Genomic DNA, 56,963 nt, shown 5'->3' with positions numbered 1-56,963 from the left:
ACGTTCGATGAGACCCTGAACCGGCCCGGCGGCTGGACCGATCCCGACCTCGACCTCGGCCGCGCGCTCTACCTGTTCGCGCAGCTGCCGACGATCGTCGCCGCCGTGCAGCGGCGCCGCCGCGGGCTCGAACCGATCGCCCCGCGCGACGACCTGGACTACTCCGCGAACTTCCTCTGGATGACCTTCGGCGAGCTGCCTTCGGAGGCCGCGATCGACGTGTTCCGCATCTCGATGGTGCTGTACGCCGAGCACTCCTTCAACGCCTCGACCTTCACCGCCCGCGTGATCGCGTCGACCACCTCGGACCTGTACTCGGCCGTGGTGGGTGCGATCGGCGCGCTGAAGGGTCCGCTGCACGGTGGCGCAAACGAAGCGGTCATGCACATCTTCGACGAGATCGGTTCGGCCGAGAACGTCGTGCCGTGGCTGGACGACGCGCTGGCCAAGAAGAAGAAGATCATGGGCTTCGGGCATCGGGTCTACAAGAACGGCGACTCGCGCGTGCCGACCATGAAGGCGGCGCTCGACCGGCTCATCGCCGAGTCCGGCCGCACCGACCTCGGCGAGCTCTACGACGCGCTCGAGAAGGAGTTCGTCGCGCGCAAGGGCATCTACCCGAACCTCGACTACCCGTCGGGCCCCGCGTACAACATCCTCGGCTTCGAGACCGAGGTGTTCACGCCGCTGTTCATCGCCGCGCGCGTGACCGGCTGGACCGCGCACATCATGGAGCAGGCGGCCTCGAACGCCCTGATCCGCCCGCTGTCGGCCTACAACGGCGTCGACGAGCGCCACGTCTCATAGGAGACACATACATCGATGTAGGGTGACAGTGTCCGCGTCCGCGGTCGCCGAGGGGGAGATGTGGCCGTCACACTGCACGACGTGGCTCGGGCGTCGGGCGTCTCGATAAAGACTGTCTCGAACGTCATCAACGGCTACCCGCACATCCGCCCCGCGACCAAGGAGCGGGTCGAGCAGGCCATCGCCGAGCTCGGCTACACGCCGAACCTCACCGCTCGCAGTCTGCGCTCCGGCAAGACGGATGCCATCGCGCTGGCGCTCCCGGACCTCGCGCTGTCGTACTTCGCCGAGCTCGCCGCGTCGGTGATCGAGGCCGCTGAGGCATCCGGCCTCTCGGTGCTCGTGGAGCAGACCGGCGGCGACCGCGATCGCGAGCTGGAGCTGCTGCGCAGCCCTCGCCGTCAGCTCACCGACGGCCTCATCTTCAGCGCGCTCGGCATGGACCAGGACGACGTCGCGCGTCTCGACGTGCCCTATCCGATGGTGCTGCTCGGTGAGCGCATCTTCGACGGGCCGACCGACCACGTCACCATGCGGAACGTCGAAGCCTCCCGCGCTGCCACTGAGTACCTGATCGCATCGGGGCGGCGGCGGATCGCGATCGTCGGCGCGCACGAGGGCGAGGTGATCGGCTCCGCCGCGCTGCGTCTGCAGGGCTATCGCGAGGCGCTGGATGCCGCCGGCATCCCGTTCGACGAAGACCTGATCGGCTACACGACGTTCTGGCACCGCGCCAACGGCGCTCTGGCCATGCGCGAACTGCTCGCCAGGGGCGTGGAGTTCGACGCCGTGTTCGGGCTGAACGACACCCTCGCACTCGGCGCCATGCGCGTGCTGCAGGAGGCCGGGCGTCGGGTGCCGGGCGACATCGCGGTGATCGGCTTCGACGGCCTGGACGAGGCGGAGTACTCCATCCCGTCGCTGACGACCGTCGATCCGGGCAGGGACTGGATCGCGCGCACGGCGGTCGCGACGCTGCGCGAGCGCATCGACGGCTCCGTCGACGGCCCGCCGCGCACGCTGCTCGCCGACTTCCGCGTGCTCGAGCGCGAGTCCGCCACCCGCTGACTCGCCGCTGATCGGCCGCTTCTGCGGCATCCGTCATTCCGACGTTGACAGATTCCGGTGTGCGCGTCAGAATACTTCTACAACGTTTACTACAACGTTGTAGAAGCGGGCCGTCTCCACCACCCAGGTCGAGGCACGACATCGCAGTCATGCACCCCGAGAGGACGAACAGCACAATGAAGTCACGGATCCTGGCCGCAGCCAGCCTGGCCGGAATCGCCGCCATCGCGGCGACGGCCCTCACCGGCTGCTCCGGCAGCGCCTCCGCCGGCGGCGACTCCGACACGATCACCTTCATGTTCCGCGGCAGCGACGCGGAGAAGGCCGCGTACACCGCGGCGATCGAGGAGTTCGAGAAGGCGAACGACGTCGAGGTGAAGATCATCATGACCACCGCCGACGAGTACAGCACCAAGCTCAAGGCGGCGATCGCCGGCAAGAAGATCCCCGACGTCTTCTACATCGACCCGGGCAGCGTGCAGGCCTATGTGAAGTCCGGCATCGTCAAGGACATCACGAAGGAGGTCGAGAGCACCGTCGACCTTGACAACATCTGGCAGTACGGCGTCGACAGCTACCGCTTCGACGGCAAGCTCATGGGCCAGGGCGAGATCTACGCGATGCCCAAGGACATCGGCCCGTTCTCGTTCGGCTACAACAAGACGATGTTCGAGAAGGCCGGCATCCCGCTGCCCGACAAGGACAAGCCCTACACCTGGGACGAGTTCCGCGACGTGGCCAAGAAGCTCACGCAGGACACGAACGGCGACGGCAAGCTCGACCAGTGGGGCACCGGGCTGAACGTGGTCTGGAACCTGCAGGCGTTCGTGTGGTCCAACGGCGGCGACTGGCTGAACGAGGACCGTACGAAGGTCACCGTGGACAGCCCCGAGTTCACCGAGGCGCTGCAGTACTTCGCCGATCTCAGTGTGAAGGACGGCGTCACGCCCTCCACCTCGGACGCGCAGACGCTGGACACCTACCAGCGCTGGATGAAGGGCGAGATCGGCTTCTTCCCGGTCGGCCCCTGGGACGTGCCCACCTACGAGAAGCTCGACTTCGACTGGGACCTGATCCCCTACCCGGTCGGCCAGACCGGTGAGACCGCGACCTGGACCGGCACGCTCGGCATCGCCGTCAGCGAGACGACCAAGAACGCCGACATGTCGACCAAGCTCGCGATCTACCTGTCCACCGACCCCACCGCGCAGCAGTCCCTGGTGGATGCCGGTGTGCAGATCCCGAACCTGAAGGACATGGCCGATGAGTGGGTGACCTCCTCGACCCTGCCGCCGGCCAACAAGCAGGAGTTCCTCGACATCGCGCAGGACTACGGCCGCGCGCTGCCCGCGAACACCACCTACAGCGCCGAGTGGTACGACGAGCTGTGGAAGAACATCCAGCCCGTGCTGGACGGCAAGCAGAGCGCGGAGGACTACCTGAAGGAGGTCCAGCCGCGCATGCAGCAGCTGCTCGACAAGGCCAACGCCGACGCCGGCATCGGCTGATCAGCCGGGGGATGCCGCGGGTCGCGGCATCCCCCTCCACCCGTCCCACCCATCTGGAGGTGAACCATGGCGACGACCTCGCCCTACGCGACGCGCCGTTCGAAGCTGCACCGGCGGGAGCACCTGGCCGCGGCGGCATTCATCGCGGCACCCGTGCTCGGGTTCCTGATCTTCATCGGCTATCCGCTGCTCTTCGCCGTGTACGCCTCGTTCACGAAGTGGACGGGCCTGAGCGAGCCGGTCTTCAACGGGCTCGACAACTACGTCGACATGGTGAACGACCCGTACTTCTGGAAGGCGATGGGCAACACCGTCTTCCTGATGATCGGCATCCCCATCGGCCTGATCATCTCGCTGCTGCTGGCGCTCGCGCTGAACCGGCGGATGCGCGGCACGACCTTCTTCCGCACCGTCTACTACGTGCCGGTGATCTCCTCGCTCGCCGCCGTCGCCATCCTCTGGCAGTGGGCCTACAACGGCGATTTCGGCCTGGTGAACCAGGTGCTCGCGATCTTCGGCATCCAGGGACCGAACTGGCTGCAGGACGCCGCCTGGGCGAAGCCGGCGATCATCATCATGGCGGTGTGGAAGGGCATCGGATTCTCGATGCTGCTGTACCTCGCCGCCCTGCAGTCCGTGCCGCGGCACCTGTACGAGGCCGCGGCGATCGACGGCGCCGGCGCCTTCGCGCAGTTCCGGCACATCACCATCCCGATGCTGCGCCCCGTCACCTTCTTCCTGGTGGTGACGAGCATCATCGGCGGCGCGCAGATCTTCATCGAGATCAACATCATGACCCCCACCGGCGGACCCGAGTTCTCCACCGCATCCATCGTCTGGTACATCTGGCAGAAGGCATTCAACTACCTCCAGATGGGCTACGCGACGGCCATGTCGGTCGTGCTCGGCGTGCTGGTCTTCATCGTCACGGCGATCCAGTTCCAGCTGAACCGTCGCTCCGAGTTCTCCATCGAGTGAGGCAGCCATGACCATCACCGCACCAGACACCAGGGCCACGGTCGTTCCGGAAGCCGCCGAGCAGCCAGGGCCGAAGAAGCTGTTCCGCAAGGCGCCGGGCGACCCCACAGGCAACTCCTCCGCACCGGTCGGCATGCGCTCGCGCTCCTACCGGAGCATGAACGTGATCCTCACGATCGCGCTGGCGATCGGCGGCATCGCGATGATCGCGCCGCTGCTGTGGACCTTCAGCACCTCGCTGAAGACCAGAGAGGCCGTGTTCGCGCTGCCCCCGCAGTGGATCCCCGACCCCGTGGTCTGGGAGAACTACGTGCGGGTGTGGAGTGCGGGGCCGCTGGCCAGCGGCATCCTGAACAGCGTCATCGTCTCGGTGAGCGTGACCGTCGTCGGCACGATCACCTCGGCGATCGCCGCCTTCGCCTTCGCGAAGATGCGCCTGCCGTTCAAGAACGTCGTGTTCCTCTCTCTCCTGGTCGCGATCATGATCCCGTTCCCGACGATCATGATCCCTCAGTTCAAGATGTTCGGCGACGCCGGTCTCGTGGACACCCTGTGGCCGCTGATCCTGCCGGGTCTGTTCGGCAACATCGTGATGATCTTCTTCCTGAAGCAGTACCTCGACTCGGTGCCCGACTCCATCATCGAGGCGGCGAAGCTCGACGGTGCGGGCTACCTGCGGATCTTCTTCACGCTGATCTTCCCTGCCATCCGGCCGGCGATCGCCGCGCAGTTCATCCTGTGGTTCATGGCGGTGTGGAACGACTACCTCGCGCCGATCATCTACCTGAACTCGCCCGAGAAGCAGACCCTGCAGCTGGTGATCGCCAGCTTCAACGCCACCTACGCCAGTCAGACCGACTACCCGCTGATCATGGCCGCCTCGTTCATCGCGCTGATCCCCGTGCTGGTCGTGTTCATCGTGTTCCAGCGGCAGATCATCGAGTCGGTCGCGCTGACAGGAGCGAAGGGATGACCGCCGGGTGGACCGGCCGGGTCATGCGGATGCTGGGGTTCCTCACGACCCTGGTCGCCGTGAACCTGCTGGTCATCGCCGGCACCGCGGCGGGCCTGGTCGTGCTCGGGCTGTTCCCCGCGCTGGTCGCCGGCGGCACCGTGCTGCTGCGCGGCCCGGGGGAGCGGGGCGCGCTGCGCACGTTCCTCGGCACCTATGGCGCCGAGTTCCGACGCGCGAACCTCGTCGGCGCGCCGTTCCTGATCGCGGGCGCGCTGCTGCTGGCGGATGCCGCGGTGCTGCCGCGCCTGGCAGGACCGGCCGGTGCCGTGCTGCTGGTGCTGACCGGCGTCATCGCGGCGGCGGTGCTCGTCGTGGCATCCGCGGCGGTGACCCTGCTCGTGCGCTACGACGACCCGGCTCCGGCGGTGCTGCGGCACGCGCTGCTCGTCGCCGCCGGCAGCCCCGGCGCCGCGCTCGCCGTGGTCGTGACCGCCGTGGCGGTGACTGCCGTCGCCCTCGCCGTGCCCGTGCTGCTGCCGCTCGTCGGCATGTCCCTCCCTCTTCTCCTCGCCATGAAGGTGCTCGACCGGCGCCTGATGGCCCTCGATCCCGGGCATCCGCTGCTCGCCTCCTGACCCCGACCTCCGGCGGCGTCCGACGCCGCGCCCTGCCGTGCTGCCCGCCCGGCCCGACTCCGAAGGAATCACCCGTGACCACTGCACGCATCACCGTCGACCGCAACGAGGTCGTCGCCCCGATCAACCGCCGCATCTTCGGCTCGTTCGTCGAGCACCTCGGACGCTGCGTCTACGACGGCATCTACGAGCCCGGCCACCCCACCGCGAATGAGGACGGCTTCCGCCTCGACGTGGTCGAGCTGGTCAAGGAGCTCGGCTCCACCACCATCCGCTACCCCGGCGGCAACTTCGTCTCCGGCTTCCGCTGGGAGGACTCGGTCGGCCCGCGTGACCAGCGTCCGGTGCGCCGCGATCTGGCCTGGCACTCCATCGAGACCAACCAGGTCGGCGTGGACGAGTTCAGCCGCTGGCTGAAGCTGACCGGCTCCGAGCTGATGATGGCGGTGAACCTCGGCACCCGGGGGATCGAGGCCGCGCTCGACCTGCTCGAGTACAGCAACCACCCCTCCGGCACCGCGCTCAGCGACCAGCGCATCGCCAACGGCACCGTCGAGCCGCACGACATCCGGATGTGGTGCCTCGGCAACGAGATGGACGGCCCCTGGCAGACCGGATACATGACCGCCGACGACTACGGCAAGCTCGCCGCGCGCACCGCGCAGGCGATGAAGACCGCCGACCGCAACCTCGAGCTGGTGGTGTGCGGGTCGTCCGGGTCGAGCATGCCGACCTTCGGCGACTGGGAGCGCACCGTGCTCGAGCACACGTACCAGCACGTCGATTACATCTCGTGCCATGCCTACTACCAGGAGCGCGGCGGCGACCTCGACTCGTACCTCGCCTCGTCGCTGGACATGCAGTACTTCATCGAGACCGTCGTGGCGACGGCCGACCACGTCGGCAACAAGCTGAAGTCGAAGAAGAAGATCCAGCTCTCGTTCGACGAGTGGAACATCTGGTACCTCGACGAGCACCAGGCCTCCGACGAGGTCAACGACGAGTGGCGCGTAGCGCCCCGCCAGCTCGAGGACGTCTACTCGGTGGCGGATGCCGTGGTGCTGGGCAACCTGATGATCACGCTGCTGAAGAACCACGACCGGGTCACCAGCGCCTCGCTCGCCCAGCTGGTCAACGTGATCGCCCCGATCATGACCGAGCCCGGCGGCGACGCCTGGCGGCAGACCACGTTCTTCCCGTTCTCGGTGACCTCGCGCCTCGCGCGCGGCGAGGTGCTGCGCCCGCGCATCGACGTCGGCACGTACGAGACCAAGGTGTACGGGGCGGCGCCGCTGGTCGACGCGGTGGCGACGACGGATGCCGACGGCTCGGCGGTGTTCCTGGTGAACCGCGGCCGCGAGGCCGCGCAGGTGCAGATCGACCTGTCGTCGCTGTCGGTGGCGGAGGTGGCCGAGGCCGTCACGCTCTGGGACGACGACGTGTATGCCAAGAACACGCTCGCCGACCAGAACCGCGTCGACCTGAAGCAGCTCGACGGGGCCGTGCTCGAAGACGGCGTGCTGACCGTCACGCTGCCCCCGGTGTCGTGGTCGGCGGTGGCCCTGGCTGCACGCGCATGAACCGGCACCTGGCGAGCGTCGTCTCGGCCTCCGTCGCGGTGACGGCGCTCGCCGGGTGCGCCCCGGCATCCGCTGTGGCGCTGCCGGAACTGTCGGGCGACGTGTTCGTGCACGATCCGGCATACGTGCGGCACGCCGACGGCGGTGCGTCGTACGTCTATTCCACGGGCAACGGGCAGATCGCGGACGGCAACATCCAGATCCGCCGCTCCGACGACGACGGGTCGTGGGAGTACGTCGGGGAGGTCTGGCAGCAGAAGCCGGCGTGGCTGGCCGAGGCGGTGCCCGGCGTCGAGAACCTGTGGGCCCCGGAGCTCTACGAGCACGACGGCACCTGGTACCTCTACTACGCAGCGTCCACCTTCGGCAGCAACCATTCGGCGATCGGCCTGGCGACCAACTCCACGCTCGATCCCGACGACCCCGCGTACGAGTGGGTGGACCGCGGACAGGTGATCGCCTCGACGGCCGCCGACGACGTCAACGCGATCGACCCCGCGATCGTCGAGGACGCCGACGGCACGCCCTGGATGGCGTTCGGGTCGTTCTGGGGCGGCCTGAAACTCGTGCGGCTGCAATGGCCGAGCGGGCTGCGGGCGGATGCCGCGGAGCCGATCTCGCTCGCGGATCGTGGCCTGGTCGAGAACGCGATCGAGGCGCCGTACGTCGTGCACCGCGACGGATGGTTCTATCTGTTCGCGTCGCGCGGCTTCTGCTGCCGGGGCGTGGACAGCACCTATGAGGTCATCGTCGGCCGGTCGCGGACGGTGGACGGCCCGTATCTGGACCGGGACGGCGCCTCGCTGCTGGAAGATGGCGGCACGGTGGTGCTGACCACCGACGGCGATCGGGTCGGCCCGGGCGGGCAGTCGGTGTCCGGGGACGTGCTGGCCTTCCACTGGTACGACGCGGCTGCCGACGGTGTCGCGACGCTGGGGCTGGAGCCGCTGGAGTGGCGGGACGGGTGGCCGGTGGCCGGCGTAGACGGGGCCGCCGGCTGAGCACCCGCTGATCCGGCATCCACTCTTGATTTCCGCTCCGGTCGCAATGGATGCTGGTTCGTGACCGGTCACACCCACATCGATCGCGACCGGAGCAGGAGGAACTCGTGAACGGTCCCGTGACCCCCACCGCCGCAGCATCCGTCGCCGAGCGGCCGGTGCCGCTGGACGCCGTGCGCTTCGCGCCGGAGGGGATGCTGGGCGCGTGGCAGCACCGCAACGCGGAGGCCACGCTGCCGCACTGCATCGCCCGGCTCGAGGCCGGCGGCGCGCTGCCCAACATGCGCCGGGTGACCGGGGAGCACGCCGGACCCTTCGTCGGCTTCCACTTCTCGGACTCCGACATCTACAAGGTGCTCGAGGCGGTCGGATGGGAGGCCGGCCGCAGTGACATCACGCCGCTGCTGCCGTGGGTGGACGAGACCGTCGACCTGCTGCAGCGCGCGCAGCGCGCGGACGGCTATCTGAACTCGCACTTCCAGGTGGATGCCCCCGACCGCATCTTCGCCGACCTGCGCTGGGGGCACGAGCTGTACTGCCTCGGTCACCTGCTGCAGGCCGGCGTCGCCTGGGCGCGCACCGTCGGGCGCACCGACATCCTCGAGATGGGGCTGCGTTTCGCGGCGCTCGTCGACGAGCGGTTCGGGCCGTCCTGCGAGGCGGGGGTGTGCGGACATCCCGAGATCGAGACGGCTCTCGTCGAGGTGCACCGTGTCACGGGCGACGAGCGCTGGCTGCGGCTGGCCGAGGTGTTCGTCGACCGCCGCGGTCACCGCAGCGTCGGCGAGGACCGGTTCGGCTATCACTACTTCCAGGACCACACCCCTGTACGCGAGGTGACGGATGCCACCGGCCACGCCGTGCGGCAGCTGTATCTGGCGGCGGGAGTCGCTGACGTGGCCGCGGAGACGGGCGAGCGGGCCCTGCTCGAGGCGGACGAGCGCATCTGGCGCAGCGCCTTCGGCGAGAAGCAGTACATCACCGGCGGGCTCGGCTCGCGGCACCGCGACGAGGCCTTCGGAGACCCGTTCGAGCTACCGCCGGACCGCGCGTACGCCGAGACCTGCGCGGCGATCGCCGGGTTCCAATTCTCCTGGCGGATGCTGCTCGCCACCGGCGACGGCCGATATGCCGATGAGATGGAGCGCGCGCTCATCAACGCGATCGCCGAGTCGACATCGCTCGACGGCACCTGCTTCTTCTACTCCAGCCCGCTGCAGCTGCGCACGCACCGCGACGGCGTGCACGAGCAGGCGCCGTCGGAGCGCGCAGCCTGGTACGAGTGCGCGTGCTGCCCGCCGAACCTCGCGCGCCTGCTGTCGTCGCTGCACGGGTACGCGGCGACCGTCGCGGACGGGCGGCTGCGGCTGCAGCTTCTGACGGACTGCACAGTCGATCTGGGCGCCACCGGCGTCGGGTCGGGCCTGCTGCACGTGCGCACCGGTTACCCCTGGGACGGCGATGTCGTGCTGAGGTTCGACGAGCCCTTCACCGGCCGTCTCGAGGTGCGCCGGCCGGCCTGGGCGACGGAGGTCGCGGTCGATGGAGTTCCCGCGACTGATGCCGGATACCTGGTGCTCGACGGCTCAACCTCGCCGCTCAGCGAGGCGCGGATCTCGTTCGGGATGCCGGTGGTGGTGCGCGCCCCGCATCCGCGCATCGACGCTGCGCGCGGCACCGTCGCGATCACCCGGGGACCGGCGGTGTACTGCCTGGAGCAGGCCGACCTGCCCGGTGGTGTGGTGCTCGAAGACGTGGCCGTCGACCCCGCGGCAGTGTGGAGCGTGGATGCTGCACCGATCGAGGCATCCGGATGGGGGGCGCCGGCGCTCCGCGGGTGGGCGCGGGTGCGCACGCCGGATGCCGGTGAGACGTATGCCCCGTGGCATCCGTCGGTGCCCGGTGGGGACGAGATCGACGTGCGCCTCATTCCCTACGCGCTGTGGGGGAATCGCGAGCCCGGGGCTATGCGGGTGTGGCTGCCTGTGCGGTGAGATCCTCGTGACCTCCCGACCTCCGCACGAGACCCGCGTTCTGCACGCGGGTCTCGTGCGGCAGCCGGGGTCTCGCGGGGATCACGGTGCCTCCCGGGACCGACGGGCGCACCCTAGACTGCGGTCATGCGCTTCGGCATGTTCATTCCCCAGGGCTGGCGATTCGATCTCGTGGGCATCGAGCCCGCTGACCAGTGGGCGGCGATGCGCTCGCTCGCGCAGGCGGCGGATGCCGGGCCGTGGGAGTCGCTCTGGGTCTATGACCACTTCCACACCACTCCGGTCGCCAGTGAGGAGGCGACGCATGAGGCGTGGACGCTGATGTCGGCGTTCGCGGCCTCGACCAGCCGCATCCGGCTCGGGCAGATGTGCACCTGCATGTCGTACCGCAACCCGGCGTATCTCGCGAAGGTCGCGGCGACCGTCGACCTCATCTCCGGCGGGCGCGCCGAGATGGGCATCGGTGGCGGCTGGTACGAGCACGAGTGGCGGGCGTACGGCTACGGCTTCCCGTCGGCCGGTGATCGGCTGCGCCGGCTCGATGAGGGCGTGCAGATCATGCGCCAGGCCTGGACGACCGGCAGCGCGACCCTGGACGGGAAGCACTACCAGGTGGACGGGGCGATCGTCCGCCCGCTGCCGCTGCAGCCCGGCGGCATCCCGCTCTGGATCGCCGGCGGCGGCGAGAAGGTGACCCTGAAGATCGCGGCCAAGTACGCCTCGTACACGAACTTCGGCGGAACGCCCGAGGAGTTCAGTCGCAAGAGCGAGATCCTGCGTGCACACACCGTGGATGTCGGCACCGACTTCGACGCGATCGTGCGGTCGACCGACTACAACACGGTCGTCGGGGCCACCGAGGCCGAGGTCGAGGACCGGCTCGCGGCGATCGAAGCGCGCCTGCGGCCGCACCTCGGCGACCTGACCGAGGGGGCCATGCAGAACTACCGCGGTGACGCGGCCCTCTGCGTCGGCACGCCGGAGCAGATCGTGGAGCGGCTGCGCGACATGTCGGCGCGCGGCCTGGAGTACGCGATCCACTACTTTCCCGAGGCGGCCTACGACCGCTCCGGCATCGAGCTCTTCGAGCGCGAGGTCATCCCCGCGCTCCGCTGAGCGTCGCCTGAGTCTGTCGCGACCGGGGACCCTGAGCTTGTCGAAGGGCCGGCCCTTCGACAAGGCCGGCGCGCTTCGACAGGCTCAGCGACCCACAACGGCTCAGCGGCCCAAAGGGTCAGCGACCCAGCGCGTCAGCCCCGCGCGACGTCGAACTCGATCGCGCTCCAGGACAGGGCGGGCAGCGTCAGCCGCACAGCCCCGTCGTCGAGCGCCACGCCGTCCAGCTTCCGCAGCCCCACCGCATCCTGCGCGTCGAGCGTGTTCGCCGAGTGCCGGTCGCCGCTGTCGGGGATGGTCAACACCTCGGCCGACCGCACGCCGGTCGCCCGCAGTCCGTGCAGGTCGAGGTCGACCGTGGCATCCGAGGTCAGCGAGCGGTTCGCGACGAACAGAGCGAGCCGTCCGCTCTGCTCGTCCCAGGTCGCGACGGCGTCGACCTCGTCGACGTCGCCGTACTGCTTCGTCGCGCCCTTCGATGACGACACCGCGAGCCGCATGATCTGCCCGCGGGCCATCCGCGACATCCGCGCGAACGGCCAGAACGACGCCTGCCGCCAGGCGGGGCCGTCCTCCTCGGAGCGGATCGGCGCGATGACGTTGACCAGCTGCGCCTGGTTGGCGATCTTCACGCGATCGCCGTGCCGCAGCAGGCTGTGCAGGAAGGTGCCGACGACCACGGCATCCGTGACCGTGTAGGTGTCCTCGATCAGGCGCGGATGCTCGCGCCAGCCCGCAGCCGCGACGGCGGCCTCCTCCTCGTTGTTGAACCGGTCGAAGTCCCACACGTTCCACTCGTCGAACGAGATGTCCACCTGCTTGGTGTGCTTGCCCGCCGCCTTGACCGCATCGATCGTGGCGATGACGCCGTCGATGAAAGCGTCCATCTCCACGCCCTCGGCGAGGAACGACGCCGCGTCGCCGTCGGCCTCGCGGTAGTACGCGTGCATCGAGATGTAGTCCACCTCGTCGTAGGCGTGCGTGAGCACGGTGTGCTCCCAGGTGCCGAATGTCGGCATGCCGCGGTTGGACGAGCCGACCGCGACCAGCTCGATCGACGGGTCGACGAGCTTCATCGCCTTCGCCGTCTCCTGCGCCAGCCGCCCGTACTCGTGAGCGGTCTTGTGCCCGATCTGCCATGGTCCGTCCAGCTCGTTGCCCAGACACCACAGCTTGATACCGAACGGATCCGCGGCGCCGTTGCGACGGCGCAGATCCGACCAGTACGTGCCGCTCGGGTGATTGGCGTACTCGACCAGCGAGCGCGCCTCCTCGACCCCGCGGGTGCCGAGGTTGATGGCCTCCATCACCTCGACCTCTGCCTCGCGCGCCCAGTCCACGAACTCGTGCAGCCCGAACGCGTTGGTCTCGATCGTGTGCCAGGCGCCGTCCATCCGCACCGGGCGGTCGGCCGCCGGTCCGACACCGTCCTCCCAGCGGTACCCGGAGACGAAGTTGCCTCCCGGGTACCGCACCACCGTCGGCCCCATCTCGCGCACCAGCTCCAGCACGTCGGTGCGGAATCCGCGGGCATCGGCAGCCGGATGCCCGGGTTCGTAGATCCCGGTGTACACGCACCGCCCCATGTGCTCGACGAACGAGCCGAAGAGCCGGCGCGGCACCTCGCCGATCGTGAAGTCGCGGTCGATCGTGATGCGGGCGTTGGTCATGAGGGGTCCTTTCGAGAGGGGAAGGGAGTCACTGGCCGCCGAAGCCGCTGGTGGCGACGCCCTTGACGATCTGCTTCTGGAAGACGAGGAACACGATGATCAGCGGCAGCGCAGCCAGCACGGCCTGCGCCATCACCTGGGCGTACTGCACGCCGTAGGCGCTGATCACGGTCTGCAGTCCGACCGGCAGGGTCATCAGCGTGGTGTCGTTGATGACCAGGAACGGCCACAGGAAGTTGTTCCACGCGCCGATGAAGACGAAGATCGCGACGGACGCGAGGATCGGCCGCGACAGCGGCAGCACCACCGACCAGAAGATGCGGAACCGGGTGGCGCCATCCACCCGTGCGGCGTCCTCGAGCTCGATCGGCACCGCGTCGAAGAACCGCTTCAGGATGAACACCATCGCCGGGGCCACCACCTGCGGCAGGATCAGGCCCCACGGTGTGTCCACCAGGTTGAAGGCGAGCATCTCGTAGAACAGCGGGATGATCAGCACCTGCGGCGGCACCACGATCGACGCGATGATCACCACGAACAGCCAGCGCCGGCCTCTGAAGTCCAGCCGGGAGAACGCGTAGGCGGCGCCGGCCGAGATCGCCACGGTGATCAGGGTGATCACGGCCGAGGTCCACAGGCTGTTCCAGGCCCAGACGTACACGTTGCCCTGGGACAGCACCGAGGTGAAGGCCTCGACTGTGGGGCCGCTCGGCCCGATCCAGCCGGGGTCGCCGGATGCGGCATCCGTCTCGGTCTTGAACGAGGTCGCGACCGCCCACAGGAACGGCAGCAGCCAGCCGACCGCCATCAGGGCGAGCACGACGAAGGCGATGATGCGGGTCGGGCCGAAGCGGCGGGTGCCCGGCTTGCGCACCCGGTCCTTGACCGCGCCGGGGGCGATCAGGGTGCTGGTCGCGGTGGTCATCGCGACTCCTTCCGACGGCGGGTGATCAGCGCCTGCACGACGCCGAGGATGATGATGATCGCGAAGAACACGTACGAGATCGCGGCGGAGTAGCCGAACCGGTAGCCGACGAATCCGGTCTCGTAGATGTACTGCACGATCGACCGGGTGGTGTCGCTGGAGAGGCCTCCCATCATCTGGTACGCCTGATCGAACAGCTTCAGCGACGCCAGGACCTGCAGCAGCACGATCACCGTGGTGGCCGGTCCGAGCTGCGGCAGCGTGATCGACCAGAACTGTCGCCACGGGCCCGCTCCGTCCAGCGCCGCCGCCTCATACTGCTGCGGCGGGATGTTCTGCAGCGCGGCGAGGTAGAGCAGGAAGTTGAACCCGACGGTCCACCAGATCGTCGCTATCGTGATCGCCATCAGATTGGTGTCGGGGTTCTGAAGCCAGGCGATCGGCGCGAGTCCGAGCGCCTTCAGGATGTTGTTCGCGGCGCCGATCTGCGGGTTGAAGATCCACACCCAGATCTGCGAGATCACGGTGGACGCCAGCAGGTACGGCATGAAGAACGACAGTCGCCACAGCCACTGGCCGGGCAGCCCGCGGTCGACGAGTACCGCCATCACGAGAGCGATGATGACCAGCGGGATGGTCGAGATCACCGTGAACCAGGCGGTGTTGCCCAGCGAGCCCCACATCACCGGGTCGGCGATCGCCTCGGCGTAGTTCGCGCCGCCGACCAGGTCGCCGCCGGCGCCGGTGAGCGACTGGTTCGTGAAGCTGAGGTAGAAGCCGTGCAGGATGGGCCAGGCCATGAACAGCACGAAGGCGATCAGGAACGGAGCCAGGAACGCCCAGCTGACCAGCTGCTCGTCGCGGCCGCCGGCATGACGCCGGCGAGGGGATGCCGGGCGGCCGGTGACGATGGTCGTGGTGGTGGGTGCGGTGGCGGTCATGACCGGCTCCCTTCGGGGTCCGCCGGGTTGGGTTGGCTGAGGAAGCGGTTCACTCGCGAGGTGAACCGCTCGATCGCGGCGGCGGGGTCGGAGCCGCTGAGCAGCGCGGGCTGCGCGGCGGCGCCGAACTCGCTCTGGAAGTTGGAGCCGGAGCCGGTGAACCAGGCGGGCGGGTCGTAGACGACGTAGGTGGCGGCCTCGGCGTAGTGCGCCTGCGGCAGCAGATCCTGGTACTCGGGCGACTCGGTGACCGGGAGGTACGCGGGGATGTGCCCGGCTGTGGCCCAGTCGAACGAGCCCTTGAGCATGTCGGCGACGAACTGGTAGGTCAGGTCGCGGCGCTGCTCGTTCGGCCTGGTCTGGTGCGGCAGCACGAACGAGTGCGAGTCGGCGTAAGCGGCCGGCGTGCCGAAGATCGGCGGGATCGGGGCCACATCGAACGGGATGCCGGCGTCCTGCATGGTGCGCAGCTCCCACACGCCGGTGAGGAACAGTCCGCTCTTGCCGGTGGAGAACTCCGCAACAGCCGTGCCGTAGTCGCTCTGCTTCGCCGCGAGCTTCCCGTCGAGCAGGGTCTGCATGTACGTCAGCGACTCGACCGCGACATCCGTGTCGATCTCGGCCTCGCCGCCCTCCGGCAGCTTCATCTCCGTGCCGTGCTGTGCATAGAGCGTGTAGAACAGGCGCCACATCTGCGCACCGTCGCCGAGATAGCCGTACGAGAGTCCATGGCCCTCGGATGCCTCGGCCACCGCCGTCACCAGGTCGAGGAACTCCTCCGGAGTGGACGCCCGCATGAGCTGCCCGTCGGAGTCGAGCACGCCCGCCTTCTCGCAGATGTCCGTGTTGTACATCAGCACGAACGGGTGCGCATCGAGGGCGATGCTGAGGTGCTCGCCGTCCACCTCGCCCTTCTGCCAGATCGGCTTCGGGAAGGTCCGCTCGTCGACGCCGAGCTCGGCCAGGCGGTCGAGATCCCAGGCATCCAGCAGGCCGCCGGGCGCCCAGCCGAGCACCCGGGTCGCGTGCATGACGGCGACGTCGGGGGCGCGGCCGCCGGCGGCGGCCATGGCGAGTTTGGTGTAGTACGGCGTGCCCCAGGCGAGCACGGTGGGGCGGATGCGGTAGGCGTCCTGCGCCTTGTTCACGCCGTCGAGCAGCGACGACATGATGACGCCGTCACCGCCGGAGAGCAGATGCCAGAACTGCAGCGTCTGGGTTCCGGAGGCGGTGGCGGCGGGGGAGCAGCCGGCGAGCAGGGCCGCGCCGGCGGTGACGGCGGACGCGGTGAGGAACTGCCGCCGTGAGATATCCAGCGGTGGGGTCATCGTCACTCCTTCGTGGACGATCGGGGGTTGCCGACATCATTACATCGATGAAATCGATGGCGCAAGAGGCGTGTGCATCGAGGCATCGCGCACTCAGGGCCGCGGGTCGAAGCCGCGCGGTGCGGCATCCGTGCTCTCGCGCAGCACGAGCCGATGCGGCACCGTGATCGACTGCGCGGGACCGGAGCGGTCGGCGATGCGCGCGACCAGCCGGTCGACGGCGGCGCCGGCGAAGGCGGGCAGGTCGATGGCCACGGTGGTGAGCGGGGGCGCGGTGTAGCGCGACACCTCCACGTCGTCGAAGCCGGTCACGAGCACCTGGCCGGGCACGTCCACGCCGTGGCCGCGCAGCACGTGCAGTGCACCGGTGGCCAGCGAATCCGTGAACGCGATGATCGCATCGAACGGGATGCCGCGGCTCAGCAGCAGCTCGGTGGCGGCCACGCCGCCGGTCATGGTCCAGTCCGGGTTGTTCACCTCGAGCCGGGGGTCGAGCGGGATGCCGGCCTCGCCGAGGGCCTGTCGAACGCCCTGCAGCCGAAGCCTGCTGGTCGCGGTCCCGAAGGTGTTCTCATCGTCGGCGCCGAGTACGGCGATGCGCGTCGCACCGCGCGAGAGCACGTGCCTGGTCAGCTCGGCGGCTCCAGCGACGCTGTCGATGCCGACGTGGTCGGTGCTGCGGTTCTCGACCTCGCCGATCAGCACCACCGGGGGCAGATCGTCGCCGCCCACCGAGCTGTCCTCCAGGCGGATTGGGTTCAGGATCAGGCCGTCGACCAGGTGCGCGCGAGCTCGTGAGAGCAGCTCCCGCTCGCGGCCGGGGTCGGCGCCGGTCTCCTCGATGTGCACGGCCAGCCCGCGGCGGTGCGCCGCCTCGACGATGCGGTGCATGAGCTCGGACGAGAACGATGTGGCCAGGAACGGCAGGGAGACGGCGATCACGCCGGAGCGTCCGTTGCGCAGGCCGCGTGCACTGAGGTTGGGCACGAAGTCGAGCTTGCGCATGGCCTGCTCGACCCGTTCCCGGGTGTCCTCGCGCACCGGCACGGCGCCGGTCACGACGTTGGAGACGGTCTTGGCGGACACGCCGGCCAGCGATGCGACATCCCGCATCGTCGCGCGTGCGCCCCCTGTCATGCGCCCAGCCTATTCCGGCCCGACGCCCGGGGCTGCTTACATCGATGAATCGCCGGCCACGTGATCGCGCCAGCTGTGCCGGGGCTCGTAGCCCAGCATCCGGCGCGCCTTCGCGATCGAGAGCAGCGTCTCGTGCTCGGTGACGGGCCGGCTCAACGGCACGTCGGGGAAGACCTCGGCGAGCAGCTCGGCGTTCGGACGCGACATCACCGTGTCGGCCGCGGCGATGATGAAGCTCTCGAAACCGGGGCCGGCCACCTGGAGGGCGCGCTCGACGGCCTGGGCACCGTCGCGCGCGTCGATGTAGCCCCACAGGTTCCACTTGCGGTTCCGCGCGTCGGCATCGAAAGACGGGAACGCCGCGTAGTCCTCGGGGACCATCACGTTCGAGAACCGCAGCGCCGTGATCGACAGATCCGGGTGCCATCGCACCAGCTCGACCGCCATCCGCTCCTCGAGGGTCTTCACCAGCGAGTACACCGACTCCGGTCGCGGCGGGTACTCCTCGTCGACGGGGACGTACGGCGGCGGCACGTCGAAGGGCAGCCCCAGCACGGTCTCGCTCGACGCGTAGACGATGCGCGTGATGCCCAGCCGTGCGGCGGCCCAGAACACGTTGAAGGTCGCCGGCATGTTGTTGTGGAAGGTGGCGACGTCGCTGCGGATCCCCGGGGCGGGGATGGCGCCCAGATGCACGACGGCGTCGACGCCGTCGTGCCGGTCGCCGACCGCGGTGAGGGCGTCCACGACCTGGCCGAAGTCGGTCAGGTCGACCTGCACGAAGTCCGGACCGCGCTGTCCGGCCACATCCAGGCCGATGACGCGATGGCCGCTCGCGCGCAGTTCGCGGGCGACGACGGTTCCGAGCTTGCCGGATGCTCCGGTGAGGGCGATGCGCATGGGATCACCCTGCCACGGGGCGAGCCGGCGCGCATCCAGATCTTCGTTACCGGTAACTCGGTGGTCGCTGTCCATCTGCGCGGACAGCGCTCCGAAACATCAGGCAACAGTTTCGAAACTCTTGCCTGCTCAAGTTTGATACCGGTAACATCCGGGCGTCAGCACAGCACCGTGCCGGCACGACGGTCGATCGAACGAAGGAGTGCGACCATGACACCAGCACAACCACTCACCCGCGCGAGAGCGAGGGCGAGAAGCCTCAGGATCACCACGGCGGTGATGGGCGCCACCGCCCTGATCGCGTCATCGCTGTCGCTCGTCTCCACGAGCGACCAGGCGAACGCGGCGGCGACGACGACCCGGCTGGCGGCGGAAGAGACCCCGGCGGTGCCGGGCAGCCTGCTGCCCGACGGTCGGTTCGTGGCCGATTCCGAAGGGTGGACCAGCACTCGCGGCGGCACGCTCCAGCTCTCGACGGATGCCGCGAGCGGAGCGTTCTCGCTGCTGACCACCGGGCGCGAGAACACGCAGTCCGGACCGTTCGCACGCGTGACGGGCAAGCTCGAGCTGGGCGCGTCGTACCGGATGACCGGCAAGCTGAAGTACACCGACGGCGCAGACACGCAGCGGTTCAACTTCACCTTCTGCCCGGCGAACTTCAACGGCTGCGCCGACTACGGCCAGACGTTCACCAAGGGCCAGTGGGGCGCCTTCTCCCAGGAGTTCACGGCCGAGGCGCGGCACGTCGGAGCCGACTGGTTCTTCGTCGAGACGCCGTGGGGTTCGAATGCACTGCAGGACTTCCAAGTGGATGAGGTATCGCTCGTGAAGATCGCCGATGCGCCCCCGGCGCCCGCGTACTCCAGCCTCGAGCAGGTGCAGACCAAGCCGATCGGTGATCACAACCCGCTCGTGGGCCACAAGTTCGGCGCCGACCCGCACCACGTCATTTTCAACGGCCGCCTCTACATCTACTCGACGGACGACACGCAGCAGTACGAGGCGAACAGCAAGGACGCGAACGGTCTGCCGACGCAGTCCAACGGCTACGGCGCCATCACCCGGCTGAACGTGATGTCGACGAGTGACATGGTCAACTGGGTGGACCATGGCTCGGTGCCCGTCGCACGCGAGGGCGGAGCAGCACCCTGGGCGCGCAACTCCTGGGCGCCGGCCGCGATCGAGAAGGACGGCAAGATCTACCTGTACTTCTGCGACAGCGGAACCGGAACCGCGGTCGTCGTCGGTGGCTCACCGCTCGGCCCGTGGGAGGACCCGCTCGGCAAGAAGATCATCCCCGACACCGTCTCGCCCGAGTACATCGCCAACGGCGGGTTCCCCGCAGGCATGTGGCTGTTCGACCCCGAGGTGTTCATCGACGACGACGGGCAGGGCTACCTGTACTTCGGCGGCAACTCGGTCATCGGCACGAGCCCGAACCAGCAGGGACCGCAGAACCCGAAGTCGACTCGGGTGGCCAAGCTGAAGGATGACATGGTCACGCTCGACGGCGACCCGGTCGAGATCGACGCTCCGGGCATCTTCGAGGCGTCGAGCATGTTCAAGCACGGCGACAAGTACTACTACTCCTACTCGTCGAACTTCCAGGTGAACGAGGTGCCGGGGAAGTACCCGGAGCGCGGCGCGATCGCCTACATGATGACGGACGACCCGATGGACCTCTCGGCCGCGAAGTACGCCGGCGTGGCGTTCCAGAACCCGGCCGTCCACTTCGGCGCCGGCAACGGCGGCAACAACCACTCCGACATGTTCAGCTACAAGGGAGAGACGTACTTCACTTATCACGCGCAGACTCGTGGCGCGGCATGGGCCGCCGCGCTGGGAACCCCCGGTGCGACGCAGGGCTACCGCTCGGTGCACATCGACAAGCTGGAGTTCAACGAGGACGGCACGATCAAGCCCGTCAAGGGAACCCGCGCGGGCGTGGAGCAGATCGAAGCCTTCGATCCGTACCGCACCTTCGAGGCCGAGACGCTCGCCTGGCAGCTCGGCGTCACCACGCAGGCGACGGAGGCCGCATCCGCCGAGTTCCCCGAGCACAACGGCGCCGGGAACATGGTGCTCGCCGGAATCAACGACGGCGACTTCACCGGCATCGCGGGCGTCGACTTCGGGGCGGGAGCCGCAACGGTCTCGGCGCGGGTGAAGCCGCTGGTGTCCGGGTCCAGCGTGCAGGTGCGCCTCGATGCCGTTGACGGTCCTGTCGTGGCCGAGATCCCGCTCGACGGCGAGGCCGGGGAGTGGGCCGACGTGCAGGCGGACGTGACCGGCGCCACCGGGCAGCACGACGTGTTCTTCGTGTTCGCCGCGCCCGAGGGCGCAGCCGACGACGTCGATCTCGCCGAGATCGACAACTGGTCGTTCACCGCGGCCCCGGCGCTCGCGTTCTCGGTGACCGTCACGGATCGTTGCGTGGCGGGCAAGTTCGTGCACCGGACAGTGAAGGTCGCCAACGAGGATGACGTGGATGCCACGTTCACGGTGTCGTCCGAGTTCGGCGATCGTGAACTCGGCGTGATCGCAGCCGGCGCGGACGCAGCGGCCGCGATCAACACCCGCCTCTCGGACGTGGCAGCAGGCGAGCTGACCGTCACCGCCACGGCGACCGTCGACGGCGAACCGGTGCAGGTGCAGCNCCGGTGCAGGTGCAGCAGAAGGTCGCGACCGCGGCATCCCGCTGCGGCTGATTCACCCATCCGGCGGGGGCCGGCGCATGCCGGCCCCCGCCACACGTTCTTCACGTCTTCAAAGGAGTACACATGTCACCTCTTAATCGCGGAACCAGAGTCGCCTCGCTCGCCGTGGCCGGGCTGCTGACGGGCGCGGGGCTCATCGTCCCGGCGAACGCGGCCGAAGCCGCCGACGAGTGGGACCCCGATCCCTCGTACACGTCGACCGACCAGGGCGACGGCACATACACCGTGCCGGGACTCAACGCCGATGTCCCGGATGTCAGCGTCGAGCGCGTTCCGGCATCCGAGAACGACGAGGGTCGCGACGTCTACTACATGATCAGCACCACGATGCAGCTCAGCCCCGGGGCGCCGATCATGAAGTCGTACGATCTCGTCAACTGGCAGACGGTCAACTACGTCTATGACCGGCTCGACGTCAGCGACGCCTACTCACTGCGCAACGGATCCAACTCCTATGGACAGGGACAATGGGCGTCCTCGCTCCGCTACCACGACGGCACCTACTACGTGCTGGTCAACTCGCTCAACCTCGGCGGCGCGTACATCTACCGCACCGATGACATCGAGAACGGAGCCTGGGAGCGCACGCCGCTCGGACGCAGCCTGCACGACCCCTCGCTGTTCTTCGACGACGCGAACGGCGGTACCCCGTACATCGTCTACGGCGGAGTCAGCGCCGTCCGGCTGAACGACGATCTGACCGCCATCGATCAGGAGTACCCGGACATCATCCCGCGCGGCGAGTACGCCGGCGAGTCGTACGTGGGCAGCAGCGGACTGTTCGAGGGGGCCCAGGCGTTCTACATCGACGGCTACTACTACGTGGTGATGATCACCTGGCCCGCCAGCGGGCGGCAGGTCGCGATGTTCCGCTCCAGGAGCCTGCTCGGTCATCTCGCCGGGGAGCCGTACGAGTCGCGCGGCGTGCTGAACTCGAACGGCTTCGCGCAGGGCAGTCTCGTGCCGGTGGCCGACGGCGACGCCGGAGACGACTGGTACGGATTCTTCTTCCGCGACACGTTCCCGATCGGACGCATCCCCGCGCTCATCCCGGCGACGTGGAACGACGGGTGGCCGACGTTCGGCGACAACGGGGTCGTGCCGGTGAACGGTGCGTTCGCCAAACCCATCAGGCTCACGCCTGAGCAGGAGCGCTTCGAGCAGCAGAAGAGCATCGTCGCCTCCGACGACTTCCGAAACGACGCCCCTCATCGTGCCTACCAGGACCAGCAGTGGGAGCTGCCGCAGCCGCCGCAGCTGGACGAGTCGCTCATCGGAGTCGAGCTGCTTGATGACGCCGATGCGGAGGCGGAGGGCACAGCGGGATGGATCTCGAACGAGGGTGCGGCGCTGTCGAAGACGCCGGACGCCCGCACCGGAGCATCCGCGCTCGCCGTGACCGGCCGCACGCTGACCGGTTCCGGTCCGGCGCAGAACGTGACGGACCGCCTGCAGCACGGCGTGGAGTACGAGGTGTCGGCGTGGGTGAAGTACGACAACCCGGCCAGCCCCGCGACCAGGCAGTTCGTGATGACCGTGCGCTACGGCGGGGCCGGCACGAAGTTCGTCAACGTCACCCCCGCCGCCGCGCTGACCCGTGGACAGTGGGGAAGGCTCTCCGGCACGTTCACGGTGCCGGTGTCGCAGCCACTGGATGACGCCCGCCTGTTCATCGAGACGACGTGGACGGCGAACCCGGCCGAGGCGCCCGACACGCATCTGATGGACTTCACGGTCGACGATGCGTCGCTGGTCGGGCATCCGATCTCGGTCGAGGCGCCGCACCCCGACGAGGTGGCGCCGAACGGCTCGAACCTCGATCTGGCTTGGGAGTGGAACCATGCCCCGGACAACCGCTACTGGTCGCTGACCGACCGCGACGGCTGGCTCCGGCTCACCAACGGCAAGGTCGTCACCGGCGCATATCAGCACCGCAACGGCGGCGAACTCACCTGGCTCGAGGAGGCCCGCAACACGCTGTCGCAGCGCACGTTCGGCCCGCGTCAGTCGGTGGAGACGAAGCTCGACGTGTCCGGCATGAAAGACGGCGACGTGGCGGGGCTTGCGGCGTACAACCGTGATTTCTCCTATGTGGCGGTGAAGCGGACAGGAGGCGTGAACACCGTCGGAGTGGTGCACCGCGGGCAGCCGTTCGCTGCATCCGTCGATCAGGCGGCTGTCGAGGGGTTCGTGCCAGGAGCGACCGCTCCGCTCGGGAGCGCGACCGAGGTGCATCTGAAGGCGGATCTCGACTTCGAGAGCATCCCGGGGCAGTTGTTCACCGCGTTCTCGTACAGCCTCGACGGGGTCACCTGGCAGAGTTTGGGCCAGCCGGTCGGGCCGCTGCGCCTGGACGGCGGCCTGACGCACTTCATGGGGCACAGAGTCGGGCTGTTCAGTTACGCCACGAAGCAGACCGGAGGGCATGTCGACGTCGACCACTTCCTGCTCAGCGACACGCTGACCGCGCAGGGTCTTCCGCTCGACGAGAGCACGCTGGATGCCGCGATCGCGCATGCCGGCGAGCTCGTCGAGAGCGAGTATCCGGCGGATGCCTGGGCGGCGATGCAGGATGTCCTCCAGCAGGCGCGCGTCGCGAAGCAGTCGCCGTTCGGCACGCAGAACCAGATCGACGCGCCGGAGCGCGCCCTGAGCTACCAGCTCGCGCGTCTCGGCACGCTTCGAGAGACGCCGGCGATCGTGTTCTCGGTGGACGTCACGGATCGCTGTGTCGCGGGCAAGTTCGTGCACCGCACGGTGAAGATCACCAACGGCGATGCGGTGGATGCAGTGTTCACGGTGTCCTCGGAGTACGGGGACCGCGAGCTGGGCGTCGTGACGCCCGGCGCTGACGCCTCCGCGGCGATCAACACGCGCCGGGCGGATGTGCCACCGGGCGAAGTGATCGTGACAGCCACCGCCACTGTCGGCGGTGAGTCTGTTCAGGTGCAGCAGAAGGTCTCAACCGCGGAGCACCGCTGCGGCTGACCCCGTCCGCCTCCGCTCGTCGACCGTCGATCCCGGTCTTCCGGGAGGGCGGTCGGCGAGCGGAGACCTGCGCCTCCTCCGATTGCAGCGGCCTGCCTGTGCTCGGTAACATCTCGGAAGGCGGGTCGACGGAGGTGCGCATGGCGAACGTCGGCTCTGACAAGCCCGGCATCCGTCAGGTGGCGGAGATCGCCGGTGTGTCCCACATGACGGTGTCCCGGGTGCTCAACGACCACCCGAACATCAAGCCCGACACCCGGCGCCGTGTGCTCGAGGCGATCGAGGAGCTCGACTACCGGCCCAATCTCGTCGCCCGCGCACTCGCCACGCAGCGCACGCGGCGCATCGGCGTGATCATCGAGAGCCCGGTGTCGTTCGGGCCGACCAGCGTGCTGCGCGCCGTCGAACTGGCCGCCCGCGCCGCCGACTACTCGATCACCACCATCGCGCTGCACGAGGGTGACGGCCTCACACCGCAGGAGGCCGTCGACAACCTCGTCACGCAGGGGGTCGACGCCCTGTGCGTGATCGCCCCGCGCTCGTCCTCGGTCGCGGCGCTGCGTCGCATCTCGCTGAGCGTGCCGATGCTCGTGGTCAAGGCCGATGCCGACCCCACCTTCCTCACGGTCTCCATCGACCAGCAGGCCGGTACCACGCTCGTCGTCGACCACCTCGTCGCGCTGGGGCACCGTGACATCCTGCACATCGCCGGTCCTCTCGACTGGCTGGACGCCCGCGCGCGCGAGCGCGCGTTCCACAGCAGAGCGAAGTCCTGGGGCATCCGAGAGCGACCGATCGTCGTAGGCGACTGGACGCCCGACTTCACCTACGACTTCGCTATGGGGCTGACCCGGTTGCCCGATTACACGGCGATCTTCGTCGCCAATGACGACATGGCGATCGGCCTGATCCACGGCCTGCACGACAAGGGCTTCGAGGTGCCGCGCGACCTGAGCATCGTCGGCTTCGACGACATCCCGCTCGCGAAGCACTTCCTGCCGCCGCTGACCACGGTGCGGCAGGACTTCCATGCGCTGGGCACGTCGGTCGTCGAGATGCTGCGCGCCGCGATCGAGGGCCGCGCGATACCCACGCTGACGCGCATTCCCACTGAGCTGGTGCCGCGGGCCTCCTCGGCGCCACCGCGGGAGGTCCGGTGATGACGGGCCCCTCGCCCATCGTCGAGCTCGAGGGGATCACGGTCGAGTTCCCCGGTGTGCGCGCCCTCGACGACGTCGACTTCCGGCTGTTCCCCGGCGAGGTGCATGCGGTGATGGGCGAGAACGGCGCGGGCAAGTCCACGCTGATCGCCGTGCTCACCGGCACGTGCGAGCCGGTGAGCGGCATCGTGCGGGTCGCGGGAGAGGAGCGCCGGTTCACCGGCGTGGCCGATGCCCGCGCCGCCGGCGTCGCGACGGTGTTCCAGGAGACGCAGCTGGCGCCGAATCTCAGCGTCGCTGAGAACGTCATGCTGGGTCGTGAGCGTCGTGGGCGGCTCGGGATCTCCTGGCGGCGCACCCGTGCGGATGCGGCTGCGGCACTGTCCAGGCTGGGGCTGGACGATCTCGATCCGCGCATCCCGCTGTCGCTGCTGTCCCCCGCGCAGAAGCAGCTCGTCGCCTTGGCGCGCGCCGTCGTCGACGACCCGCGGGTGCTCGTGCTGGACGAGCCGACGTCGAGCCTGGACCAGGCCGAGGTCGACATGCTCATGCGCGTGATCCGGGGTCTCCGCGAGCGCGGCGTCGCCATTCTGTTCGTGTCGCACTTCCTCGAGCAGGCCTTCGCCATCAGCGACCGGATGACCGTGCTGCGAGGCGGTCGGCGGATCGGCGAGAACGCGACGCGCGACCTGGATCGCACCGACCTGATCTCCCAGATGCTCGGCAAGGACATCGAGAGCCTGCGTGCTCTGCGGTCGCAGCGTCAGGCGCATCATTACGTCATGGACGGGCTGCCGGCGCTGCGTGCCGCGGATGTCGGGCGCCGTGGCGAGCTGGACCGCACCGATGTGGAGCTGCAGCGCGGGGAGATCATCGGGCTGGCCGGACTGCGCGGCTCCGGACGCACCGAGCTGGCTTCGGTGCTCGCCGGCGCGGCGCGCACCGACAGCGGCGAGATCTGGGTGGACGGCGAGCGCGTCGACCTGCGCAGTCCGTCGGCGGCGCTGCGGCAACGCATCGCCATGACCACCGAGAGTCGCCGCACGGACGGCATCATCCCCGGGCTGACCGCGCGGGAGAACATCGTGCTGTCGATCCAGGCGCTTCGAGGATGGTCGCGTCCGCTCTCGCCGGCGGAGGCGACGGCGCTGATCGACACCTACGTCGAAGCCCTGCACCTCGACCCGGACGACCTCGACCGCCCCGCCGAACTGCTCTCCGGCGGCACGCAGCAGAAGGTACTGCTCGCACGCGCGCTCGCGGTGCGCCCGCACGTACTGATCCTCGACGAGCCGACACGGGGTATCGACATCGCGGCCAAGCTCGAGATCCAGCGCCGCATCGCACAGCTCGCCGCCGACGGTGTCGCCGTGGTCTTCATCTCGTCGGAACTGGAGGAGGTCGTGCGTCTGAGCGACCGCATCCTCGTGCTGAAGGACAGGCAGAAGATCGGCGAGCTGAGCAACGGGCCGGGTATCACGGTCGACACGGTGGTGGAGATGATCGCGGCAGAGGAAGAACTGTTACCGGGAACGTAACGATTCGGCTCTCTTCCTAATTGTTCTTGTGTTCCGGAAATTGTTCCCGGTAACATCGCTGCAGACGCCGAGCCGGGCGTCATGCAATCACGCAGTAGCCGAGGGAAGCGCCTCGGCGTCTCAAGGAGGAGAAATGTCCGCGAAGAAGCGCATGCGCATCGCACTGGGCCTCGTCGCTGCAGGCGCGCTGGCCCTCGGTCTGGCCGCCTGCTCCGGCGGCAACAACGATGCCGGTTCGGGCAAGGATGGTGGCACGTCCGGCGACCTGACCACGGTCGGCTTCGTCGCCGTCGGCCCTGAGGGCGCCTGGCGAGAGGCCAACGAGCAGAACATCCAGGACACCTTCACGAAGGACGCCGGATACGACCTCAAGTACGCACCCGCCACCAACCTCGACCAGAAGTCGCAGATCGACGCTTTCACGTCGTTCGTCGACGAGGGCGTCGACGTCATCCTGCTGTCGGCGACGGAGGCCTCCGGCTGGGAGGACTCGCTCAAGCGCGCACAGGAGGCCGAGATCCCCGTCATCCTGCTCGACCGCGGCATCGAGCCCGACGACGACAGCCTCTACATCACCCGTATCGCGCCCGACAACGTCGAGGTCGCCAAGGAGGTCGGCGAATGGGCTGCGGCGAGCTTCCCCGACGGCGGCAACTACGTCGTGCTCGAGGGCCCGGCCGGCGTCGGTGTGGTCAACGAGCGCAACAAGGGCTTCGAGGAGGGCCTTGGCGACTCCAGCCTGAACAAGGTCGACGCGCAGACCGCGAACTGGTCGACCGAGGAGGGCAAGAGCGTCTTCGAGACCATGCTGAAGGCCAACGGCAACGACATCCAGTTCGTGTTCGCGCAGAACGACGAGATGGGGCTCGGCGCTGCGCAGGCCGCGGAGGAGGCCGGCCTGAAGATCGGCACCGACGTCAAGATCGCCACGATCGACGGCACGAAGAACGCCATGCAGGCGCTGGCCGACGGCAAGCTCAGCTACGTGCACGAGTACAACCCGCTGTTCGGTGAGACCGCACTCGACGCCGTCGAGAAGACCCTGAACGGCGAGGACGTGGACTCGTACATCGTCGTCCCGAGCCAGGCGTTCGACTCGGCCGACGCTGCCAAGGCTGCACTGCCCGACCGTAAGTACTGATCGCACCCGATCGCGAGGACTGCCGGGGCGGCGCCGAGCCGGCGCCGCCCCGGCACACCATCGCGGCAACGGAGAGTCAACGATGAACGAACAGCAGCCGATCGTCCAGATGCGCGGCATCTCGATCGAGTTCCCGGGCGTGAAGGCCCTCGACGGGGTCGACTTCCGCCTGTTCCCCGGCGAAGTGCACGCACTCATGGGCGAGAACGGGGCCGGCAAGTCGACCCTGATCAAGGCGCTCACCGGCGTGTACCGGATCGATTCCGGATCGATCGTGGTCGCCGGCGCCGAACGCACCTTCTCCGGCACGTCCGACGCGCAGAATGCCGGCATCTCGACCGTCTATCAGGAGGTCAACCTCGCGCCGAACATCACGATCGGCGAGAACGTCATGCTCGGCCACGAGGTCCGTGGACCGTTCGGCATCAACTGGCGCGCTACTCACCGCGCCGCATCCGAAGCGCTCGCCCGGCTCGGGCTCGAGCACCTCGACACGCACAAGCCCCTCTCGACGCTGTCGATCGCGATGCAGCAGCTGGTCGCGATCAGTCGCGCGATGGCCATCAAGGCCAAGGTGCTCATCCTGGACGAGCCGACGTCCAGCCTGGACGCGGCGGAGGTGGAGGGCCTGTTCGCCGTGATGCGCACGCTGCGCGACCAGGGCGTCGCCATCCTCTTCGTCTCGCACTTCCTCGACCAGATCTACGCGATCAGCGACCGCCTGACCGTGCTGCGCAACGGCAGATACGAGGGCGAGTTCCTGCGACGCGAGCTCGACAGACACGCACTGATCTCCACGATGATCGGCAAGGATCTCGACGCGCTGAAGTCGCTCGGCGGCAACCGGCGGACCACCGCGAGGGATGCCGCGGAGAAGCCGCTTCTGGAAGCGAGCGGCATCGCACGCCGGGGTGCTGTCGAGCCCACCGACATCGACATCCGCCCCGGCGAGGTGGTCGGCTTCGCGGGTCTTCTCGGCTCCGGACGCACCGAACTGGCGCGCCTGCTCTACGGTGCCGACCGCGCCGACCAGGGGACGATCTCGATCAACGGCGCGAACGTGGAGCTGCGCTCGCCCGCCGACGGGATCGCCAAGCGCATCGCCTTCTCGACCGAGAACAGGCGCGACGAGGGCATCATCGGCGACCTCACGGTGCGAGAGAACATGATCCTCGCGGTGCAGGCCGAGCGGGGCTGGGCGCGGCCCATGCCCCGCAAGGAGCAGGATGCGATCGTCGGCAAGTACATCGAGCAGCTCAACGTGCGCCCCGCCGACCCCGATCGCATGATCAAGAACCTCTCCGGTGGCAATCAGCAGAAGGTGCTGCTCGGTCGCTGGCTCGCGACAGAGCCCGACCTGCTGATCCTGGACGAGCCGACCCGTGGGATCGACGTCGGCGCGAAGGCCGAGATCCAGGAGGCCGTCGCACAGCTGGCCGAGGACGGCGTGGCCGTCGTGTTCATCTCGTCCGAGCTGGAAGAGGTCGTCCGCCTGTCCGAGCGCATCGTCGTGCTCAAGGACCACAGCAAGATCGGCGAGATCCAGAACGGTCCCGACGTCACGGCACAGGAGATCGTCGATGTCATCGCCGCGCATGGTGCGGAGGCCGCGGCCGACACGCTCGAGCACACCGAGGGCGCGGCACAGGATACGATCGCCACCGCCGAACCGCATCCTGCAGAGAAGGAGGAGGCGCGATGACCGCCGCATCCGGCACGTCGTTCTGGCGTGCGCTCATCCACAAGCCGTTCTTCTGGGGCATCGTGGCGATCGCAGCCCTGCTCGTGCTGAACCTGATCAAGGACCCGGCGTACCTCGCCGTCTCGGTGAACCCCGACAACGGCCACCTGGTCGGCAACGTGATCGACATCCTGCGGCAGGCTGCGCCGATCATGATGATCGCGGTCGGGATGTCGCTGGTGATCGCGACCGGCGGCATCGATCTGTCGGTCGGCTCACTGATGGCGGTCGCAGGTGCGGTGTCCATGGAGTTCCTCCGCGGCGCCGACGGCTCGTTCGGAGCGGCGCTCACGGCCATCGCCCTGACTCTGCTGATCACGGGCGTCCTCGGCGCGGTCAACGGCCTGCTCGTCGCGTACGTCGGCCTGCAGCCCTTCATCGCGACACTCGTGCTCATGCTCGCCGGGCGGGGCCTTGCCAAGGTCGTCACCGGCGGGCAGAACACCAACGCCTCGAACGATGCGTTCCGATGGATCTCGAACGGCTTCGTGCTGGGCCTTCCCGTGGTCTTCCTGCTGGCGCTGCTGATCGTGATCGCCGTCGGCTGGGTCGTGCGGCGCAGCGCTCTGGGCCTCATGATCGAGGCGATCGGCATCAACCCGAAGGCCAGCCGGATGGCGGGCATCAAGCCGAAGGGCCTGCTGCTGACCGTCTACATCATCAGCGGCGTGCTCGCAGGCATCGCCGGAATCATGGCCGTAGGCAGTGTGATGACCGTCGACGTCTCCCGCACCGGATACCAGCTCGAGCTCGATGCGATCCTCGCCGTCGTCATCGGCGGGGCATCCCTCGCAGGCGGCAAGTTCTCGCTCAGCGGCGCCTTCGTCGGAGCGCTGCTGATCGCCACGCTCGATAAGACGGTGCTGTACCTGGGCGTCTCGTCGTCGGCGACGCCCGCGTTCAAGGCGATCGTCATCATCGTGCTCTGCCTGCTGCAGTCCGAGCGGGTGCGCGGCTGGTTCCGGGCACGCAGGACATCCACTCCGTCGGCGCCGAGCGCCCCGGTGAAAGAGGAGGTGGCGGCATGACCGCCCTGGCGACCACCGGCACCCGATCCGAGGCGCCGTCGTTCGCGGACCGCATCCGCCGCGCCGTACAGGCGAATCCCTCGGTGCTGCCGACCACGGCATCCGTGGTGATCTTCCTCGGCATGATCGTGTACGGCGAGGTCGCCTACGGCCGGATCGTGCAGGCCAGCACGCTGTCGAACCTGCTGATCAACAACGCGCACCTCATCGTTCTCGCGGTCGCCCTGACCTTCGTGATCCTCACCGGTGGCATCGACTTGTCGGTGGGGTCGATCATCGCGCTGTCCTCGGTCGCGGGCGTCATGCTGGCGAACGCGGGATGGAACGCCTTCGCCGTCATCCTCGTGATGGTGCTCATCGGCACCGTGTCGGGGCTGATCTCGGGCATCCTGATCAGGTACTTCTCCGTGCAGCCGTTCATCGCGACGCTCGCGATGATGTTCCTCGCCCGCGGCCTGGCATCGCTGCTGAGCACCAAGGCGGAGCGACTGGGCGAGGAGTCGCCGATCCGCTGGCTGGGTGAACAGCTCAAGGTGATCGACGGTCCGAAGGTGAACGACCTGGTGATCACGCCGGCGGTCATCATCGCGATCCTCGTCGTTGCGGTGGCGTTCTTCGTGCTGCACCGCACCAGGACCGGCCGCACGGTGTACGCGATCGGCGGCTCGGAGAACTCGGCTCTGCTGATGGGCCTGCCCGTGCACCGCACGAAGGTGCTGGTGTACGTGATCAGCGGCACGCTGGCCGGCATTGCGGCGGTGCTCTACACCGCGCGCATCGGCACCGCGCAGAACATCACCGGCATCGGCTGGGAGCTCGACGCCATCGCTGCTGCCGTCATCGGCGGGACGGTGCTCACCGGCGGGTACGGCTACGTGCTCGGCTCGGTCATCGGCGCCCTGGTGCTGGGGCTGATGAACGTGTTGATCACGCGAGACGGCGGAATCCCGCCCGAGATGACGACGATCATCACCGGCGGCATCCTGCTGGTGTTCGTGCTGCTGCAGCGGGTCGTGACCCGGAGGAAGGAATAGCGGCCGGGGTCCGGCGAGGCCTCAGTTCGCCGGACCCCGCTGCTCCTCCAGCGGGTTCGACGCGAGCTTGTCGATGAGGCCGCCGTCGATCAGGCGGCGGGCGTGGCTGTGCGGCTTGCGGTCGGACTGCTCACCGACGCTCGTGCCGAACTCCGTGGCGAGTGAGAGCCGGGGGTGGGCGGCGAGCACCTCTAGGCGGAAGTCGAGCGGGATCTCGGCGTCGCGGCGGCCGGAGATGTCGAGACCGGTGGCCGTCTCCAGCAGATAGCCCTCCAGGTCGAACGCGGGATCGACCTGCGGCCAGTTGTGCCGCACGATGACCTCGTTGATGCGCCGTCTGCGCTGCGCCGGCCACCCGGCGCCGGCGGTCATCGCCTCACCGATGTACCCACCGGCCTCCTCGTACCCGAGCGTGTGATTGTCGAACGCCGGCGCGAGCGCGATGTCGTGCAGCAGTGCGGCGGTGTAGAGGAGTTCATGATCGACCCCGGTGCGGCCCTCGACGGCTGCGAACGCCTCGGCCCACAGCCAGGATCGCAGCACGTGGTTGCGCAGCGAGGGCGAATGGTGCTCGTTCACGAGCTCGCGGGCAGCGCGGGCTGCGGGAGTGTCGGGGACGGCGAAGTCGGAGATGCGCATGGGGTGAGCGTAGCGAACCCGGGCGGCCTCGACCGTGCGGAAAGAGCCAAGGTTCGTCGGAAAGATGTCGTTCTCCGACGCGCAGACCGCCGCGGCCGCCGTTCGGATGCCATACGCAGCCCTAGACTCATCGCGATGAGCGAGACGAGAGGCGACGGTCTGCGTGCCGTCGGCGTGCGCGATGTCGCTGCGCTCGCCGGAGTGTCGCGGCAGACCGTGTCGCGGGTGCTGAACGAGCATCCGGATGTCGCGCCGGACACCCGTGACCGCGTCGTCGCCGCGATGGACGAGCTCGGCTACCGGATGAACAACGCGGCCCGTGCTCTGGGCACCCGCCGTACCCGCACGATCGGCGTGCTGGCCTCGGACGCGCTGCAGTACGGACCTTCGCGCAGCATCGCCGCGATCGAGGCCTCCGCGCGCGAAGCCGGGTACTGGGTGTCGACCGCCTACGCCGACTCCGGCGACGCCGCTTCGGTGCGCGCCGCGATCGAGCACCTGCGCGCGCAGTCGGTGGACGGTCTCGTCGTCTTCGCCCCGCACGCCCGCACACTCGAGGTGCTGAAGGGCCTCGACACCGGCACCCCGACCGTCGCGCTGCACACCTCCGACCGCTCCGCGCTGTCCGTCGATCAGATCGCCGGCGCCCGCCTCGCGGTCGCCGCGCTGGCGGATGCCGGGCACGGCCGCATCGCGCACCTGGCCGGGCCCGCGGACTGGCTCGAGGCCGAGGCCCGGGCATCCGGCTACGACGCGGAACTCGGCGCGCGCGGACTGGACTTCCGGATGACGGTGCGCGGCGACTGGACCGCGCGTTCCGGGTACGAGGCGGCGCAGGCCGTGCAGGACTCCGGTGCGACCGCGGTCTTCGCGGGCAACGATCAGATGGCTCTCGGACTGATCACCGGGCTGCGCGAACGGGGTCTCGACGTGCCGGTCGACATCAGTGTCGTCGGTTTCGACGACACCCCGGATGCCGCGTACTTCTGGCCTCCGCTGACGACGGTGCGGCAGGACTTCGACGAGCTCGCCCGACGCGCTGTCGCGACCCTGGTGGGGGGCGCGGATGCCGCGACGGCGGCTCCCGCAGCATCCGCTCCGGTCCCGCCTGTGCTGATCTCGCGCGCTTCGGTCTCCCCGCCGCGCTGACGTGCGGCTTTCCCTCGGTTCCGGTCTCACTCGATGCGGGTTGAACGCCCGTCGCACCCGCGACGGTTGAGACCGGAGCAGTCCGGGGTGGCCCCTCCCCGGGCTCCGGTCTCACTCGTTGCGGGTTGTGCGCCCGTCGCACCCGCAACTGTTGAGACCGGAGCAGCCCGGGGCATGCGATTGACGGGGCGGAGGCGAGATGTCACAATCAGCTGTGACCGGTCACAGTCGCCCAGGAGGACCAACGATGACCACTTACTCCGCAGAGATCGAGCAGGCGATCGCCGAGGTTCGCGCCGACGTGGCCCGCCTGCACGGCGAACTCGTGCGCTACGGCCTGGTGGTCTGGACCGGCGGCAACGTCTCGGGCCGCGTACCTGGTGCCGACCTCTTCGTGATCAAGCCCTCCGGTGTCAGCTACGACGACCTCGCCCCCGAGAACATGATCCTCTGCGACCTCGACGGCAACGTCGTGCCGGGCAGCGCGGGCAGTGACCGTTCGCCGTCCAGCGACACCGCGGCGCACGCCTACGTGTACCGGAACATGCCCGAGGTCGGCGGCGTCGTGCACACCCACTCCACCTTCGCGGTGGCCTGGGCTGCGCGGGGCGAGGAGATCCCCTGCGTGATCACGGCGATGGCCGACGAGTTCGGCGGACCGATCCCGATCGGCCCGTTCGCGATCATCGGCGACGACTCGATCGGCCGAGGGATCGTCCAGACTCTGCGTGGGCACCGCAGTCGTGCGGTGCTCATGCAGAACCACGGACCGTTCACGATCGGCGTGAACGCGAAGGACGCCGTCAAGGCGGCCGTCATGGTTGAGGACGTCGCCCGCACCGTGCATCACGCCCGCGAGGCCGGTCCGCTCATCCCCATCCCCCAGGAGAGCATCGACAGGCTCTACGACCGGTACCAGAACGTGTACGGCCAGAACGCGGACGCACGGCGATGACCGCCCCTTCGACAGGCTCAGGGACCCAGGGCTCAGCGACCCACCGCTCAGGGGCCGACGCGATCCGCTCCGGCCGCACCGCCCTCGGCATCGAACTCGGCTCGACCCGTATCAAGGCCTGCCTGATCGACGCGGACAGTCACGAGGTGCTCGCCACCGGATTCCATGACTGGGAGAACCGGTTCGAGGATCGGCTGTGGACCTACTCCATGGACGCCGTCTGGGCCGGCCTGCAGGAGGCGTACTCCGGCCTGGTCTCGGATGTCTACGACCGGTACGGCATCCGTCCGACGTCCTTCGGAGCGATCGGCGTCTCCGCGATGATGCACGGCTACCTCGCCTTCGACGAGTCCGATGCGCTGCTCGTGCCGTTCCGCACGTGGCGCAACACGAACACCGGACCCGCCGCCGAGGAGCTCACCGAGCTCCTCGGCGTGAACATCCCGCTGCGCTGGTCGGTCGCGCACCTGCGTCAGGCGCAGCTCGAGGCCGAGCCGCACGCCGCATCCGTGCACTTCCTCACCACCCTCGCCGGCTACGTGCACTGGCGGCTCACCGGTCGGCGCGTGCTGGGCATCGGCGACGCCTCGGGCATGTTCCCGATCGACTCCGCCGCCCGAGACTACGACCGGACGCTGCTCGAACGCTTCGACGCGCACACCGGTGGCGACCTGCGCGCGCTGCTGCCCGAGGTGCTCGTCGCCGGACAGGATGCCGGAACGCTGACTCCCGAGGGGGCCGCGCTGCTCGACCCGAGCGGCGCACTGCAGCCCGGCATCCCGCTCTGCCCGCCGGAGGGCGATGCCGGGACCGGCATGGTCGCGACCAACGCGGTCGCGCCCCGCACCGGCAATGTCTCCGCGGGCACCAGCATCTTCGCGATGGTCGTGCTGGAGCGCCCGCTGACGGCGGTGCACCACGAGCTCGACCTCGTCACCACCCCCGCCGGCGACGCCGTCGCGATGGTGCACTGCAACAACGGCGCCAGCGAGCTGGCGGCCTGGGCCGGCACGTTCGGACGTTTCGCCGCAGCATCCGGCACCCCGCTCTCGAGCGACGCCGTCTTCGAGACGCTGTTCGCCGAGGCGCTGGAGGGAGAGGCGGATGCCGGCGGTCTGATCGCCTACAACCACCTCGCCGGCGAGCCGATCGCCGGACTCGACGAGGGGCGTCCGCTGTTCGTGCGCACCCCGGACAGCCGTTTCACGCTCGCCAACGTCATGCGCGCGCAGCTGTACGGCGTGTTCGGAACCCTCGCCCTCGGCATGCGCGTGCTCGCCGACGAGGGCGTCGCGCTCGACCGGATGTATGCCCACGGCGGAATGTTCCGCACGGCCGGTGTCGCCCAGCGCTTCCTCGCCGGGGCGCTGAACGCCCCGGTCGCCGTCGGCGACACCGCGGCCGAGGGCGGGGCGTGGGGCATCGCGGTGCTCGCCGCCCACCTCGGCGCGCCGGAGCCGCTCGCCGACTACCTCGACGACCACGTGTTCGCCGATGCCGACGTCCGCGTCGCCGAACCAGATCCGGCGGACGTCGCCGGCTACTCCGCCTACCTCGACCGCTACCGCGCCGGACTCGCCATCGAGGCCGCCGCCGTCACAGCACTCTGACCGAATTCCCCGCTCCGGTCGCTCACTTGACCAGTCCGACGCCTGTCCCACTGGCCAACGGAGCGACCCGAACCCGACGAAGGACTCCGACATGACCCGCACTCCGCTCACCACCTCGCTCGACGGCTACGAGGTCTGGTTCCTCACCGGCAGCCAGCACCTCTACGGACCCGAGACGCTCGCGCAGGTCGCCGAGCAGTCCCAGGCCATCGCCGGGGCACTCGACGCGGCATCCGACGTGCCGGTGCGCATCGTCTGGAAGCCGGTGCTCACCGACTCCACCGCCATCAAGCGCATCGCCCTCGAGGCCAACGCCGACGACCGTGTCATCGGCCTGGTCGCCTGGATGCACACCTTCAGCCCCGCCAAGATGTGGATCGCCGGACTCGACGCGCTGCGCAAGCCGCTCGCGCACCTGCACACGCAGGCGAACGTGGAGCTGCCCTGGGCGGACATCGACTTCGACTTCATGAACCTCAACCAGGCCGCACACGGCGACCGCGAGTTCGGCTACATCCAGACCCGGCTCGGCGTGCCGCGCAAGACGATCGTCGGCCACCACAGCGACCCGCGGGTGCGCGCCGACCTGGCGAGCTGGCAGCGCGCTGCCGCCGGACTGGCAGCCGCGCGCGATCTGAAGCTCGCCCGCTTCGGCGACAACATGCGCTTCGTCGCCGTCACCGAGGGAGACAAGACCGAGGCCGAGCTGCGGCTCGGCGTGCAGGTCAACACCTGGGGCGTGAACGAGCTGGCGGACGCCGTGCACGCGGCGTCGTCGGCCGACGTCGACGCCCTCGTCGCCGAGTACGAGGAGCTTTACGACGTGGCCCCCGAGCTGCGCCGCGGCGGCGACCGCCACGAGTCGCTGCGCTACGGCGCCGCGATCGAGCTCGGGCTGCGGTCGTTCCTGGAGGAGGGCGGCTTCGGCGCATTCACCACCTCGTTCGAGGACCTCGGCGCGCTGCGCCAGCTGCCGGGCCTGGCCGTGCAGCGCCTGATGGCGGAGGGGTACGGCTTCGGCGCCGAAGGCGACTGGAAGACCGCCATCCTGGTGCGCGTCGCCAACGTCATGGGCGCGGGCCTCCCCGGCGGGGCGAGCCTGATGGAGGACTACACCTACGACCTCACGCCCGGAGACGAGCTGATCCTCGGCGCGCACATGCTCGAGGTGTCGCCGTCGCTGACCTCGGCGAAGCCGACCCTCGAGGTGCATCCGCTCGGCATCGGCGGCAAGGAGGACCCGGTGCGTCTGGTCTTCACCGCCGACCCCGGCCCCGCCGTCGTCGTCGCGATGAGCGACCTGCGCGACCGCTTCCGCCTCACGGCGAACGTGGTCGAGAACGTCGAGCCGCGGGCAGCCCTGCCGAAGCTGCCGGTGGGACGCGCGGTCTGGAAGCCGGCCCCCGACTTCCGTACCAGCGCCGCCGCCTGGCTGACCGCCGGCGCCGCGCACCACACGGTGATGTCGAACGCGGTCGGCATCGACGTGTTCCGCGACTTCGCCGAGATGGCCGAGCTCGAGCTTCTCGTCATCGACGAGGACACCACGCTGCCCGGCTTCCAGCAGCAGGTGCGCTCGAACCAGGCCTACTACCGTCTCGCGCAGGGGTTGTGAGCGTGCCCCGGTCCGGGAAGCAGTATCGCATCGCGGCATCCGGCTACGTCGCCGAGATCGCGAGTGTCGGCGCCTCGCTGCGCACGCTCACCTTCGACGGGCGCGATCTGGTCGTGCCGTTCGACGCCGACGAGGTGCGGCCGGCGTACCGCGGCGCGACCCTCGCACCGTGGCCGAACCGCATCGTCGACGGCGCCTATTCGTTCGCGGGCGCCACGCACCAGCTCCCCTTGACCGAGCCCGAGCGACACCAGGCCCTGCACGGCCTGGTGGTCTGGTCGGACTTCACCGAGCGAGTCGTCGAAGACGACCGGGTCGTGCTCGCCACGACGATCGTGCCGCAGGCCGGCTACCCGTTCGCCGTCGAGGTCGAGGTGGAGTACCGTGTCGACGAGCACGGACTCACGCAGCGGGTGACCGGGCGCAACGTCGGATCGGATGCTGCGCCCTGGGGTGCCGGTCCGCATCCGTATCTGGTCGCAGGCCCTTCGATCCCCACACCGCCCTCCAACCGTCGCTTCGCGCCGGCCGGAGCCTCCGCGGAGCGGGGCCCCCGCTCAGGGACCCAGAAGGTCGACGACTGGACTCTGCTGCTGCCGGCCGCCGAGGTGCTCACCGTCACCGACGACCGGCTCAGCCCGATCGCCCTCGAGCCCGTCGATGCGCACCCGCAGTGGGACTTCCGCGTCGCCCGCCCCATCGGCGACACGTTCATCGACCACGCCTTCACCGCTCTCGAGGGAGCGGACGGGCACGTCTCGGTCGAGCTGCACGCCTCCGAGGGTGGCGTGGCCATCACGTGGGACGAGGGATGCCCGTGGGTGCAGGTGCACACCGCAGACACCCCGGCGGTGCCGGCGACGCACCGCCTCGGACTGGCCGTCGAGCCGATGACCTGCCCGCCGGACGCGTTCAACTCGGGCACCGATCTCGTGGTGCTGCAGCCCGGCGCCGAGCACGCCGTGTCATGGCGGATCCACGCATTGTGACCGGAACGCGCCGGCAGGGCCCGCCGATGGGCTGGAACAGCTGGGACTGCTACGGCACCACCGTCACCGAGGCGGAGGTGCTCGCGAACGCCGAGTTCCTCGCCGAGCACCTGCTGCCGTTCGGCTGGGACACCGTGGTCATCGACATCGCCTGGTCGGACCCGACCGCCCGCGCGCACGGCTACAACGCGGACGCCCCGCTGCACCTGGACGACTGGGGCCGGCTGATGCCCGACCCCGTCCGGTTCCCGAGCGCCGCCGGGGGAGCGGGCTTCGGCCCGCTCACGGAGCGCATCCACGCGATGGGCCTGCGCTTCGGCATCCACACCATGCGCGGCATCCCGCGGCGCGCAGTCGCGAAGAACCTGCCGATCCTCGGCACGGATGCCACGGCTGCGGATGTCGCCGACGACACGAACGTGTGCGAGTGGAACCCCGACATGCTGGGCCTCGACCACCGGCATCCCGCCGCGCAGGCCTACTACGACTCAACCCTCGCGCTGTATGCGCGATGGGGTGTCGACTTCATCAAGGCGGACGACATGCTCTGGCCGTTCCAGAGCGCCGACATCGAGGCCTACGCGGCCGCGATCCGGGCATCCGGGCGCGACATCGAGCTCAGCCTGTCGCCCGGTCGCGACCTGTCGCTGGAGCGGCTGCCCGCGCTGCGCGAGAACGCGACGATGTGGCGCATCTGCGACGATCTCTGGGATCGCTGGGACGACGTCGAGGCGAACTTCGCCCGGTTCGCGCGCTGGGCGCCGTTCGCCGGCGAGGCCGGCTGGCCGGACGGCGACATGCTGCCGCTCGGGCGCATCGGCATCCGCGCCGAGCGCGGTGAACCGCGCGACGATCTGCTCACGCCGGACGAGCGCATCGCGCTGCTCACCCTGTGGGTCATCGCGCGCTCGCCGCTGATGATCGGCGGCGACCTGCCCACCAGCGATCCGGCGACCGTCGCGCTGTTCCGGAACGCCGAGGTGCTCTCGGTGCTGCGGTCGACGGGCAGTCGCGAGGTCTTCCGCGAGGGGCCGCTGGTGCTGTGGACGGCCGACGGCGCCGACGGCGACCGGTTCGCGGCGGCGTTCAACCTGGGCGAGGTCCCACTGGACGCGGTGCTGGACGCGGGGAACATCGGCTTCACAGCATCCGGAGCCGTCGTCGAACTGTGGTCGGGGCGGGAGGTCGCCCTCGAACCGGTTCAGGTGCAGAGCGATGCGGCGCGCGGTGTCGCGCCGGGCAGCGCCGCGCTGCGCGTGCCGCTCGCGCCGCACGGCGCCGCCCTGCTGCGCCAGCGCCTGTAGCCCGCCACTCCGGTCGCAGTTCGTCACGGTTTGCCGCGGACCGAGCGTGCTGAACTGCGACCTGAGCGGGCGAGGAGATGAACCTCAGAGCATCTCCAACGGCACCGGATGCCGCGGGGCCGGGAAGATCCGGTCGATCTCGGCGAGCACATCGGCAGGCAGCGCGACGCCGAGCGCCGCCGCGTTCTCCTGCGCGTGCGCCACGGAGCCGGCCTTCGGGATCGCCAGCACATCGCCCGAGCGCACCACCCACGCGAGCACGAGCTGCGCGGTCGTGAGATCGACGGATGCCGCCAGGTCGGCGAGCGCGGGATGGTCGAGCAGTCGAGCCTGCTCGAGCGGCGAGTACGCCATCGCCGGGATGCCGAGGCCGCGCAGCAACGGGAGCAGATCCACCTCGGGGCCGCGGCGGATCGGGTTGTAGAGCACCTGATCGGTCGCCGCGCCCGCAGGCAGCTCGGCCAGGTCGTCCGGATCGAGATTGCTCACGCCCCACGACAGGATGTCGCCGTCGGCGACCAGCCGCTCGAACGCGGAGACCGTCTCGTCGAAGGGCACGCCGCCGCGCCAGTGCAGCAGGTAGAGGTCGAGACGGTCGGTGCCCAGGCGTGTGAGGCTGCCGTGTGCGGCGCGGCGCACGCCTGCAGCATCCGCGTTGTAGGGGAGCACCTTGCTGACGAGGAACACCTCGTCCCGCCGCCCCGCGATTGCCTCGCCGACGAGGTCCTCCGAGCGGCCGTCGCCGTACATCTCCGCCGTGTCGACGACGCGGAGTCCGGCATCCAGCCCTGCGCGGATCGCCGCGATCTCGCCGTCGCGTCGCGCCGGCTCGTCGCCCACGAACCACGTGCCGATGCCGATCTCGGGGACGACCGGCCCGTGCGGGAATCGAATGCTCATGCCCCCACGGTACGACGCGCCCGCCGCCCCGGCGCGGGTGAGAATGGAGTCATGAGCAGCGAAGCCGTCCTCGTCGATGTCGTCCGCACCCCGGTGGGACGCGGCAAGCCAGGGGGAGCGCTGTCGGAGGTGCATCCGGTCGACCTCGCGGCCGGGGTGCTCACGGCGATCCTGGAGCGCAATGGCCTCGAGTCCGCTCAGCTGGACGACGTGCTGCTCGGCTGCGTCAGCCAGGTCGGCGACCAGGCCATGAACATCGCGCGGCAGGCCGTGCTCGCCGCCGGATTCGACGAGACCATCCCCGCGACGACGATCGACCGGCAGTGCGGATCGAGTCAGCAGGCCGTGCACTTCGCCGCGCAGGGGATCGCCGCCGGCGCCTACGACGTCGTGCTCGTCGGCGGCGTCGAGTCGATGAGCCGGGTGCCGCTCGGCTCGTCCGCGGCAGGCGGTTCGCCGATGTCGCCGCGTCTGCGTGCCCGCTACCCGCAGGGCCTGGTGAACCAGGGCGTCAGCGCTGAGCTCATCGCGCAGGGCTGGAACCTCAGCCGCGCCGACCTCGACGCCTTCGCCGCCGAGTCGCACGCCCGTGCCGCTGCGGCCTGGCACGAGGGCTTCTTCGACGGGACCACCGTCCCGGTCGCCGAGGCACCGGAAGCCGTGACCGACGAAACCGTCCGAGAGGGCACCACCGTCGAGCGGCTGGCCGGCCTCCCGGCATCCTTCCGCACCGATGATCTCGCCGCCCGGTTCCCCGAGATCGACTGGAAGATCACGCCGGGCAACTCCTCGCCGCTCACCGACGGGGCATCCGCCGCGCTGCTCATGAGCGCGGAGAAGGCGGATGCGCTGGGGCTGCGCCCCCGGGCGCGGTTCCGCGCCTTCGACGTGATCGGCGACGACCCGCTGATGATGCTCACCGGGCCGATCCCCGCCACACGGCGCGTGCTCGAGAAGGCCGGCCTCGGCATCCACGACATCGATGCCTACGAGGTGAACGAGGCGTTCGCGTCGGTGCCGCTGGCCTGGGCGGCTGAGCTCGGTGCGGATCCTGCGCGGCTCAACCCGCGTGGTGGGGCGATCGCCCTCGGGCACGCGCTCGGCTCATCCGGAACCCGCCTGCTCGGCACGCTCGTCGACCACCTCGAGGCGACCGGCGGCCGCTACGGCCTGCAGACGATGTGCGAGGGCGGCGGCATGGCCAACGCCCTCATCCTCGAGCGGCTCTGACGGGCACCCTCAGCGCGCCCGGGTCACACCGCCCTTCGCCCGGTCCATGTACCAGTCGTAGAGATCGCGCTGCTCGCGCTCGAGCTGCAGGTAGAGGTCGCGTACCCGGGCGTCGGGTGAGAGCAGGAGGTATCGCTCGTCCTGCATGATCCCGCCTATCCCGGATTCCAGGGTGAGGTAGTGGTCCTGGTCGTCGATGCCGGTCACCGCGCGCAGTTCGGCGAGGTACGTCTCGAGGACGGCGACGTAGGCGCCGCCGGCCATCCGGGCATCCGCTCTGCGCCGGCCGCGCCGCAGGAACATCCTCATCTGCCGCGCGAGGCCGTCGGCGAAGGGCGCCGCGGGGGCGCGGTCCGCGGGGTCAACCGGCCCGAAGACGAGGTCGAACTGCCGGCAGAGCTGGTCGGGCGCGTCCGCGAACCGCGACAGTGCGACGTTCGGGCGGGCGCTGAGGACCACAGTGACCGCCTCGGCGTGCTCGGGGAACGACGCGAGCAGTTCCGCCCGGCGCACGGGATTCCCGTACGGCGCCGTCGCCCATCTCTGAAGCACTTCCGCCGCCGCCGGGAGGTCCTCGGCGGCGACGACCCGCAGATCGTGACCCTTGTACCAGTCGGCGAGGAGCTCCAGTCCGACGCGGCCGTCATGGACGAAATGCATGGCGAGGCTCACGGGCGCCGAAGCGGACGGGGAGGGCATGAGATGAGCGTAGTCGCGGCGGATGCCGGGCGCCGGCCTCCCAGAGATCCTGGGGGTTTCCGACAACCCGTTGCGTGCGCCGCCGCCCGGGCGCAGAATGACGCCGTGGCCCGTCACTGGGGGCGGGTCACGGCATCCGGGCGTCTCGGGGGAGAACTGCCCGGCTGAGCACGGCGGGGCGGGGGTGCCGCGCCGGGAATGGGGAGAGTTCCATGCGCACCGCTCGACTGCTCGCCGCGTCGGGAATCACCGCGGCCTTCGTCCTGATCGCCCCGACGTTCGCGTCGGCGGCATCCGATCCGCCCGCGCCGGAGGTCTGGTCGACGCAGCTCGCCGCGCCGTTCAGTCTCGAGATCGACGGACCGCGGGTGCTCGTCGCCGACGGCGGCACCGGGGTGCTCGGTCAGCTGCAGCCCGACGGTGCGATCGCTCCGATCGTCACCGGCGTCGACGGCCTGTCCGGCGTGGCCGTGCGCGGCAAGTGGCTGGCCTACACCTCGACGCACACACAGATGCCGGAGTTCATCAACACGGCCAGCGGGCTGAACATCCGCACGCCGAAGGGCGTGCGGATCTACGCGGACACGCATGCATGGGAGGTCGCGCACAATCCCGACGAGGTCAACACCTACGGCCCGCAGAGCGAGGATCCGTGTGTGCTGAGCGTGCTCGGACCGCGGTACGAGGGCCTGATCGACTCGCACGCGTACAGCGTGGCGAGCTGGGACGGCAAGTGGATCGTCGCAGACGCCGGGGCGAACGCGCTGTTCGAGATCGACGACTCCGGCCACATCAGCACTCTGGCTGTGCTGCCGCCGCAGTCCGCGAAGATCACCGAGGAGGCCGTGACCGAGCTCGGCATGCCGGAGTGCCTGATCGGCACGACCTACGACTTCGAACCGGTGCCGACCGACGTCGAGGTCGGATCGGACGGGATGCTGTACGTGACGACGCTCCCCGGCGGACCGGAGAGCGCCGCCCTCGGGGCGCGCGGGGCGCTCTGGCGTGTCGACCCGGCCACCGGAGACGCCGAGTGGCTCGCCGGCGGCTTCCTGGGCGCCACGAACCTCGCTCTCGGCAAGGACGGACAGATCTACGTCAGCGAGCTGTTCGGCGGCAAGATCACCGAGGTGACCGGCGCGCACACCACGCGCACGTATGCACAGCTGCCCGGGGTCGTCACCGTCGAGACTGCACCGAACGGCACGGTCTGGGCGGCGACGATGGGCAACGAGGAACCGCCCGCGCCGGGAACGATCGTGAGCATCTCGAACGGCAAGGTCACGGTGCAGGCGAACGTCAAGCACTGACCGCATCCGCCATCAGCAGAGCCCCCGCCGGAGATCTCCGACGGGGGCTTTGACCTTGCCCCGGGGGCAGGGTCGATCCTTGTGCGGTCGGCGAGATGCGCCGACGCGACGAGAGGGATGATGGAGCGCATGGAGCTCATGTCGATCGGTGACTTCGCACGTGCGACGGGTCTCACGCCCAAGGCGCTGCGGATCTACGACGACCTGCGGCTGCTGCCGCCGGCCGAGGTCGACGAACGCACGGGGTACCGGTTCTACGCCGCCGAGCAGCTGGAGCAGGCCCGGCTGATCGCCGCCCTGCGCCGCGTAGGGATGCCGCTCGATCGCATCCGCGTGGCACTGAGGCTGCCGGCGGCCGCGATCGCCGCGGAGCTGACGTCGTTCTGGCGGCAGACCGAGGCAGATGTGCGCTCCCGGCGAACCCAGGTGTCCGCCCTCGTCGCCGACCTTCGATCGAAGGAGAGCACCATGACCACGACACGAACGCCCCGCACGCGCGCGGCCCACGCCCTCGGCAGGGGAGCGCGGGAGGAGCAGCTCGACGCGGTCCACTTCGGCACGGATCTGTGGGCCGTCGCGGACGGCTTTCACGGAACACCGTCGGTCGCCGAGGAGTTCGTCCGGCATCTCGCATCCGAAGCGCAGCCCATCGGCGTCGAGCGCTGGGACGCGCTCGCCGCAGAATGCGCCGCGGGGCTCCCGGACGACGGGCGGGGAAGCACATTCACGGCGGTTGCGCTGAACGGCGACATCGCCACCATCGCGCACCTCGGCGACTCCCGGGCGTGGCTGATGCGCGACGGCGTGCTTCGGCAGCTCACAACCGACCACACCGAGGTCGCCGCGCTGCTGGAGGACGGGCGGCTGTCCGAGGAGGAGGCGCGGCTGCATCCGCGCCGTGCGGTGCTGAACCGCGCGCTCGCCGCGGGTCTGCCTACCGACCCCGACGTCGTCGGGGTCACGGTGCAGCGCGGAGATCGGCTGGTGCTCACGACCGACGGAGTGCATGCACTGTTCCCCGCCGAACGGCTCGGCGCCCTGCTCGCGGCGGATGACGCGGATGCGGCGGTCGCCGCGGTCTCGAACGCGGTGCGGGATGCCGGTGAGCCGGACAACCACGCGATCGTGGTCATCGACGTCGAGGGCTGATCGGCGCCACGTGGGGAAGAGGAGACCCCCGCCGACCCGATTCGGCGGGGGTCTCGCGGTCGAAACGGACCGCAGCGGGAGCCGAGCTCACCGCGACGCGAAATCGACGCCCTTCCGGTCTGAGTCGTTCGCGTCCTTCCGTTCTACGTGCCGCAGGTTACGGGCCGGTGAACGACGCGTTCTGAATCGCTCAACCTGCGGTTGTCTCAGAGGTAGTCGTCCGGATGCAGTTGGCGGACGCCGCGGCCGTAGAGCGTGAACTGCGCCCGCAGCGGGATGCCGAGGTCGGCGGCCTGCTCGGCCATCGCGCGGGCCCAGGCGCGATCCGGCTTTCGGATCGCCTCGCGGCCCGGGTGCTCCCAGACCAGCACGACCGCACTGTTCCCGGTGATCTCGAGCATCGCGCCGATCCGATGCATCAGCAGATGGGAGTGCGCGACCTCACCGAGGTCCTCGACCCGCACGGTCTCGAGCGGATCCTCGGGGTAGTCGGCCATCGGCATGACCGGATCGCCCAGGCATCCGCGTTCGTCGATGAAGAGCAGCCAGAACTGTCGCTGATTCGCGTGCTGCAGCAGCAGCTGGATCACATCGGACAGTTGGTCGTCGGTGTGCAGGACGCGGTCCCGCACGGATTCCTCGGAGTTCGTCATGCGGACAACCCTGGTCGCGTCACGACTCCCCGGCGGCCCGCGAATCCCGAGGATGTGGAGAACTTCCCCGCCGGATCGGGCTGTGGAGGACGAGATGCTAGGAACCCCTACTATCTGCTCGGAAACCCGAGTACAGTGGTCACTGTGCCAAAGAAGGCACAGAGGAGCGTCGCACAATGACTCGTACAATCCCGCATTTCGTGGGCGGATCTCACTTCGAGCCCCAAGAGGGCCGGTTCGCCGACGTGTTCGATCCCAGCACGGGGGAGGTGCAGGCACGCGTGCCGCTGGCCTCCGCCGCCGAGGTGCAGCAGGTCATCGCGAACGCCGCGGCCGCCCAGCCCGCCTGGGCCGCGACCAATGCGCAGAAGCGCGCCAGGGTGATGATGAGGTTCGTCGACCTGGTGCACGAGAACATGGACGAGCTCGCCCGCCTGCTCTCCAGCGAGCACGGCAAGACCTTCGACGACGCGAAGGGCGACATCATCCGCGGCCTCGAGGTGATCGAGTTCTGCATCGGCGCGCCGCACATGCTCAAGGGCGAGTACTCCACCGAGGCCGGCACCGGCATCGACGTCTATTCGATGCGCCAGCCCCTCGGCGTCGTCGCCGGCATCACGCCGTTCAACTTCCCTGCGATGATCCCGCTCTGGAAGGCGGGACCTGCGATCGCGAGCGGCAACGCCTTCGTGCTGAAGCCCTCCGAGCGCGACCCCTCCGTGCCGGTGCGCCTGGCAGAGCTGTTCATGGAGGCGGGGCTGCCCGCAGGCATCCTCAACGTCGTGCACGGCGACAAGGAGGCCGTCGACACCATCCTCACCGACCCCACGATCCAGGCCGTCGGCTTCGTCGGCTCCACTCCGATCGCGGAGTACATCTACGCCACCGCCGCCGCCAACGGCAAGCGCGCACAGTGCTTCGGTGGCGCGAAGAACCACCTCATCGTCATGCCGGACGCCGACCTCGACCAGGCGGCAGACGCGCTGATCGGCGCCGGCTACGGCTCGGCAGGCGAGCGCTGCATGGCGATCTCGGTCGCCGTGCCGGTCGGCGAGGAGACGGCCGACGCGCTGGTCGCCAAGCTGACCGAACGCCTCGCCGGCCTCAAGGTCGGCCCCGGGCTCGAGCCGGGGATGGACTACGGCCCGCTCGTGAGCGCCGCCGCGAAGGCACGCGTCGAGGGACTCATCCAGGAGGGCGTGGACGCCGGTGCGACGCTCGTCGCCGACGGGCGCGGACTCACCGTCCCCGGCCACGAGAACGGCTTCTACCTCGGCCCCACCCTTTTCGACCACGTCACCACCGACATGTCGATCTACCAGCAGGAGATCTTCGGGCCGGTGCTCTCGGTGGTCCGCGCCGCGGACTACGAAGAGGCGCTGGCCCTGGCATCCGACAACCCCTACGGGAACGGCGTGGGCATCTTCACGCGCGACGGCGACGCCGCGCGCGACTTCGCCGCTCGCGTGAACGTGGGCATGGTCGGCGTGAACATCCCGATCCCGGTGCCGATCGCCTACTTCACCTTCGGGGGCTGGAAGGCCTCGGGCTTCGGCGACCTCAACCAGCACGGCGCCGACGGCTTCCGGTTCTACACCAAGACCAAGACAGTGACCAGCCGCTGGCCGTCCGGCACCCTTCGACAGGCTCAGGGACCCAGTTCCGGTCCGAGCTTCGTGATCCCGACGGGAGACCACCGATGACCATGGTGACCACGACCGCAGAAGAGCGCGACGCCATCCTCGGCGCCGTCCGCGATTTCGCCGAGACCGAGCTGGCTCCGCACGCGATCGAGCGCGACGAGAAGCACCTGTTCCCGCGCGACACCCTGCACCGGGCCGGCGAGCTGGGCCTCGGCGGCATCTACGTGCGCGAGGAGTTCGGCGGCACCGAGCTGTCGCGCGTCGACACCGTCGCGATCTTCGAGGAACTCGCCAAGGGCGACCCGACCATCGCGTCGTACATCTCCATCCACAACATGGTGGCCTGGATGATCGACACCTACGGCACCGAGGCGCAGCGCGCCGAATGGCTGCCGCAGCTGACCGCGATGGAGACGTTCGGCTCGTACTGCCTCACCGAGCCCGGTGCAGGATCGGATGCGGCGGCGATCGCCACGAGCGCCGTCCGCGACGGCGGCGACTTCCTGCTCACCGGCGTCAAGCAGTTCATCTCCGGTGCCGGCGAGGCCGGCGTGTACGTCGTCATGGCGCGCACCGGCGCCGCAGGCGCCGGCGGCATCAGCGCGTTCCTCGTCCCGGCATCCGCCGAAGGCATCTCCTTCGGCGCACCGGAGAAGAAGATGGGATGGCACGCGCAGCCCACTCGCCAGGTGATCCTGGACGGCGTTCGCGTACCGGCATCCGCCATGCTGGGCGACGAGGGCCGCGGGTTCGCGATCGCGATGTCGGCGCTGAACGGCGGCCGGCTGAACATCGCCGCCTGCTCGCTCGGTGGCGCGCAGTGGGCGCTGGAGAAGGCCGTGCAGTACGTGCACGAACGCGAGGCGTTCGGTGAGCCGCTCGCCGAGAAGCAGTCGATCCTGTTCGCCGTCGCCGACATGCGCACCGACCTGCAGGCCGCACGGCTGATGGTGCGCGACGGCGCGCATGCCGTCGACGAGAAGGCCCCGGATGCCACGATGCGCTGCGCGATGGCCAAGCGCTTCGCGACGGATGCCGGATTCGACGTCGCCAACAGGGCCCTTCAGCTGCACGGCGGCTACGGGTACCTTCAGGACTACGGGATCGAGAAGGTCGTCCGTGATCTGCGGGTGCACCAGATCCTGGAAGGGACGAACGAGATCATGAGACTCATCGTCGGACGCGAGATGCTGCGCCCCGCCGGATCCACGTCGATGCGGAGCGGATCATGACCCGCATCGCGTTCCTCGGACTCGGGCACATGGGCCTGCCGATGGCCGTCAACCTGGTGAAGGCCGGTCACGACGTGATCGGCTACGACCCTGTCCCCGCAGCGGTCGATGCCGCATCGGCGGCGGGCGTGCCGATCGCCTCGTTCGGCATCGACGCGGTCGCCGGCGCAGAAGTCGTCATCACCATGTTCCCCGCCGGGAAGCACGTGATCGCCGCCTATGAGGACGGTCTGCTGGCCGCCGCCGACCCGGGCACCCTGTTCATCGAGTCGTCCACGATCGCCGTCGACGAGGCGCGCACCGCGCACGCGCTGGCGATCGAGGCCGGTCACCGCAACATCGACGCCCCGGTCTCGGGCGGTGTGGTCGGCGCCGAGAACGGCACCCTCGCCTTCATGGTGGGTGGCTCCGACGATGACTTCGCCGCAGCGCTGCCGCTGCTCGAGGTGATGGGCAAGCGCATCGTGCACTGCGGCGGCCCCGGTCTCGGACAGGCCGCGAAGGTGTGCAACAACATGATCCTCGCGGTGTCGCAGATCGCCGTCGCCGAGGCGTTCGTGCTGGGCGAGCGGCTGGGTCTCGAGCATCAGGCGCTGTTCGACGTGGTGTCGCAGGCATCCGGCCAGTGCTGGTCGATCACGACGAACTGCCCCGTCCCGGGGCCGGTGCCGACCAGCCCCGCGAACCGCGACTACCAGCCCGGCTTCGCCGGCGCGCTGATGGCGAAGGACCTCGGCCTCGCGCTTCAGGCGATCGAGCAGACCACGACGGATGCGCAGATGGGCAGGCTCGCGCAGCGCATCTACGCGGAGTTCGCCGCGGGCGAGGGCGGTCACCGCGACTTCTCGGGCATCATCACCGACATCCGCGACGCCTCCTGACGCCTGCGCACGCTACTCTGTTCGCGATCCGTTCATCGGCCATGTTGGGCGTCGGACGCCTACCGGGTTCGGCATGATCGGGGTCCCCGTCGACGGTGATCTGGTCGGCGTGGGTGATTGCTGGGGGCACCGCCGACCGAACGTGCCCGCCCGTCGACCGCCGCTGTCCCCCAAAGTGCCTACAGCGCCTCGGATACGAATTCGGGTCTACTTGGAGCAACCGCGAAGGTCGCGGTCAAGTTCCGGAGGGTCACAATGCACAGACCGAACCACCGTCGTTCCTGTTCGCGCAGGGACCACTCGCGCCCGCGCGTCACCCGAGCGCTCGCTTCACTCGCTTTTGCGACCACGAGTGTCGCATTCATCACGTCTCTCGTCCCCGGTGCCGCCTATGGCGACGAACCAGGGATACTCGATCCGCAAGCGGTCATCGGCAGCATCACTCCTGAGCTACTCACCCAAGGCACAGAGCAGAGCCGGGTAGAGGTTTCGGACGGTCCTGCCGCTCGCGGCGGCGACGCCGCTTCGGCCCCTGTTGTAGAGATCTCGGACCTTCAGTACCAGGACCAGTTCCTAGCGAACGGCGTCTCGTACACCGTCGATTATGCAACCTCTGTCGCGGAGCCAATGGGCCAGTTCGAGGTGCTCGAGACGACCTCAACTAATGTCGCCGCTTACATTCAACCCACGCCGAGCGGCGTCAGAACTCTTACCGCGATTGCATCGGCAGATGCTCCGGTCTCGTACAGCTACACGTTCGATGTCCCGGACGGTACAACGCTCGAGTTCTCGAATAACGTTTACCGTCTGAGGGGGCAAGACGGTTCCGTTTATGGCGCCCTCCAAGAACCGTGGGCCACCGATAGCGAAGGCAACTCGCTGGAGACCAGCTACTCATGGGAAGGGAGTACCCTCACGCAACATGTCGAGCTCGACGATGCTGAGGCGTTCCCGGTCCTGCTCGACCCCAACTGGGGTTACTCACAGCAGTGGAACCTCGGCTCGACCTCGAACTGGACCACGGTTGACATCCAGCAGAACTTCTACGACTGCCTCAACTGCTATTTCGCGCTGCCGGGTGCCCCGAAGGCATGGCCCAGCTACGGGAAGATCCTGCCCCTGTACATGTCCCTCGGAGCTTCGGGATACATCCCTTTCGAAGTGATGATGGCCGGGGACTTCTACGACGTCGCGCACTGGTGGGGTTGGCAGTTCTACGCAACCGAGAACCACATAGACGGTGAAGGCTCGATCATTTCATTCACTTACCAGTACGGGCAGTATGGGAACGACTACTCGTCAATCTGGCAGTCGGTCGACACCTTCATCGTGAATGACTTCCCCCTCCACCTGGGCGGGAACGCGGCTTACCAGGCCGGAGCCTGGTTTCAGTGGAATGACATGGCGAACAGAGTGAAGGCGGATCGACCCTGACATCACGAAACGGAAAGAACGACCAGCATGCGTAGCTTCGTGCCCCTAGGCGTCGTCTTCGGCTTCTTGGCCGGGGGTATCGGTGCGGGGATGGTCTTCCTCCTCGACTACGACACCCATCGGGACTACGCGGTTGTAGCGACGTTGATGGCCGCCGTCCACGGCGCAGTCGCGGGCTTCATCCTCGGAGCTCTCGTGGCGTTGGTTGCCGCTCGCGTGCTTCGCGGCAGTCGGGTCTCCGTCGGTCGGAGCGCGGTCGTCATCGCCGTAGGTGCACTCGCCGCGGTGACCGGATACCTGGTCGTCGCGACGGCTCCCCTCGCGCCAGTCCCGCGGCCGAGCGTGCCCACAACTGTGGTCATCCTCCTGTGCGGGGCTTTCGCGTCGGCGTTGCCCGTAAGACGACGAAGCCGCGCTAACACTAACTAAGGCAGCCCACCCCGCAGTCGAACGGGCGCTTCAGCACCGCGTCACAGGCGCGCGATGCCATCCCGAGCACCTGGGATACTGGAGTGACCGCGATGAAGCGGCGGAGGGAGCATCCATGACCGAGTACGAGACGATCCTCGTGGACCAGCGAGGACGGGTGGGCTGGATCACCCTCAACAGGCCGCAGGCGCTGAACGCTCTGAACAGCCGGGTGGCCGAGGAGGTCACGGCGGCCGCCGTCGCCTTCGACGCGGATGCCGGAATCGGCGCCATCGTCGTCACCGGATCCGAGAAGGCTTTCGCGGCCGGCGCCGACATCAAGGAGATGGAGGGAATGACCTCCGCCGACATGATCGGCACCGACCACTTCGGCGCGTGGCGCGACTTCGCCGCCGTGCGCACCCCGGTCATCGCCGCGGTCTCGGGCTACGCGCTGGGCGGAGGCTGCGAGCTCGCGATGATGTGCGACATCATCCTCGCCGGCGACAATGCGGTGTTCGGGCAGCCGGAGATCAACCTCGGCGTCATCCCGGGCATGGGCGGCACGCAGCGCCTGATCCGCGCGGTCGGCTACTACAAGGCCGCCGAACTCGTGCTCTCCGGCCGGCTCGTGAAGGCCGAGGAGGCCGAGCGCATCGGGCTGGTCTCGCGCGTCGTGCCCGCATCCGACCTGCTCGCCGAGACGACGAAGCTCGCCGACACGATCGCCTCGAAGTCACTGCCTTCGGTCTACGCGGCGAAGGCGACGCTGGATGCCGCGATGGAGACGCCGCTGACGGAGGGTCTCGAGGTGGAGCGTGCGCAGTTCGCCGCCCTGTTCGACACCGCGGATCAGAAGGAGGGCATGGCCGCCTTCCGCGAGAAGCGCGAGCCGGACTTCGTGCACCGATGAGCAGCACCGCAGAGACCGCACCGGATGACGCGGATCTGAAGCTCTCCGAGGAGGATCGGCGGGAGCTGGTGGCGTGGACGCTGGCGTGCGCCGAGCGGATGCTGCCGATGTTCCTCGCCGAGCATCCGTCCGACCAGCGCCCGCGGGCGGCGCTGGATGCCGCGTACGCGTTCCTGCGGGGCGAGATGGACATCGACGACGTGCGGAACTGGGCGTTCGCCTGCCACGCTGCGGCGCGGGAGGCGACGGATGCTGCGGCCGTGGCCGCCGCCCGGGTGTGCGGGCAGGCGGCGGGCGTCGCGCACATGGCGGCGCATGCACGGCAGGTGCCGCGGCATACGGCCAAGGCGTTCCCCGGCGACCGCGAGCGCCGCGATGAGGAGCTGGCGTGGCAGCGCGCGCAGATCCCGCCGCGTTTCGAGCACTACGTCTACGACGGCGACTGATCCGGTCAGCCGCGCAGCTCGTCGAGCGCCTTCTGCAGACGGCGCTCGCGGGTGGCCTCCTGCTTCGCCTCGGCGATGGAACGTGCCATCTCCTTACGGCGCGAGTACGACAGGGTCTCGAACTCGGCGCGGATGGCGGGGTCGGATGCCAGAGCATCGGCGAGCTCCTGAGGGATCTCGACCGTGCGCTCTGCGGTGTCGGGCGCGATGACGACATCGAATTCGTCGCCGAGCTCGACGGCCATCTCCTCACGCACGGCCTTGCTGAACCCGATGAGGTTCTGGCCGCCCATCCGCGAAAGGCGCAGCCGGGCGGTGCGATCCGCGATTGTCACGGTGACCGGGAACGCCTTGGCGCTGCTCAGGACCGCGACCTGCTCGTCATCGAGCACGATCGCACCGGCGGGCCCCATCGGCTGAAGCGTGGTGTGCAGTCTCAACTCGCTCATCCCGCCACCCTAGGCGCGCACCGATCCGTGCGAAAGGCCTCCCGGGATGAAAAACGTGCTCCTGCGCCGTTTCCCATGCCGGGAGGCGTTTCTCACGGGCGGAGGACGTGTCAGGCGTCGGGGCCGGAGAAGTGTGCGCTGATGCCGTCGTTGCGCTCGGTGATCACGCGGATCAGATGACGACGCATGATCAGGGCGTCGACGGTGCGGCCCAGGATCCAGAACGGGGAGCGGAAGACGATCTCGTCGCGCATGAGCGTTCCGCCCGGCGCAGGCGAGAACTCGTGCGTGTGCTGGAACTGCGCGAACGGGCCGCGCACCTGCCGGTCGCGGAACCGGTGCGGCCGATCGACGTCGTAGACGAGCGAGGTCATCCGGAACCGCACGCCGAAGTGCCGGGCGCTCCACGTGATGCGGTCGCCCTCGGTGAGCGTTCCCGAGGTCGGGCCGCCGGCGACGCGCTCGCCGTGGGACCTCTGCGAGTCGACATGCAGCCCGACGTCGAGCGACACGTCGAAGACCTCCCCCGGCGCTGCCGGCACGACCCGCTCCAGCACGAACGACGCCATCACGCCCCCGCGAGAAACGTCTGGAGGCGCGAGAAACGCCCGCGCACCGCGTTTCTCGCGCCGCGAGGCGTTTCTCGCGGGTGAGAGCGGGGAGGGCGGGGAGACGACGCCATCAGAGCGGGTCGGGCACCGGGCGGGGGTCGGCGAAGTCGCCGGCGTTCTTGCGCAGCCGGGCGACGATCGAGACCAGGTCGGAGGCGTCCTCCGAGGTCAGGCCCGGTCGGGAGAAGACCTCGTCGTTCAGCGCGTCCGTCGCGCGCGAGACGAGGTCGCGCCCGGCATCCGTCAGCGACAGCAGGGCCGCTCGGCCGTCGTGCGGATGCGGCTCGCGCAGCGCCAGACCGTCGCGCACCAATCGCTCCGCGGTGCTGGAAAGGCTGGTCGGGTGCACCTGCAGGCGCGCGACGATGCTCGACAGCGGCATCGATCCGGTGCGCGTGAAGGCGAGCAGGCGCAGCACCTCGTAGCGGGCGAAGGTGAGCCGGAACGGCTTGAGCGTGGCATCCACCCGCGCCAGCAGCAGCTGCTGGGCGCGCATGACGGACGTGACGACGGCCATGCCGTCGGCGGCCTCGGTCCAGCCGTGCGCGAGCCATTGCCTCCTCGCCTCGGCGAGGGGGTCGATCGGCAGGGGGCGGTTCGCCATGCATCTAAGTTACTGGGTGCCGCGTAGTTGGTACTCAATTTCATGGTTGATGGAATTCAATTTCAGCGCGCCTCCCGCTAGGATCGTGTCAGGCGTGAGGAGGCTCGATGAAGATCTACGTCCTGGTGAAGGAAGTGCCCGACACCTACGGCGACCGCAAGCTGGACCTCGAGACGGGGCTCGCAGATCGAGGCGGCGACATGGTGCTCGACGAGATCACCGAGCGCGCGCTCGAGGTGGCTCTCGCGTACGCCGACAAGAACGCCGGCACCGAGGTGGTCGCGCTGTCGATGTCTCCCGAGTCCGCCACGGCCTCCGTGCGCCGCGCTCTGGCGATCGGTGCGGCATCCGCGGTGCACGTCGTCGACGAGGACCTGCGCGGAGCCGACCTGACGCTCACCGCCGAGGCGCTCGCTGCGGCCATCCGTCGCGGTGAACCCGACCTGGTGATCACCGGCAACCTGTCCACCGACGGCTCGGGCGGCGTGATCCCCGCGATGCTCGCCGAGCACCTCGGCTACGCGCAGGCCACTGCGCTCAGCGCCGTCGAGATCAGCGAGGGCCAGGTCGCCGGCACGCGCGCCGCGGATGCCGGCAACCAGCAGGTCACCGCGCCGCTGCCGGCGGTCATCTCGATCACCGAGGCTCTGCCGGATGCCCGCTTCCCGAACTTCAAGGGCATCATGGCCGCGAAGAAGAAGCCCCTCGAGGTGCTCTCGCTCCACGACCTCGGCGTCTCCGCCGACCCGGCCGCGGCCCCTCGCGCGATCATGACCACGGTGTCCGAGAAGCCTCCGCGGGCGGCGGGCGTGAAGATCGTCGATGAGGGTGACGCCGGCACGCAGCTGGCGGAGTTCCTCGTGCAGAACAGGCTGGTGTGACCATGGCTTATCCCGCGAACCCGATCCTCGTCCTCGCCGACCTGGAGCCTTCCGGCGAACTCGCCGGCAGCACCGCCGGCCTCATCGGCGCCGCTGCGCAGATCGGGGCGCCCGTCGTGCTGGTCGTCGGCGGAACGCCGGCTGCGGCTGAGGCCTCCGCGACCATGGGCGCGCAGGCCGTGCTCACGGCCGAGGGCGACGCCGACTCGCTGACCGTGCCGATCGTCGATGCGCTGCAGGCCGCCTACGCGCAGGTGCAGCCCGACGCCGTGCTCATCTCGAACTCGATTGCCGGGCGCGACGTCGCCGGGCGCCTCGCGGTGCGCGAGAAGCTCGCCCTGTCGGTCGACGCCGTCGGTGTCTCCCGTGATGATGAGGGCGTCGTGGCGCACCACTCGGTGTTCGGAGGATCGTTCCTCACCCAGTCCGCTCCGACGTTCGGTGCTCCGGTGATCACCGTGCGCCTCGGTGCAGTCGATGCCCGTGCCGAGGCCGCTTCGGCAGCCACAGAGGCGCTCACCGTCACCGCATCCGGAGCTGTCGCAGCGACGGCCGGCCCGGTCGACGCCGTCGAGCAGACCTCGTCCCGCCCCGACCTGCGCGGTGCGGCCAAGGTCGTCTCCGGCGGGCGCGGACTCGGGTCGAAGGAGCAGTTCGTGCTCGTCGAGCAGCTCGCCGACGCGCTGGGCGCCGCGATCGGCGCGTCGCGCGCCGCGGTCGACGCCGGCTACATCCCCTACGCGCACCAGGTCGGCCAGACCGGCGTCTCGGTGTCTCCGCAGCTCTACGTGGCCCTCGGCATCTCCGGGGCGATCCAGCACCGTGCGGGCATGCAGACGGCGAAGACCATCGTCGCGATCAACAAGGACGGCGACGCACCCATCTTCGACATCGCCGACTTCGGCATCGTGGGCGATGTGTTCACGGTCGTCCCGCAGTTGATCGAGGCGCTCGAAGCGCGGAAGAAGTAGTCGCGATGGCGGAGAGGATGCTGCGCCGGGGACTGCCGCGGGTGAAGGGCGGCGAGCCCTGGCCTCCGGGTGTCACCGTCGAGGTCGCTGAGGCCCCCGTTGCGGCGGCCCCGATCGCGGAGACCGCAGTCGGCGCCTCGGTCGTCGCCGACCTCCCAACAGCTGAGCACGCGCCGCAGGACGCCGTGGCCTCTGCCGCCGCGGAGCTCTCGACCGCGGACGCCCGGGCCGCCGGAGCATCCGCTGCCGTGGCCGGTGGTGCGCTGCGTCGCGGCCTGCCCCGAGTCGCCGGCGGCGACCCGTGGCCTCCGGCTGCTGTTGCCGCCACAGTTCCGGCTCCCGTCGCCCCGGCGGCGGCCGCCGCAGCCGTCCCGGCCGCAGCCGTCCCCGCCGCGGCC

49 protein-coding genes and 1 pseudogene (1 of these 50 running past the window's edge) are annotated in these 56,963 nt (G+C 69.2%); 37 read left to right on the top strand and 13 right to left on the bottom strand.

Features of this window, described 5'->3' with window-relative positions:
• The 10 genes from DY023_RS04770 to DY023_RS04725 all read left to right on the top strand — a co-directional run.
• Positions 1 to 807: the 3' portion of a bifunctional 2-methylcitrate synthase/citrate synthase gene (locus DY023_RS04770; protein WP_116241206.1), read on the top strand. Its footprint begins 318 nt before the window's first position; the window shows 807 of its 1,125 coding nt (coding positions 319-1,125); its start codon lies beyond the left edge, outside the window; the stop codon is at positions 805 to 807.
• A 60-nt stretch (positions 808 to 867) separates the two neighbouring features.
• A complete protein-coding gene (locus tag DY023_RS04765) occupies positions 868 to 1,875 on the top strand; it encodes a LacI family DNA-binding transcriptional regulator (RefSeq protein ID WP_116241205.1) in 1,008 nt (335 codons plus the stop codon).
• A gap of 176 nt (positions 1,876 to 2,051) precedes the next feature.
• Positions 2,052 to 3,383, top strand: coding sequence for an ABC transporter substrate-binding protein (locus DY023_RS04760; protein WP_116241204.1), 1,332 nt, complete (start codon positions 2,052 to 2,054; stop codon positions 3,381 to 3,383).
• A gap of 66 nt (positions 3,384 to 3,449) precedes the next feature.
• Complete coding sequence (locus DY023_RS04755) at positions 3,450 to 4,361, top strand: carbohydrate ABC transporter permease (RefSeq protein WP_116241203.1); 912 nt, start codon at positions 3,450 to 3,452, stop codon at positions 4,359 to 4,361.
• Between the two features lie 7 nt (positions 4,362 to 4,368).
• Entirely contained in the window at positions 4,369 to 5,334 is a 966-nt protein-coding gene (locus DY023_RS04750; protein ID WP_342770984.1) for a carbohydrate ABC transporter permease, read from the top strand.
• Positions 5,331 to 5,951, top strand: a complete 621-nt coding sequence (locus tag DY023_RS04745) for a YesL family protein (RefSeq protein WP_116241202.1) — start codon at positions 5,331 to 5,333, stop codon at positions 5,949 to 5,951. The genes DY023_RS04750 and DY023_RS04745 overlap by 4 nt, the downstream gene beginning before the upstream one ends.
• A 74-nt stretch (positions 5,952 to 6,025) precedes the next feature.
• A complete protein-coding gene (gene arfA, locus DY023_RS04740; protein ID WP_116241201.1) occupies positions 6,026 to 7,531 on the top strand; it encodes an arabinosylfuranosidase ArfA in 1,506 nt (501 codons plus the stop codon).
• Entirely contained in the window at positions 7,528 to 8,532 is a 1,005-nt protein-coding gene (locus tag DY023_RS04735) for an arabinan endo-1,5-alpha-L-arabinosidase (RefSeq protein ID WP_116241200.1), read from the top strand. The genes arfA (DY023_RS04740) and DY023_RS04735 overlap by 4 nt, the downstream gene beginning before the upstream one ends.
• A gap of 107 nt (positions 8,533 to 8,639) precedes the next feature.
• The gene (locus DY023_RS04730; protein ID WP_245958593.1) at positions 8,640 to 10,526 is read left to right on the top strand and encodes a glycoside hydrolase family 127 protein; all 1,887 of its coding nucleotides are present in this window, start codon (positions 8,640 to 8,642) and stop codon (positions 10,524 to 10,526) included.
• Between the two features lie 126 nt (positions 10,527 to 10,652).
• Complete coding sequence (locus DY023_RS04725; protein ID WP_116241198.1) at positions 10,653 to 11,642, top strand: LLM class F420-dependent oxidoreductase; 990 nt, start codon at positions 10,653 to 10,655, stop codon at positions 11,640 to 11,642.
• 134 nt (positions 11,643 to 11,776) lie between these two features.
• Here the strand turns inward: DY023_RS04725 and arfA (DY023_RS04720) are convergent, their stop codons facing one another.
• The 6 genes from arfA (DY023_RS04720) to DY023_RS04695 all read right to left on the bottom strand — a co-directional run bounded on the left by arfA (DY023_RS04720) (position 11,777) and on the right by DY023_RS04695 (position 18,543).
• Positions 11,777 to 13,312, bottom strand: coding sequence for an arabinosylfuranosidase ArfA (gene arfA / locus DY023_RS04720; RefSeq protein ID WP_116241197.1), 1,536 nt, complete (start codon positions 13,310 to 13,312; stop codon positions 11,777 to 11,779).
• A 28-nt stretch (positions 13,313 to 13,340) separates the two neighbouring features.
• On the bottom strand, positions 13,341 to 14,237 hold the full coding sequence (locus tag DY023_RS04715) for a carbohydrate ABC transporter permease (RefSeq protein ID WP_116241196.1): 897 nt from the start codon (positions 14,235 to 14,237) through the stop codon (positions 13,341 to 13,343).
• Positions 14,234 to 15,178, bottom strand: coding sequence for a carbohydrate ABC transporter permease (locus DY023_RS04710; RefSeq protein ID WP_116241195.1), 945 nt, complete (start codon positions 15,176 to 15,178; stop codon positions 14,234 to 14,236). The genes DY023_RS04715 and DY023_RS04710 overlap by 4 nt, the downstream gene beginning before the upstream one ends.
• Entirely contained in the window at positions 15,175 to 16,506 is a 1,332-nt protein-coding gene (locus DY023_RS04705; RefSeq protein ID WP_116241194.1) for a substrate-binding domain-containing protein, read from the bottom strand. Before DY023_RS04705 ends, DY023_RS04710 begins: the two co-directional genes overlap by 4 nt.
• A 93-nt stretch (positions 16,507 to 16,599) precedes the next feature.
• A complete protein-coding gene (locus DY023_RS04700) occupies positions 16,600 to 17,643 on the bottom strand; it encodes a LacI family DNA-binding transcriptional regulator (RefSeq protein WP_116241193.1) in 1,044 nt (347 codons plus the stop codon).
• A 36-nt stretch (positions 17,644 to 17,679) separates the two neighbouring features.
• Positions 17,680 to 18,543, bottom strand: coding sequence for an NAD-dependent epimerase/dehydratase family protein (locus tag DY023_RS04695; RefSeq protein WP_116241192.1), 864 nt, complete (start codon positions 18,541 to 18,543; stop codon positions 17,680 to 17,682).
• Between DY023_RS04695 and DY023_RS04690 the strand changes: the two genes are divergently transcribed.
• From DY023_RS04690 to DY023_RS04655, 8 genes are all read left to right on the top strand, one after another.
• Positions 18,469 to 21,381: a family 43 glycosylhydrolase gene (locus tag DY023_RS04690; protein WP_425453412.1), complete on the top strand. Its 2,913-nt coding sequence runs from the start codon at positions 18,469 to 18,471 to the stop codon at positions 21,379 to 21,381. The two genes, DY023_RS04695 and DY023_RS04690, sit on opposite strands and share 75 nt — an antisense overlap.
• On the top strand, positions 21,324 to 24,248 hold the full coding sequence (locus tag DY023_RS04685) for a beta-xylosidase family glycoside hydrolase (RefSeq protein WP_116241191.1): 2,925 nt from the start codon (positions 21,324 to 21,326) through the stop codon (positions 24,246 to 24,248). Before DY023_RS04690 ends, DY023_RS04685 begins: the two co-directional genes overlap by 58 nt.
• Positions 24,249 to 24,388: 140 nt before the next feature.
• Positions 24,389 to 25,408, top strand: coding sequence for a LacI family DNA-binding transcriptional regulator (locus tag DY023_RS04680; RefSeq protein WP_116241190.1), 1,020 nt, complete (start codon positions 24,389 to 24,391; stop codon positions 25,406 to 25,408).
• Complete coding sequence (locus DY023_RS04675; protein WP_116241189.1) at positions 25,408 to 26,946, top strand: sugar ABC transporter ATP-binding protein; 1,539 nt, start codon at positions 25,408 to 25,410, stop codon at positions 26,944 to 26,946. Before DY023_RS04680 ends, DY023_RS04675 begins: the two co-directional genes overlap by 1 nt.
• A gap of 133 nt (positions 26,947 to 27,079) precedes the next feature.
• Positions 27,080 to 28,087: a substrate-binding domain-containing protein gene (locus tag DY023_RS04670; RefSeq protein ID WP_116241188.1), complete on the top strand. Its 1,008-nt coding sequence runs from the start codon at positions 27,080 to 27,082 to the stop codon at positions 28,085 to 28,087.
• Positions 28,088 to 28,169: 82 nt separating this feature from the next.
• Positions 28,170 to 29,789, top strand: coding sequence for a sugar ABC transporter ATP-binding protein (locus tag DY023_RS04665; RefSeq protein ID WP_116241187.1), 1,620 nt, complete (start codon positions 28,170 to 28,172; stop codon positions 29,787 to 29,789).
• A complete protein-coding gene (locus DY023_RS04660; protein ID WP_116241186.1) occupies positions 29,786 to 30,856 on the top strand; it encodes an ABC transporter permease in 1,071 nt (356 codons plus the stop codon). Before DY023_RS04665 ends, DY023_RS04660 begins: the two co-directional genes overlap by 4 nt.
• Positions 30,853 to 31,890, top strand: a complete 1,038-nt coding sequence (locus DY023_RS04655; RefSeq protein WP_116241185.1) for an ABC transporter permease — start codon at positions 30,853 to 30,855, stop codon at positions 31,888 to 31,890. The genes DY023_RS04660 and DY023_RS04655 overlap by 4 nt, the downstream gene beginning before the upstream one ends.
• A gap of 21 nt (positions 31,891 to 31,911) precedes the next feature.
• Here DY023_RS04655 and DY023_RS04650 read toward each other — a convergent pair whose 3' ends face one another.
• Positions 31,912 to 32,529: an HD domain-containing protein gene (locus tag DY023_RS04650; RefSeq protein ID WP_116241184.1), complete on the bottom strand. Its 618-nt coding sequence runs from the start codon at positions 32,527 to 32,529 to the stop codon at positions 31,912 to 31,914.
• 135 nt (positions 32,530 to 32,664) lie between these two features.
• Between DY023_RS04650 and DY023_RS04645 the strand changes: the two genes are divergently transcribed.
• From DY023_RS04645 to DY023_RS04620, 6 genes are all read left to right on the top strand, one after another.
• Positions 32,665 to 33,678 (top strand): LacI family DNA-binding transcriptional regulator, encoded by a 1,014-nt coding sequence (locus DY023_RS04645; RefSeq protein ID WP_116241183.1) that lies wholly within the window; start codon positions 32,665 to 32,667, stop codon positions 33,676 to 33,678.
• A gap of 247 nt (positions 33,679 to 33,925) precedes the next feature.
• On the top strand, positions 33,926 to 34,633 hold the full coding sequence (locus DY023_RS04640; protein WP_116241182.1) for an L-ribulose-5-phosphate 4-epimerase: 708 nt from the start codon (positions 33,926 to 33,928) through the stop codon (positions 34,631 to 34,633).
• Positions 34,630 to 36,243: a xylulokinase gene (locus DY023_RS04635; RefSeq protein WP_116241181.1), complete on the top strand. Its 1,614-nt coding sequence runs from the start codon at positions 34,630 to 34,632 to the stop codon at positions 36,241 to 36,243. The genes DY023_RS04640 and DY023_RS04635 overlap by 4 nt, the downstream gene beginning before the upstream one ends.
• Before the next feature lie 91 nt (positions 36,244 to 36,334).
• On the top strand, positions 36,335 to 37,858 hold the full coding sequence (gene araA, locus DY023_RS04630; protein ID WP_116241180.1) for an L-arabinose isomerase: 1,524 nt from the start codon (positions 36,335 to 36,337) through the stop codon (positions 37,856 to 37,858).
• Complete coding sequence (locus DY023_RS04625; protein WP_220347236.1) at positions 37,855 to 38,847, top strand: aldose 1-epimerase family protein; 993 nt, start codon at positions 37,855 to 37,857, stop codon at positions 38,845 to 38,847. The genes araA and DY023_RS04625 overlap by 4 nt, the downstream gene beginning before the upstream one ends.
• A 26-nt stretch (positions 38,848 to 38,873) precedes the next feature.
• On the top strand, positions 38,874 to 40,151 hold the full coding sequence (locus DY023_RS04620) for a glycoside hydrolase family 27 protein (protein WP_116241217.1): 1,278 nt from the start codon (positions 38,874 to 38,876) through the stop codon (positions 40,149 to 40,151).
• Between the two features lie 84 nt (positions 40,152 to 40,235).
• On the opposite strand, the gene DY023_RS04615 is transcribed toward DY023_RS04620, so the two are convergent.
• Positions 40,236 to 41,051 (bottom strand): aldo/keto reductase, encoded by an 816-nt coding sequence (locus tag DY023_RS04615; protein WP_116241179.1) that lies wholly within the window; start codon positions 41,049 to 41,051, stop codon positions 40,236 to 40,238.
• Between the two features lie 51 nt (positions 41,052 to 41,102).
• On the opposite strand from DY023_RS04615, the gene DY023_RS04610 reads away from it, so the two are divergent.
• On the top strand, positions 41,103 to 42,281 hold the full coding sequence (locus tag DY023_RS04610) for a thiolase family protein (protein WP_116241178.1): 1,179 nt from the start codon (positions 41,103 to 41,105) through the stop codon (positions 42,279 to 42,281).
• 9 nt (positions 42,282 to 42,290) lie between these two features.
• Here the strand turns inward: DY023_RS04610 and DY023_RS04605 are convergent, their stop codons facing one another.
• Complete coding sequence (locus tag DY023_RS04605) at positions 42,291 to 42,980, bottom strand: hypothetical protein (RefSeq protein WP_116241177.1); 690 nt, start codon at positions 42,978 to 42,980, stop codon at positions 42,291 to 42,293.
• 212 nt (positions 42,981 to 43,192) lie between these two features.
• Between DY023_RS04605 and DY023_RS04600 the strand changes: the two genes are divergently transcribed.
• The gene (locus DY023_RS04600) at positions 43,193 to 44,290 is read left to right on the top strand and encodes a ScyD/ScyE family protein (protein WP_116241176.1); all 1,098 of its coding nucleotides are present in this window, start codon (positions 43,193 to 43,195) and stop codon (positions 44,288 to 44,290) included.
• A 117-nt stretch (positions 44,291 to 44,407) separates the two neighbouring features.
• Positions 44,408 to 45,439, top strand: a complete 1,032-nt coding sequence (locus DY023_RS04595) for a MerR family transcriptional regulator (protein ID WP_116241175.1) — start codon at positions 44,408 to 44,410, stop codon at positions 45,437 to 45,439.
• A 206-nt stretch (positions 45,440 to 45,645) separates the two neighbouring features.
• Here DY023_RS04595 and DY023_RS04590 read toward each other — a convergent pair whose 3' ends face one another.
• Positions 45,646 to 46,092 carry a hypothetical protein gene (locus DY023_RS04590; RefSeq protein ID WP_116241174.1) on the bottom strand — a complete coding sequence of 149 codons (447 nt, stop codon included), beginning with the start codon at positions 46,090 to 46,092 and terminating at the stop codon, positions 45,646 to 45,648.
• A gap of 176 nt (positions 46,093 to 46,268) precedes the next feature.
• Between DY023_RS04590 and DY023_RS04585 the strand changes: the two genes are divergently transcribed.
• The 7 genes from DY023_RS04585 (at position 46,269) to DY023_RS04555 (ending at position 53,049) form a co-directional block, all read left to right on the top strand.
• Positions 46,269 to 47,795, top strand: a complete 1,527-nt coding sequence (locus DY023_RS04585) for a CoA-acylating methylmalonate-semialdehyde dehydrogenase (protein WP_116241173.1) — start codon at positions 46,269 to 46,271, stop codon at positions 47,793 to 47,795.
• 2 nt (positions 47,796 to 47,797) lie between these two features.
• Positions 47,798 to 48,967 (top strand): acyl-CoA dehydrogenase family protein, encoded by a 1,170-nt coding sequence (locus DY023_RS04580; RefSeq protein WP_181905723.1) that lies wholly within the window; start codon positions 47,798 to 47,800, stop codon positions 48,965 to 48,967.
• Entirely contained in the window at positions 48,964 to 49,848 is an 885-nt protein-coding gene (gene mmsB, locus DY023_RS04575; RefSeq protein WP_116241171.1) for a 3-hydroxyisobutyrate dehydrogenase, read from the top strand. The genes DY023_RS04580 and mmsB overlap by 4 nt, the downstream gene beginning before the upstream one ends.
• Positions 49,849 to 50,103: 255 nt before the next feature.
• Positions 50,104 to 51,282, top strand: coding sequence for a hypothetical protein (locus DY023_RS04570; protein ID WP_116241170.1), 1,179 nt, complete (start codon positions 50,104 to 50,106; stop codon positions 51,280 to 51,282).
• Between the two features lie 27 nt (positions 51,283 to 51,309).
• Positions 51,310 to 51,711: a hypothetical protein gene (locus DY023_RS04565; RefSeq protein ID WP_116241169.1), complete on the top strand. Its 402-nt coding sequence runs from the start codon at positions 51,310 to 51,312 to the stop codon at positions 51,709 to 51,711.
• Between the two features lie 115 nt (positions 51,712 to 51,826).
• The gene (locus tag DY023_RS04560; RefSeq protein WP_116241168.1) at positions 51,827 to 52,603 is read left to right on the top strand and encodes an enoyl-CoA hydratase-related protein; all 777 of its coding nucleotides are present in this window, start codon (positions 51,827 to 51,829) and stop codon (positions 52,601 to 52,603) included.
• Positions 52,600 to 53,049 carry a putative immunity protein gene (locus DY023_RS04555; protein ID WP_116241167.1) on the top strand — a complete coding sequence of 150 codons (450 nt, stop codon included), beginning with the start codon at positions 52,600 to 52,602 and terminating at the stop codon, positions 53,047 to 53,049. The genes DY023_RS04560 and DY023_RS04555 overlap by 4 nt, the downstream gene beginning before the upstream one ends.
• A 5-nt stretch (positions 53,050 to 53,054) precedes the next feature.
• On the opposite strand, the gene DY023_RS04550 is transcribed toward DY023_RS04555, so the two are convergent.
• The 3 genes from DY023_RS04550 to DY023_RS04540 all read right to left on the bottom strand — a co-directional run bounded on the left by DY023_RS04550 (position 53,055) and on the right by DY023_RS04540 (position 54,713).
• Positions 53,055 to 53,498 (bottom strand): YdeI/OmpD-associated family protein, encoded by a 444-nt coding sequence (locus tag DY023_RS04550; protein WP_116241166.1) that lies wholly within the window; start codon positions 53,496 to 53,498, stop codon positions 53,055 to 53,057.
• A 110-nt stretch (positions 53,499 to 53,608) separates the two neighbouring features.
• Complete coding sequence (locus DY023_RS04545; RefSeq protein ID WP_116241165.1) at positions 53,609 to 54,067, bottom strand: SRPBCC family protein; 459 nt, start codon at positions 54,065 to 54,067, stop codon at positions 53,609 to 53,611.
• 112 nt (positions 54,068 to 54,179) lie between these two features.
• Entirely contained in the window at positions 54,180 to 54,713 is a 534-nt protein-coding gene (locus tag DY023_RS04540; RefSeq protein ID WP_116241164.1) for a MarR family winged helix-turn-helix transcriptional regulator, read from the bottom strand.
• Positions 54,714 to 54,820: 107 nt separating this feature from the next.
• On the opposite strand from DY023_RS04540, the gene DY023_RS04535 reads away from it, so the two are divergent.
• The 3 genes and pseudogenes from DY023_RS04535 to DY023_RS04525 all read left to right on the top strand — a co-directional run.
• Complete coding sequence (locus tag DY023_RS04535) at positions 54,821 to 55,594, top strand: electron transfer flavoprotein subunit beta/FixA family protein (RefSeq protein ID WP_116241163.1); 774 nt, start codon at positions 54,821 to 54,823, stop codon at positions 55,592 to 55,594.
• A gap of 2 nt (positions 55,595 to 55,596) precedes the next feature.
• Positions 55,597 to 56,565: an electron transfer flavoprotein subunit alpha/FixB family protein gene (locus tag DY023_RS04530; RefSeq protein WP_116241162.1), complete on the top strand. Its 969-nt coding sequence runs from the start codon at positions 55,597 to 55,599 to the stop codon at positions 56,563 to 56,565.
• Positions 56,566 to 56,570: 5 nt separating this feature from the next.
• Positions 56,571 to 56,963 (top strand): annotated as a pseudogene (locus DY023_RS04525) (cytochrome b/b6 domain-containing protein); the annotation flags it as partial.

The sequence above is a fragment of the Microbacterium bovistercoris genome (assembly GCF_003387575.1).
GTDB lineage: Bacteria > Actinomycetota > Actinomycetes > Actinomycetales > Microbacteriaceae > Microbacterium > Microbacterium bovistercoris.
Note: the sequence above shows the minus strand (reverse complement) of the source record. Positions and strands in the feature narration are given on the sequence as shown.

What these genes read in the sequence shown, in the direction of transcription:
- DY023_RS04760 (WP_116241204.1), top strand. Translation starts at nt 2,052, where the DNA reads ATGAAGTCACGGATCCTGGCCGCAGCCAGCCTGGCCGGAATCGCCGCC.
- DY023_RS04755 (WP_116241203.1), top strand. Translation starts at nt 3,450, where the DNA reads ATGGCGACGACCTCGCCCTACGCGACGCGCCGTTCGAAGCTGCACCGG.
- DY023_RS04750 (WP_342770984.1), top strand. Translation starts at nt 4,369, where the DNA reads ATGACCATCACCGCACCAGACACCAGGGCCACGGTCGTTCCGGAAGCC.
- DY023_RS04745 (WP_116241202.1), top strand. Translation starts at nt 5,331, where the DNA reads ATGACCGCCGGGTGGACCGGCCGGGTCATGCGGATGCTGGGGTTCCTC.
- DY023_RS04735 (WP_116241200.1), top strand. Translation starts at nt 7,528, where the DNA reads ATGAACCGGCACCTGGCGAGCGTCGTCTCGGCCTCCGTCGCGGTGACG.
- DY023_RS04725 (WP_116241198.1), top strand. Translation starts at nt 10,653, where the DNA reads ATGCGCTTCGGCATGTTCATTCCCCAGGGCTGGCGATTCGATCTCGTG.
- arfA (WP_116241197.1), bottom strand. Translation starts at nt 13,312, where the DNA reads ATGACCAACGCCCGCATCACGATCGACCGCGACTTCACGATCGGCGAG.
- DY023_RS04715 (WP_116241196.1), bottom strand. Translation starts at nt 14,237, where the DNA reads ATGACCACCGCGACCAGCACCCTGATCGCCCCCGGCGCGGTCAAGGAC.
- DY023_RS04710 (WP_116241195.1), bottom strand. Translation starts at nt 15,178, where the DNA reads ATGACCGCCACCGCACCCACCACCACGACCATCGTCACCGGCCGCCCG.
- DY023_RS04705 (WP_116241194.1), bottom strand. Translation starts at nt 16,506, where the DNA reads ATGACCCCACCGCTGGATATCTCACGGCGGCAGTTCCTCACCGCGTCC.
- DY023_RS04700 (WP_116241193.1), bottom strand. Translation starts at nt 17,643, where the DNA reads ATGACAGGGGGCGCACGCGCGACGATGCGGGATGTCGCATCGCTGGCC.
- DY023_RS04695 (WP_116241192.1), bottom strand. Translation starts at nt 18,543, where the DNA reads ATGCGCATCGCCCTCACCGGAGCATCCGGCAAGCTCGGAACCGTCGTC.
- DY023_RS04685 (WP_116241191.1), top strand. Translation starts at nt 21,324, where the DNA reads ATGTCACCTCTTAATCGCGGAACCAGAGTCGCCTCGCTCGCCGTGGCC.
- DY023_RS04680 (WP_116241190.1), top strand. Translation starts at nt 24,389, where the DNA reads ATGGCGAACGTCGGCTCTGACAAGCCCGGCATCCGTCAGGTGGCGGAG.
- DY023_RS04675 (WP_116241189.1), top strand. Translation starts at nt 25,408, where the DNA reads ATGACGGGCCCCTCGCCCATCGTCGAGCTCGAGGGGATCACGGTCGAG.
- DY023_RS04670 (WP_116241188.1), top strand. Translation starts at nt 27,080, where the DNA reads ATGTCCGCGAAGAAGCGCATGCGCATCGCACTGGGCCTCGTCGCTGCA.
- DY023_RS04665 (WP_116241187.1), top strand. Translation starts at nt 28,170, where the DNA reads ATGAACGAACAGCAGCCGATCGTCCAGATGCGCGGCATCTCGATCGAG.
- DY023_RS04660 (WP_116241186.1), top strand. Translation starts at nt 29,786, where the DNA reads ATGACCGCCGCATCCGGCACGTCGTTCTGGCGTGCGCTCATCCACAAG.
- DY023_RS04655 (WP_116241185.1), top strand. Translation starts at nt 30,853, where the DNA reads ATGACCGCCCTGGCGACCACCGGCACCCGATCCGAGGCGCCGTCGTTC.
- DY023_RS04650 (WP_116241184.1), bottom strand. Translation starts at nt 32,529, where the DNA reads ATGCGCATCTCCGACTTCGCCGTCCCCGACACTCCCGCAGCCCGCGCT.
- DY023_RS04645 (WP_116241183.1), top strand. Translation starts at nt 32,665, where the DNA reads ATGAGCGAGACGAGAGGCGACGGTCTGCGTGCCGTCGGCGTGCGCGAT.
- DY023_RS04640 (WP_116241182.1), top strand. Translation starts at nt 33,926, where the DNA reads ATGACCACTTACTCCGCAGAGATCGAGCAGGCGATCGCCGAGGTTCGC.
- DY023_RS04635 (WP_116241181.1), top strand. Translation starts at nt 34,630, where the DNA reads ATGACCGCCCCTTCGACAGGCTCAGGGACCCAGGGCTCAGCGACCCAC.
- araA (WP_116241180.1), top strand. Translation starts at nt 36,335, where the DNA reads ATGACCCGCACTCCGCTCACCACCTCGCTCGACGGCTACGAGGTCTGG.
- DY023_RS04620 (WP_116241217.1), top strand. Translation starts at nt 38,874, where the DNA reads ATGGGCTGGAACAGCTGGGACTGCTACGGCACCACCGTCACCGAGGCG.
- DY023_RS04615 (WP_116241179.1), bottom strand. Translation starts at nt 41,051, where the DNA reads ATGAGCATTCGATTCCCGCACGGGCCGGTCGTCCCCGAGATCGGCATC.
- DY023_RS04610 (WP_116241178.1), top strand. Translation starts at nt 41,103, where the DNA reads ATGAGCAGCGAAGCCGTCCTCGTCGATGTCGTCCGCACCCCGGTGGGA.
- DY023_RS04605 (WP_116241177.1), bottom strand. Translation starts at nt 42,980, where the DNA reads ATGCCCTCCCCGTCCGCTTCGGCGCCCGTGAGCCTCGCCATGCATTTC.
- DY023_RS04600 (WP_116241176.1), top strand. Translation starts at nt 43,193, where the DNA reads ATGCGCACCGCTCGACTGCTCGCCGCGTCGGGAATCACCGCGGCCTTC.
- DY023_RS04595 (WP_116241175.1), top strand. Translation starts at nt 44,408, where the DNA reads ATGATGGAGCGCATGGAGCTCATGTCGATCGGTGACTTCGCACGTGCG.
- DY023_RS04590 (WP_116241174.1), bottom strand. Translation starts at nt 46,092, where the DNA reads ATGACGAACTCCGAGGAATCCGTGCGGGACCGCGTCCTGCACACCGAC.
- DY023_RS04585 (WP_116241173.1), top strand. Translation starts at nt 46,269, where the DNA reads ATGACTCGTACAATCCCGCATTTCGTGGGCGGATCTCACTTCGAGCCC.
- DY023_RS04580 (WP_181905723.1), top strand. Translation starts at nt 47,798, where the DNA reads ATGGTGACCACGACCGCAGAAGAGCGCGACGCCATCCTCGGCGCCGTC.
- mmsB (WP_116241171.1), top strand. Translation starts at nt 48,964, where the DNA reads ATGACCCGCATCGCGTTCCTCGGACTCGGGCACATGGGCCTGCCGATG.
- DY023_RS04570 (WP_116241170.1), top strand. Translation starts at nt 50,104, where the DNA reads ATGCACAGACCGAACCACCGTCGTTCCTGTTCGCGCAGGGACCACTCG.
- DY023_RS04565 (WP_116241169.1), top strand. Translation starts at nt 51,310, where the DNA reads ATGCGTAGCTTCGTGCCCCTAGGCGTCGTCTTCGGCTTCTTGGCCGGG.
- DY023_RS04560 (WP_116241168.1), top strand. Translation starts at nt 51,827, where the DNA reads ATGACCGAGTACGAGACGATCCTCGTGGACCAGCGAGGACGGGTGGGC.
- DY023_RS04555 (WP_116241167.1), top strand. Translation starts at nt 52,600, where the DNA reads ATGAGCAGCACCGCAGAGACCGCACCGGATGACGCGGATCTGAAGCTC.
- DY023_RS04550 (WP_116241166.1), bottom strand. Translation starts at nt 53,498, where the DNA reads ATGAGCGAGTTGAGACTGCACACCACGCTTCAGCCGATGGGGCCCGCC.
- DY023_RS04545 (WP_116241165.1), bottom strand. Translation starts at nt 54,067, where the DNA reads ATGGCGTCGTTCGTGCTGGAGCGGGTCGTGCCGGCAGCGCCGGGGGAG.
- DY023_RS04540 (WP_116241164.1), bottom strand. Translation starts at nt 54,713, where the DNA reads ATGGCGAACCGCCCCCTGCCGATCGACCCCCTCGCCGAGGCGAGGAGG.
- DY023_RS04535 (WP_116241163.1), top strand. Translation starts at nt 54,821, where the DNA reads ATGAAGATCTACGTCCTGGTGAAGGAAGTGCCCGACACCTACGGCGAC.
- DY023_RS04530 (WP_116241162.1), top strand. Translation starts at nt 55,597, where the DNA reads ATGGCTTATCCCGCGAACCCGATCCTCGTCCTCGCCGACCTGGAGCCT.